General features: G+C 54.1%; 46 protein-coding genes, 4 tRNA genes and 1 other annotated feature (1 of these 51 running past the window's edge). Of the genes, 8 read left to right on the top strand and 42 right to left on the bottom strand.

Going from position 1 to position 57671, the window contains the following annotated elements:
- A protein-coding gene (locus tag ACE418_RS05115) for a purple acid phosphatase family protein (protein WP_416449600.1) crosses the window boundary here: on the top strand, positions 1-134 show its end. 1186 nt of this gene lie to the left of the window's left edge; only the last 134 of its 1320 coding nucleotides appear in the window; its start codon lies off the left edge, out of view; it ends in the stop codon at positions 132-134.
- Between the two features lie 82 nt (positions 135-216).
- A complete protein-coding gene (locus tag ACE418_RS05110) occupies positions 217-426 on the top strand; it encodes a DUF1858 domain-containing protein (protein ID WP_226884244.1) in 210 nt (69 codons plus the stop codon).
- A gap of 476 nt (positions 427-902) precedes the next feature.
- On the opposite strand, the gene sstT is transcribed toward ACE418_RS05110, so the two are convergent.
- From sstT to ACE418_RS05095, 3 genes are all read right to left on the bottom strand, one after another.
- Entirely contained in the window at positions 903-2150 is a 1248-nt protein-coding gene (sstT, locus tag ACE418_RS05105; protein ID WP_416449599.1) for a serine/threonine transporter SstT, read from the bottom strand.
- Positions 2151-2523: 373 nt separating this feature from the next.
- Positions 2524-5319 (bottom strand): isoleucine--tRNA ligase, encoded by a 2796-nt coding sequence (ileS, locus tag ACE418_RS05100; protein ID WP_416449598.1) that lies wholly within the window; start codon positions 5317-5319, stop codon positions 2524-2526.
- A gap of 321 nt (positions 5320-5640) precedes the next feature.
- Entirely contained in the window at positions 5641-7047 is a 1407-nt protein-coding gene (locus ACE418_RS05095; protein ID WP_416449597.1) for an alanine/glycine:cation symporter family protein, read from the bottom strand.
- A gap of 170 nt (positions 7048-7217) precedes the next feature.
- Here ACE418_RS05095 and ACE418_RS05090 point away from each other — a divergent pair, with 170 nt between their 5' ends.
- The 3 genes from ACE418_RS05090 to ACE418_RS05080 all read left to right on the top strand — a co-directional run bounded on the left by ACE418_RS05090 (position 7218) and on the right by ACE418_RS05080 (position 9916).
- Entirely contained in the window at positions 7218-7709 is a 492-nt protein-coding gene (locus ACE418_RS05090; protein ID WP_416449596.1) for an HD domain-containing protein, read from the top strand.
- Positions 7710-7723: 14 nt separating this feature from the next.
- Positions 7724-8446, top strand: coding sequence for an NAD-dependent protein deacylase (locus ACE418_RS05085; RefSeq protein WP_416449595.1), 723 nt, complete (start codon positions 7724-7726; stop codon positions 8444-8446).
- Positions 8447-8569: 123 nt separating this feature from the next.
- Positions 8570-9916, top strand: a complete 1347-nt coding sequence (locus tag ACE418_RS05080) for an S-layer homology domain-containing protein (RefSeq protein ID WP_416449594.1) — start codon at positions 8570-8572, stop codon at positions 9914-9916.
- Positions 9917-10102: 186 nt separating this feature from the next.
- On the opposite strand, the gene ACE418_RS05075 is transcribed toward ACE418_RS05080, so the two are convergent.
- From ACE418_RS05075 to ACE418_RS05035, 9 genes are all read right to left on the bottom strand, one after another.
- Entirely contained in the window at positions 10103-10897 is a 795-nt protein-coding gene (locus ACE418_RS05075) for a protein-ADP-ribose hydrolase (RefSeq protein WP_416449593.1), read from the bottom strand.
- Positions 10894-11787: an SIR2 family NAD-dependent protein deacylase gene (locus tag ACE418_RS05070; protein WP_416449592.1), complete on the bottom strand. Its 894-nt coding sequence runs from the start codon at positions 11785-11787 to the stop codon at positions 10894-10896. The genes ACE418_RS05075 and ACE418_RS05070 overlap by 4 nt, the downstream gene beginning before the upstream one ends.
- Positions 11788-11817: 30 nt before the next feature.
- On the bottom strand, positions 11818-12456 hold the full coding sequence (locus ACE418_RS05065; RefSeq protein WP_416449591.1) for an NAD(P)-dependent oxidoreductase: 639 nt from the start codon (positions 12454-12456) through the stop codon (positions 11818-11820).
- 1343 nt (positions 12457-13799) lie between these two features.
- The gene (locus tag ACE418_RS05060) at positions 13800-16163 is read right to left on the bottom strand and encodes an endonuclease MutS2 (protein WP_416449590.1); all 2364 of its coding nucleotides are present in this window, start codon (positions 16161-16163) and stop codon (positions 13800-13802) included.
- A gap of 20 nt (positions 16164-16183) precedes the next feature.
- Entirely contained in the window at positions 16184-18376 is a 2193-nt protein-coding gene (locus tag ACE418_RS05055; protein WP_416449589.1) for a DUF3656 domain-containing U32 family peptidase, read from the bottom strand.
- 155 nt (positions 18377-18531) lie between these two features.
- Positions 18532-19626: an iron-containing alcohol dehydrogenase family protein gene (locus ACE418_RS05050; RefSeq protein WP_416449588.1), complete on the bottom strand. Its 1095-nt coding sequence runs from the start codon at positions 19624-19626 to the stop codon at positions 18532-18534.
- 261 nt (positions 19627-19887) lie between these two features.
- The gene (gene rpsI, locus ACE418_RS05045) at positions 19888-20280 is read right to left on the bottom strand and encodes a 30S ribosomal protein S9 (protein WP_416449587.1); all 393 of its coding nucleotides are present in this window, start codon (positions 20278-20280) and stop codon (positions 19888-19890) included.
- 22 nt (positions 20281-20302) lie between these two features.
- Positions 20303-20743, bottom strand: coding sequence for a 50S ribosomal protein L13 (rplM, locus tag ACE418_RS05040; protein ID WP_416449586.1), 441 nt, complete (start codon positions 20741-20743; stop codon positions 20303-20305).
- Positions 20744-21019: 276 nt separating this feature from the next.
- On the bottom strand, positions 21020-22093 hold the full coding sequence (locus tag ACE418_RS05035; protein ID WP_416449585.1) for a hypothetical protein: 1074 nt from the start codon (positions 22091-22093) through the stop codon (positions 21020-21022).
- A gap of 662 nt (positions 22094-22755) precedes the next feature.
- Positions 22756-23000, top strand: a binding site (T-box leader).
- 84 nt (positions 23001-23084) lie between these two features.
- Here ACE418_RS05035 and ACE418_RS05030 point away from each other — a divergent pair.
- Positions 23085-24371, top strand: coding sequence for an O-acetylhomoserine aminocarboxypropyltransferase/cysteine synthase family protein (locus ACE418_RS05030; protein ID WP_416449584.1), 1287 nt, complete (start codon positions 23085-23087; stop codon positions 24369-24371).
- A 26-nt stretch (positions 24372-24397) separates the two neighbouring features.
- Positions 24398-25333 carry a homoserine O-succinyltransferase gene (locus ACE418_RS05025; RefSeq protein ID WP_416449583.1) on the top strand — a complete coding sequence of 312 codons (936 nt, stop codon included), beginning with the start codon at positions 24398-24400 and terminating at the stop codon, positions 25331-25333.
- A gap of 346 nt (positions 25334-25679) precedes the next feature.
- Here ACE418_RS05025 and upp read toward each other — a convergent pair whose 3' ends face one another.
- The 19 genes from upp to ACE418_RS04930 all read right to left on the bottom strand — a co-directional run bounded on the left by upp (position 25680) and on the right by ACE418_RS04930 (position 44657).
- A complete protein-coding gene (gene upp / locus ACE418_RS05020; RefSeq protein WP_298590636.1) occupies positions 25680-26303 on the bottom strand; it encodes a uracil phosphoribosyltransferase in 624 nt (207 codons plus the stop codon).
- A 17-nt stretch (positions 26304-26320) separates the two neighbouring features.
- Positions 26321-26758 carry a ribose 5-phosphate isomerase B gene (rpiB, locus tag ACE418_RS05015; protein WP_014017127.1) on the bottom strand — a complete coding sequence of 146 codons (438 nt, stop codon included), beginning with the start codon at positions 26756-26758 and terminating at the stop codon, positions 26321-26323.
- Positions 26759-26828: 70 nt separating this feature from the next.
- A complete protein-coding gene (locus tag ACE418_RS05010) occupies positions 26829-27881 on the bottom strand; it encodes an L-threonylcarbamoyladenylate synthase (protein WP_416449582.1) in 1053 nt (350 codons plus the stop codon).
- Positions 27882-27886: 5 nt separating this feature from the next.
- A complete protein-coding gene (gene prmC, locus ACE418_RS05005) occupies positions 27887-28744 on the bottom strand; it encodes a peptide chain release factor N(5)-glutamine methyltransferase (protein ID WP_416449581.1) in 858 nt (285 codons plus the stop codon).
- Complete coding sequence (gene prfA, locus ACE418_RS05000; RefSeq protein WP_416449580.1) at positions 28737-29825, bottom strand: peptide chain release factor 1; 1089 nt, start codon at positions 29823-29825, stop codon at positions 28737-28739. Before prfA ends, prmC begins: the two co-directional genes overlap by 8 nt.
- A 10-nt stretch (positions 29826-29835) precedes the next feature.
- Complete coding sequence (locus ACE418_RS04995; RefSeq protein WP_416449579.1) at positions 29836-30726, bottom strand: DUF1385 domain-containing protein; 891 nt, start codon at positions 30724-30726, stop codon at positions 29836-29838.
- 72 nt (positions 30727-30798) lie between these two features.
- Complete coding sequence (gene rpmE / locus ACE418_RS04990; protein WP_014017132.1) at positions 30799-31008, bottom strand: 50S ribosomal protein L31; 210 nt, start codon at positions 31006-31008, stop codon at positions 30799-30801.
- Positions 31009-31058: 50 nt separating this feature from the next.
- Entirely contained in the window at positions 31059-32735 is a 1677-nt protein-coding gene (locus tag ACE418_RS04985) for an AAA family ATPase (RefSeq protein ID WP_416449578.1), read from the bottom strand.
- Positions 32736-33184: 449 nt separating this feature from the next.
- Entirely contained in the window at positions 33185-33982 is a 798-nt protein-coding gene (gene thiF / locus ACE418_RS04980) for a sulfur carrier protein ThiS adenylyltransferase ThiF (RefSeq protein ID WP_416449577.1), read from the bottom strand.
- Between the two features lie 113 nt (positions 33983-34095).
- A complete protein-coding gene (locus ACE418_RS04975; protein WP_020311326.1) occupies positions 34096-34260 on the bottom strand; it encodes a hypothetical protein in 165 nt (54 codons plus the stop codon).
- A gap of 271 nt (positions 34261-34531) precedes the next feature.
- Positions 34532-35038 (bottom strand): anaerobic ribonucleoside-triphosphate reductase activating protein, encoded by a 507-nt coding sequence (gene nrdG / locus ACE418_RS04970; protein ID WP_416449576.1) that lies wholly within the window; start codon positions 35036-35038, stop codon positions 34532-34534.
- Between the two features lie 13 nt (positions 35039-35051).
- The gene (gene nrdD / locus ACE418_RS04965) at positions 35052-37202 is read right to left on the bottom strand and encodes an anaerobic ribonucleoside-triphosphate reductase (protein WP_416449575.1); all 2151 of its coding nucleotides are present in this window, start codon (positions 37200-37202) and stop codon (positions 35052-35054) included.
- A gap of 269 nt (positions 37203-37471) precedes the next feature.
- Complete coding sequence (locus tag ACE418_RS04960; RefSeq protein WP_416449574.1) at positions 37472-38182, bottom strand: tRNA threonylcarbamoyladenosine dehydratase; 711 nt, start codon at positions 38180-38182, stop codon at positions 37472-37474.
- Positions 38183-38185: 3 nt separating this feature from the next.
- Positions 38186-38548 (bottom strand): VOC family protein, encoded by a 363-nt coding sequence (locus ACE418_RS04955; protein WP_020311321.1) that lies wholly within the window; start codon positions 38546-38548, stop codon positions 38186-38188.
- Between the two features lie 16 nt (positions 38549-38564).
- Positions 38565-39047 (bottom strand): YbaK/EbsC family protein, encoded by a 483-nt coding sequence (locus tag ACE418_RS04950; RefSeq protein WP_416449573.1) that lies wholly within the window; start codon positions 39045-39047, stop codon positions 38565-38567.
- Positions 39048-39099: 52 nt separating this feature from the next.
- Complete coding sequence (locus ACE418_RS04945) at positions 39100-42144, bottom strand: AAA family ATPase (RefSeq protein ID WP_416449572.1); 3045 nt, start codon at positions 42142-42144, stop codon at positions 39100-39102.
- The gene (locus tag ACE418_RS04940) at positions 42141-43286 is read right to left on the bottom strand and encodes an exonuclease SbcCD subunit D (RefSeq protein WP_416449571.1); all 1146 of its coding nucleotides are present in this window, start codon (positions 43284-43286) and stop codon (positions 42141-42143) included. Before ACE418_RS04940 ends, ACE418_RS04945 begins: the two co-directional genes overlap by 4 nt.
- A gap of 20 nt (positions 43287-43306) precedes the next feature.
- Positions 43307-44137 carry a deoxyribonuclease IV gene (locus ACE418_RS04935; protein WP_416449570.1) on the bottom strand — a complete coding sequence of 277 codons (831 nt, stop codon included), beginning with the start codon at positions 44135-44137 and terminating at the stop codon, positions 43307-43309.
- Between the two features lie 109 nt (positions 44138-44246).
- Positions 44247-44657, bottom strand: coding sequence for a Fur family transcriptional regulator (locus ACE418_RS04930; protein ID WP_298590298.1), 411 nt, complete (start codon positions 44655-44657; stop codon positions 44247-44249).
- Between the two features lie 194 nt (positions 44658-44851).
- Here ACE418_RS04930 and ACE418_RS04925 point away from each other — a divergent pair, with 194 nt between their 5' ends.
- The gene (locus ACE418_RS04925; protein ID WP_416449569.1) at positions 44852-47017 is read left to right on the top strand and encodes a Tex family protein; all 2166 of its coding nucleotides are present in this window, start codon (positions 44852-44854) and stop codon (positions 47015-47017) included.
- Positions 47018-47213: 196 nt separating this feature from the next.
- Here ACE418_RS04925 and ACE418_RS04920 read toward each other — a convergent pair whose 3' ends face one another.
- From ACE418_RS04920 to ACE418_RS04870, 11 genes are all read right to left on the bottom strand, one after another.
- A complete protein-coding gene (locus ACE418_RS04920; RefSeq protein WP_416449568.1) occupies positions 47214-48527 on the bottom strand; it encodes a zinc ribbon domain-containing protein in 1314 nt (437 codons plus the stop codon).
- A gap of 55 nt (positions 48528-48582) precedes the next feature.
- Positions 48583-49503 carry an alpha/beta hydrolase gene (locus ACE418_RS04915; protein WP_416449567.1) on the bottom strand — a complete coding sequence of 307 codons (921 nt, stop codon included), beginning with the start codon at positions 49501-49503 and terminating at the stop codon, positions 48583-48585.
- A 561-nt stretch (positions 49504-50064) separates the two neighbouring features.
- Positions 50065-50156 (bottom strand) — tRNA-Ser (locus tag ACE418_RS04910).
- Between the two features lie 54 nt (positions 50157-50210).
- Positions 50211-50287: transfer RNA gene (locus ACE418_RS04905), tRNA-Pro, on the bottom strand.
- 64 nt (positions 50288-50351) lie between these two features.
- Positions 50352-50771 carry a C-GCAxxG-C-C family protein gene (locus tag ACE418_RS04900; protein WP_416449566.1) on the bottom strand — a complete coding sequence of 140 codons (420 nt, stop codon included), beginning with the start codon at positions 50769-50771 and terminating at the stop codon, positions 50352-50354.
- A 146-nt stretch (positions 50772-50917) separates the two neighbouring features.
- Positions 50918-51009 (bottom strand) — tRNA-Ser (locus tag ACE418_RS04895).
- 70 nt (positions 51010-51079) lie between these two features.
- Positions 51080-51156: transfer RNA gene (locus tag ACE418_RS04890), tRNA-Pro, on the bottom strand.
- A 58-nt stretch (positions 51157-51214) separates the two neighbouring features.
- Entirely contained in the window at positions 51215-51913 is a 699-nt protein-coding gene (locus tag ACE418_RS04885; protein WP_416449565.1) for a TerC family protein, read from the bottom strand.
- A 393-nt stretch (positions 51914-52306) separates the two neighbouring features.
- Positions 52307-53590 carry a nickel-dependent lactate racemase gene (gene larA / locus ACE418_RS04880; RefSeq protein WP_416449564.1) on the bottom strand — a complete coding sequence of 428 codons (1284 nt, stop codon included), beginning with the start codon at positions 53588-53590 and terminating at the stop codon, positions 52307-52309.
- A gap of 143 nt (positions 53591-53733) precedes the next feature.
- Positions 53734-55155, bottom strand: coding sequence for an FAD-binding oxidoreductase (locus ACE418_RS04875; RefSeq protein WP_416449563.1), 1422 nt, complete (start codon positions 55153-55155; stop codon positions 53734-53736).
- 477 nt (positions 55156-55632) lie between these two features.
- Positions 55633-57180 (bottom strand): L-lactate permease, encoded by a 1548-nt coding sequence (locus tag ACE418_RS04870; RefSeq protein WP_416449562.1) that lies wholly within the window; start codon positions 57178-57180, stop codon positions 55633-55635.
- Positions 57181-57671 lie beyond the last annotated feature (491 nt).

The following is a 57671-nucleotide window of genomic DNA, read 5'->3' as shown; positions in this document are numbered from 1 at the left end:
ATGAATACGTCGCTCCCCAGCCGGAAACGGATAATTACATGACCCTGGAAGCAACGGATGACAGCCTGACATTCCGCAGTTTCCTGCCCGATGGACAACTCTTGGAGGAAAAGAGCATTTCCTCGCACAAATGAAAAAAAGTATGATATAATAGATGCAATCCGGAAGTTCCTTCAAAACGGTACGGATATGAATTCACAAGGAGGAATATAAATAATGGCACAGATTACAAAAGACACGGGTATCATTGAAGCCGTTCAGAAATATCCGCAGATCATTGAAATCTTCCAGCAGTACGGTCTCGGCTGCATTGGCTGCATGGCTGCTCACTTCGAAACCATTGGCCAGGGCGCTGGTGCTCATGGCATCGACGTCGACGCACTCATCGCCGATCTCAATGACTGCATTGCTGATAGCGGAAAATAAGGTGGAAAAAAGCGTTGTCCTGACGGACAACGCTTTTTTAGTGGCTCGTGGCTCGTGGTTAGTAGCTAGTGGCTAGCGGCTCCCCTCATAGGGGAGCTGGCCGCCGAAGGCGGTCTGAGAGGTTGCTTTTGACAAAAAAGGACCCTCACATGATGGCAGAAGCCTTCGTACGACAGCGCCTTTTTTAGTGGCTAGTGGCTCGTGGTTAGCGGCTAGCGGCTCCCCTCATAGGGGAGCTGACCGCCGAAGGCGGTCTGAGAGGTTGCTTTTGACCAAGAAAAAGGACCCTCACATGATGACGAATACCGTCATGCGAGGGTCCTTTTGCGAACTGCGAACTGCGTTATTCGTCATAATCTGTGGCGGGCGCCCCACGTGGCGCCCCTACATGCGGCCTGCGTTATTCGTCATAATCCGTGGCGGGCGCCCCACGTGGCGCCCCTACATGCGGCCTGCGGAACGCCCAAGGGGCGTTCCTACCCTTGATGGCTGACTTCGTGACCGCCACCCAGGTGTTCCGGATAGCCGCGCTGAGCAAAGTCGGCAGCGGCCGTGAAGAGGATATCTGTCGACGAGTTGAGGGCCGTTTCGGTCGAGTCCTGAAGGACGCCGATGATGAAGCCGACGCCGACGACCTGCATGGCAATATCATTGGAGATACCGAAGAGGCTGCAGGCCATGGGGATGAGCAGCAGGGACCCGCCGGCAACGCCGGAAGCGCCGCAGGCGCCGATAGCCGAGAGGACACTGAGCAAGAGGGCCGTCGGGAAGTCGACAGGAATACCTAAAGTGTGGACGGCAGCCAGGGTCATGATGGAAATGGTAATGGCTGCGCCGGACATATTGATGGTCGCACCGAGCGGAATCGTAACGGTGTACGTATCGGGATTGACACCGAGTTCCTTGGCCAGCGACAGGTTGACCGGGATATTAGCTGCCGAGCTGCGCGTAAAGAAGGCCGTGACCCCAGACGTCTTGATACACTTCCAGACCAGCGGATACGGATTGCGGTGAATCTTGGCATAGACGATGATCGGATTGACGACAAAAGCGAAGAGCAGCATCGTCCCTAACAAGAGACAGAGCAGTTTAGCATACCCGATGAGGGCACCGATGCCGTTGGACGAAACGGAGTCGGCGACGAGGCCCATGATGCCGAGCGGAGCCAGGCGGATGATCCACTGAACACAAGTCGTAACGGCGTCGGCGCAATCGTCGAGGACGGCTTTAGACGATTCGGAAACGCGGCGGACAGCGACGCCAAACAAGCAGGCCCAACCGAGGATGCCGATGTAGTTGCCTGTCATCAAAGCATGGACCGGATTGTCGACGATGTTCTTGAGGAGCGTCGTCAGGACTTCGGCAATGCCTTCCGGCGCTTTATTGCTGGCAGCGGATACGTCGAGCTGCAGCGTCAGCGGGAAGACGAAACTGATCATGACGGCAAAGAAAGCGGCCAGGAACGTCCCGATGAGGTACAAAATGATGACATCTTTGATGTTTGATTCATGGTCTTCCTGTTTGCGGCTCAGAGCAGCAGCGACCAGGACGAAGACCAGGACCGGGGCGATGCCTTTCAAGGCCCCGACGAAGATGACGCCGAGCAAAGCCAGTTCCTTCCCGGCGGACGGGAAAACGATAGCCACGGCGATACCGATGACCAAGCCGACGATGATCTGCTTGATCAGGCTGATACGGTTTAATGCATTCCATAAGCTATGCATAAATAAAACCTCCTACCATAATAGCAATAATTCCATGTTACAAATGTATAATACATGAATACACTTGTTTATTATAAAGCAAAAACCGTAAATTTTCAATAAAAAAAAGAAATGTCATGTAAAGCCTTTTGTTATTACACCGATTTTCTTTGTCTTTGATGTTAAGGCTTGATGTTTGACAAAAGGCTCTCCTCATAGGAGAGCTGGCCGCCAAAGGCGGTCTGAGAGGTTGATTTCTCAGCATTTGTAGTTTTTAGCCCGCCAGATATATGTAAGATACTTGTGAACCCGATTTCGTGAACGGGCGCCCCACGTGGCGCCCCTACAGAAAAAGGCGCTGTCTTCATGGGACAGCGCCTTTTTCATTCAACTTTTATTCACTTAATACGGCGGCGCAGCGGGCGCAGAGGGTCGGATGATCCGGGTCGGAACCGACGGTGTCGCTGTGGATCCAGCAGCGTTCGCATTTTTCAGCAGTCGACGGTGCGACGACGACTTTCATGTCGCTATGGTCTTCACCGGCAACGGCTTCGGCCGGAGCTTCGCCTTTGACCAGTTTAGCTTCGCTGACGATGAGCAGCGTAGCCAGCTGATCCTGCCACTGGCTGAGGAAATCGTAGTCTTCGCCATCGGCATAGATAGTGACGGCAGCGTCGAGGGCATGGCCGATCTTGTGTTCTTTACGGGCGCCTTCGAGGACACGCGTCAAGTCGCGGCGATACGACAAGAACTGAGCCCAGCGGGCATCGAGGTCGGCGTCGAGGTATTCTTTGTGAGCCTTAGGCCAATCGGTCAGGAGAACACTTTCTTCCTTACCTTCGACAGCCGGCATGTTCTGCCATACTTCTTCTGCCGTGAAGGACAGGACCGGTGCGACGATCTTGACCAGCGTATCGAGGATGATGTACATCGCCGACTGAGCGCTGCGGCGGATATGGGAATCAGCCTTTTCCGTGTACAGGCGGTCTTTGATGACATCCAGGTACATGGCACTCAGATCAACAGTGCAGAAGTTGTGGATAGCATGGTACATGACGTGGAACTGGTAGTTTTCATAAGCATCGGTGACTTCTTCGAAGACCTGTTCCAGGCGCAGGAGAGCCCATTTATCGAGGTCCGTCATATCCTGGTAGGCAATCATATCCTTAGCCGGATCGAAATCGGCCAGGTTGCCCAGGAGGTAACGGAAGGTGTTGCGGATCTTGCGGTATACATCCGAAAGCTGTTTCAGGATCTTCGGCGACAAGCGGATATCACCCTGGTAGTCAGCCGACGATACCCACAGGCGCAGGACGTCAGCGCCGTATTTTTCGATGACTTCCTGCGGAGCGACGGTGTTGCCGACGGATTTACTCATCTTGCGGCCTTCGCCGTCGACGGTAAAGCCGTGGGTCAGGACCGATTTATACGGTGCATAGCCATTGACGGCAACCGACGTGAGCAGAGAGCTGTTGAACCAGCCGCGATGCTGGTCCGAACCTTCGAGGTACATTTCGCAGGGATAATCGAGGTCCGGGTCATTTTTCAATACACCCTGATGGGTGCAGCCGCTGTCGAACCAGACGTCCATGATATCCGATTCCTTGCGGAAGTGCGTGCCGCCGCAATGCGGGCATTTATAGCCTTCCGGCATGAGTTCCTTGACGTCGTGCATCCACCACGTATCGGAACCTTCTTTAGCGAACATCTTCTGCAAGTGAGCGATGGTTTCATCGTTGATGATGTGTTCGCCGCAGTCTTCGCAGTAGAAGATAGGGATAGGTACGCCCCAGACACGCTGACGGGAAATGCACCAGTCACCGCGGTCGTGGATCATATTGTAAATGCGGTCATGGCCCCAGGACGGAATCCATTTGACCGTATCGATAGCATCGAGGGCTTTCTGGCGGAAGCCGTCAACCGAAGCAAACCACTGTTCCGTAGCGCGGTAGATGATCGGTTCTTTGCAGCGCCAGCAGTGCGGATACTGATGGCGGAAGGTGCTCTTGGCAAAGAGCGCATTGAGTTCAGCCAGTTTCTTGATGACTGGTACGTTCGTATCGAAGACGAACTGGCCTTCAAAACCAGGAACCTTGTCGGTGTAACGGCCCGTACCGTCGACAGTACCCAGCGGCTTGAGGCCCCAGGCAGCGTATTTGGCGCAGACATCAAAGTCGTCCTGGCCATGGTCCGGAGCAGTATGAACGAGGCCGGTACCAGCTTCGAGGGTGACGTGGTCACCGAGGATGATGGGCACCTTGCGGTCATAGAAAGGATGCTTGAAGACCAGGCCTTCGAGCTGTTTGCCTGTCATGACATCCGGCAGGACTTCGTAATTTTCGACTTTGCCGGCTTTCATGGTCGGTTCGACCAGGTCTTTGGCCATGAGCAGGTATTCGTCGCCAATGCGGACCCAGACGTATTCAAAGTTTTCGTTGGCACTGATGGCGACGTTGCAGGGAATAGTCCACGGCGTCGTCGTCCAGATGAGGGCGAAGACTTTGTCCGGATCGGCACCTTTCGGCATGTGGCAGTTGAGGTCGACGGACTTGAATTTAACGTAAATGGAGAAGGATTTATCATCCTTGTATTCGATTTCAGCTTCAGCCAGGGCCGTTTCGCAGTGCGGGCACCAATAAACGGTCTTCAGGCCTTTGTAGATGTAGCCTTTCTTGGCCATTTCACCGAAGACGCCGATCTGAGCGACTTCGACGGGCTTGCGCAGCGTCAGGTACGGATGGTCCCAATCGCCGAGGACGCCGAGGCGGATGAAGTCTTTCTTCTGTTCTTCGACGCGGGCCAGGGCATAATCGCGGCATTTGGCACGCAAGTCGAGCGGGGCCATTTCGTGGCGGTTGAGGCCCGTATCTTTGATGACGGCATGTTCGATAGGCAGGCCGTGCGTATCCCAGCCGGGGACGTATTTCGTGTAGCAGCCCTGCTGGGTCTTATATTTGAGGATAATATCTTTCAGTACTTTATTCAATGCATGGCCGATGTGGATCTTGCCATTGGCATACGGAGGACCGTCGTGAAGAATGAACTTGGGCGCACCGTCCCGTTTCTTCAAGCGTTTTTCATAAATCTTGTTGTCCTGCCAGAATTTCAAAAAGTCCGGTTCCCGTTTCGGCAAATTACCGCGCATGGGGAAATCGGTCTTAGGCAGATGTAAAGTCTTACCGTAATCCATTATGTTTCCTCCTCTGAATCTGTGAAAAAAAATAACGTCTCCGTCCCAAAAGGGACGGAGACGTAATCACCGTGGTACCACCCTATTGACTGCCGCAGCAGCCACTTTGACGCGCGATAACGACGCGACCCGGCAGCTGGTTCGCAGCTGCAGCTCCCAAGTGATCCGCCAGCATACGGCCTTTTCCGGGCTCACACTATCCCCGGTTCGCTGAAAAGGCACAGGCGACACTGGCCGTCTTGTTCATCGCTTTTCATTTTTTATGACAATTACTTGTACATAGACGTATTGTAAAGGCTTATCCCCCATTTGTCAAGAGGCTTACTTCCAATACTGTACCGTACTTTCATCAATGCCGATAGAAGCGGCTTTGAAGACGGGGTTCTTGCCTTCCTTCTTCTGCTGCTGGTAGTCGCGCATGGCTTTGACCGCCGTGTTGCCCAGGATGAAGCAGGCCGGGATATTGATGAAGCACATGACGGCCATAAGGATATCGGCGATATCCCAGACAGCGGCCATGGACATGCCGGCACCGACGAAGACGACGACGACGCAGGCAATGCGGAAGGTATTGACGAAACCATGGGACGGGGCGCCCTTGTGGATGAAGCGGATGCAGTTATCGACATAGAACAGGTTGCCGATGAGCGTGGAAAAACCGAAGAGCAGCATGCAGATTGTAATCAGGAGCGGGCCGAAGCCGCCGAAGACAGCCGTGGCTGCGTTCTGGACGTAAGCCGCACCGGCTACTTCCTTGGTGATGGGCACGCCTGAGAAGAGGCCCATAAAAGCCGTAGCACTGCAGACCAGAAGGGTATCGATGAAGACCGACAGCATCTGGACCAAGCCCTGTTTGACAGGATGGCTGACGTCCGCAGCGGCTGCTGCATTCGGCGCCGAGCCGATGCCGGCTTCGTTGGAATAGAGGCCGCGCTTGATGCCGTAGACCATGCAGGAGCCGGACACGCCGCCGAGGATGGACTGGAAGTCGAAGGCATCGGCAAAGATCATAGCAAAGACCTGAGGCAGGCTGGTGATATGGAAGACGATGACGATGAGGGCTGCCAGGATATAGATGCCGCCCATGAGCGGGACCAGGACCGACGTGACCTTGATGATACGCTGACCGCCGCCGACCAGGCAGTAAGCGACGAGGGCCGCAAAGACAGCACCGATGATCCATGGCGTCGTCGTCGGGTCATAGAAGCTGTAGACCAGGAATGTCGACTGCATGTTGAACGAGCAGAGCAGATTGAAGCCGCCGGCATAGGTCAGAATCAGGGAAAAAGCGAAGAGGACGCCGAGCCAGCGCTGATGCATGGCCGTTTCAATGTAATAGGCCGGGCCGCCATAGCTGTGGCCCAACGGATTGCGGCGTTTGTAAATCTGGGCCAGCGTACTTTCGATAAAGGCCGTAGCCCCGCCGATGATGGCCAGGAGCCACATCCAAAAGACGGCTCCAGGGCCGCCCAGGCAGATTGCCGTCGAGACGCCGATGATATTGCCCGTGCCGACACGGGACGCCGTCGAAACCATGAGGGCCTGGAAAGACGATACTTTCCCGGCTTCCGTCGGTTTTTCCATGACGACTCGGATACTTTCAGGGAACAGGCGCAGCTGGACACAGCGCGTCTTCCAGGAAAAAATAAGGCCGGCTGCAATGAGGATGACCATTAAGATAGGATAATAAAGGACATCATCGAGGTAGTTCAGGACAGCCATAATCATAGAATCACATCCTTACTATAAAACAAAAAATTATGAAATAAATAAAAGAGTTCTCTAAAAATGATAAAGGATGATGTGAGAATTTGTCAATAGCTTATGGATGGTTTGTCTCAGGCCGTTCCTATCTTCCCGTCCCTGTAGTATAATGAAACAGAAAGGCAGGGATTCCCATGACAGCTATTGAACAAGTAATACAGAAGGCCATCGCCTTCGACCACGGCGATGCCCGGCGCATCCACCATTTCCTCAAAGTCTACGCCTATGCCGACACCATCGGCCGCCTGGAAGGATTGCCGGCAGACCAGCAGGACATCCTGCGCACGGCCGCCGTCCTCCACGACATCGGCATCCACGCAGCCGAAGAAAAATACGGCTCTTCGTCAGGCAAATACCAGGAAATCGAAGGCCCCGCCCCGGCCCGGGCCATCCTGGAAGAACTCGGTGCCGACGAAAAACTCATCGACCGGGTCTGCTTCCTCATCGCCCACCACCACACCTACGACGGCGTTGACGGCCTGGATTACCAGATACTCCTGGAAGCCGATTTTTTGGTCAATGCCTATGAAGACCAGCTGAAACCGGAAGCCATTGCCACCTTCCGCGACAAGGTATTCCGTACCCCTTCGGGTATGCAGTTATTAAAAGATACATATCATGTGTGAAAGGAGTCCTTACGATGACAGATATTGAAAAATTCGTCGACATGGTCAAACATTCAGACAACATCGTCTTCTTCGGCGGCGCCGGCGTCTCGACGGAAAGCGGTATCCCCGATTTCCGCAGCACCGACGGCCTGTATAACCAGCACTATAAATACCCGCCCGAAACCATTCTCAGCCATTCCTTCTTCATGGACAACACGGAGGAATTCTACCGCTTCTACCGCGACAAGATGCTGGCCCTCGACGCCCAGCCGAACATGGCCCACATCAAACTGGCCGAACTGGAAAAAGCCGGCAAACTGAAAGCCATCGTCACCCAGAACATCGACGGCCTGCACCAGAAAGCGGGCAGTAAGAATGTCCTGGAACTGCACGGCAGCGTCCACCGCAACTTCTGCATGCACTGCAACAAATTCTTCGATGCCGAATACATGAAGAATTCCACGGGCATCCCCAAGTGCGACGCCTGCGGCGGCATCATCAAGCCCGATGTCGTCCTCTATGAAGAAGGCCTGGACAACGACGTCATCGAACAGTCCCTGTACTACATCAGCCACGCCGACATGCTCATCATCGGCGGCACGAGCCTCGTCGTCTACCCCGCAGCCGGCCTGGTCCGCTATTACCGCGGCCATAAACTGGTCCTCATCAACAAGTCCAGCACCGACATGGACAGCGCAGCCGACCTGGTCCTCCACGACCCCATCGGCGAAGTCTTCAGTCAGGTCAAATTATAACATTTATATAAACTATTTTCTCATTTACCACATGTAAAAAACTTCTATAGTATACTAAAAACAATGTATACTATAGAAGTTTTTTTGCATAAGCGGAAAAACGAGAAAGAAGGTCTTTTATTCGTGAAGAAACAAGTAGTCTGTACCCTGGCAGCGGCTCTCGCTGTCACGTCCCTGTCGGCTTTCGCCGCCAATCCCTTTGTCGATGTCCCGTCGGACAGCTGGGCTTATAAGTCCGTCGTAGAACTGGCTGACGCCGGCATCATCCAGGGCGTCGACGGTCAGTATTTCCAGGGCCATCGCAACATCACCCGCTATGAAGCGGCCGAAATGGTCGCCAAAGCCATGGCCCATATGGACAAGGCTTCCGTCGAACAGCGGGCCCTGATCAACAAGCTGGCCGATGAATATGCCGACGAACTGAACAGCCTCGGCGTCCGCGTGACCAATCTGGAAAACCGCGTCGGCAACACGCGCGTCTTCGGCGATGCCTTCGTCCGCTACCGCTACCAGAACGGCAATAAGAAGAACGACAGCTCCTGGGATACGCGTTTCCGCATCCGGGCCCAGGGCCAGGTCAACGACCGCACCAAGGTCACAGCCGGCGTCAGCACGGGCTTCCGCCCCTTCTCCAGCAACGGCGCAGCCTCTGACGAAAGCAGCAACCCCTATGTCGACCTGGCCAAAGTCGACTACAACTTCGGCAGCAAGAACTGGGAACTGAGCGTCGGCCGCAATGACGTCTACCGCATCGGCCGCGACGCCTACGGCCTGCAATACTTCGATGCCCTCGACGGCGCCGAACTGCGCTATCACAACGATAAACTGGCCATCACCACAGGCTACGGCAAGTTCAAAGACGGCAAGAAACCCGGCGTCGATACGGTGAAGCCGATTTCCGACGCCCATTCGGACCACTTCAGCACCGATGGCCTGAAGACGGGCTACGGTGAAATCGATGCCTTCTTCGGCGGCGGCAAGGCAGCCCGTTCCGAAGCCGGCGTCTACTACAACCGCCTTCATCAGTCGAATCATAGTTCAGGTGAAGACTATTTCGCCAAATACATCGCCGGCTACTTCGTCCGCGGCAACTACGGCAAATGGAGCGCTCTGGCCAACTATGAACACATCGGCTTCAACGCAGGGGTTAAAAACGTTGACGGCCAGGACTATGGCGATGCCTGGATGGGCACCGTCCAGTACGGAAAGGCCGACTTCCACACGCCCGGCAGCTGGGATGCCTGGCTGGAATACCTCGACCTCGACGACGGCGCCTTCCTGGGCGGCAACCCCTTCACGTGGCGCTTCTCCAGCGATATGGACAACCAGCGCAGCTGGGGCGTCGGTGCCGACTACATCATCGCCAAGAACCTGAAATTCGGCGTCATGCAGTCCTTCGCCAGCCGTGCCAAGACCGGCAGCCAGGACCCGCACGAAATGACCCGTATCCACTTCCAGATGCTGTTCTAAGTAGGGGACTGTCGCACGAAGATTTCTGCCATCATGCAAGGCCTTTTACTTTATAGTTTGTAGTACAGAGTTTGTAGTTTGTAGGAGATGGTTTTAAATTTTTTACCATGTACTGCAAACTAAAAACTACAAACTTAAAACTCAAAATAGTTCGTGGCGCCCATATTTCGACGAACGACCTACGACCTACGGCAGCTCCGCTGCCAGTTCTCGTTTATATATCCTATAATCTTCTTCTGTAAAGACGTTGAAGATGACTTCAATCGGCTCATGTTGCGCCAGCCACTGCGATACCGTAGTGACGGCAACGTGAGCCGCTTCTTTTTTAGGAAATCCGAAGACCCCCGTCGAGATGCAGCAGAAGGCCAGGGAATGGCAGCCCTTGGCAGCGGCCAAATCGAGGCAGCTCCGATAGCACGAAGCCAGCTGGGCACAGGCCTTGTCGGTCAGGGGACCCCGGACGATGGGGCCGACAGTATGCAGGACGTAGCGGCAGGGCAGGTTGTAAGCCGGCGTGATTTTCGCCTGTCCCGCCGCTTCGGCATGGCCCTGTTCCTGCATCAGGGCAAAGCAGCGTTCCCGCAGGGCTACGCCGGCCATGGTATGAATCTGGTTGTCGATGCACGAGTGCAGCGGCCGGAAACAGCCCAGGAGCTGGTCATTGGCCGCATTGACGATGGCATCGACGGCCAGCGCCGTGATATCGCCCTGCCAGAGATGGCAATGTGCCTGGCCGGGGACGGCCGGCAGATGGCGGCCGTCGGTAATCCCCTTTTCCCGCGTCAGCCCCTGGAGCACGTCGGCTTCGACAGCCAGGAACTGCGGCGACGGCACGTGTTTCCCCGGCTGGCGGACGTTGCACAGGGCTCGGTAGAGCTGGAACGCCTGCGCTTCCCCTCGGGGAACGTCATAAGAAGCGTATTCCGGCATTTCCTGCTGGAGCTGGTGAATCAAAAAAGCAAGTTGTTCCTGACGATTCATGACACCCTTCCCCCTTCCAGTTCCGTCAATACGTCGGCAATGTCCCGTTCGACAGCGATGGCCTGCGGCCGGATCCATTCCGGGCTGCGGGCATCGCTGGCATTGACACAGGCGTAGACAGCCTGCGGATTGGCCTGCGTATACTGCCAGAAGGGAATCTTGATGATTCCCGGCGTATTCATGCCGACGCCTAATTCCAAATACAGCACGCGTCCCTGCTGGTGTTCCTGCAGGAACTGCTGATACCGGCGGGCTGCAGCCTTCCAGCCGGCATCTTCGACGAACGTGTCGTCACAGCGCAGGTTGGGCACCATGTCCTGCCCGTCTTCCGGGCAGCGCGGCAGCAGGGCCGTCGGGACCTGCATCGATACGTTCCCCTCTTCAGGCGGCACGAGATACCGGTTTTCATCATAGACAAATCCCTGGGCCCGCATCATGGCGACGATGGCCGCTTCATTATCATAGGTCCGGGCCGTCAGCGGGTGTCTGGCCTGGAACAGGCCGTAGTCTCCCTGCGTGTAGAACAGCCGCTGCTTGTCGAAGCCGGCCTTTTGGAACTGATGGTCCACATTGGTCGTCAGGACGAAGTAATCGCTATGCCGTACCAATTCGTACAAGCGCGGATACACGTCCGTAGGTGCCGGGACGTAGCGGTTGAGGTAGATGACCCGGCTCCACCAGGCCCAATATTCATTCCCATTGACAAAGGGGAAAAAACCGCCGGAATACATGTCACGAATACCGTATTTCCTGATGAAATCGGAAAAGTAACGCTGGAACCGTCCGCCGGAATACGTCAGGCCCGCTGCCGTCGAAAGGCCCGAACCGGCACCGATGACGACAGCCGAAGCTTCTTGAAGAGCCTGTTTGAGCTGTTGAATGGCTTCCATTCCCAGCACCTCCTTCCCTGGAAATAAGACTTATGCCCGGACAACGCTGATGCGCTGATTGATGTGATGACCCTTTTCGATTTCATCGACCATGGCGATGGCATAGTCGGCATAGGAAATAATCGATTCGTTGCGGCTGTTCAACGTCAGTTCTTCGCCGCCGAGGATATATTTCCCCGTCCGTTCGCCGTCGGCCTGGAAATCCGCAGCCGGGCTGACATAGGTCCATTTGACGTCGTCATGATGACGCATAGCCTGCAGCACTTCGGCAGCTGCCGCTGCCAACGGTTTAAAAGCGTCCGGGAAATCCGGTGCTTCGGCCAGGACTGTCGTATGTTCTTTATTGGTGAACAACGAACCGGCACCGCCGACGATGAGCAGGCGGACAGGAGTACCACTGAGAATCTGGCAGAGATGTTCCGTCGTCGTCATATAAGCAGGCAGCGTTTCCGGCGTCCAGGCGCCGAAGCCGTCGACGACGGCATCGAAACCGGCCAAATCAGCAGCCGTCAAATCGAGGATATCTTTCTGTACATAATGCTGGGCATCGGTCATGTTTTCAGCCTTGCGTGCAAAAGCCGTGACATCGAAACCGCGGCGGACCGCTTCGGAAATAACCAGACGAGAAACACGACCACCAGCAGCGACAACAGCAATTTTCTTATTCATAGTAAACCAACCTTTCTGCGCACAGCGCTATTCATATGGATAGGGATAGAAGTTTTCTTTATCGTAATTGTTTCGGTTACAATTAGGATAGTTGTAATATATCATATTACATCGTTCCCGTCAACCCTTTTCAGGAAATTAGTGTAACTTTTTTTATTACATGAAAAAAGAGGCTGTCCGATGAAGACAGCCTTTTTGCGTATTCAGTTTGCAGTGAACAGTTTTAAATTTAAGGGTTTTCTCTGCAAACTACAAACTCTACCTGCGCATGATGGTAACAACCTTCCTGCAACAACTCCTTTTTAGGGATTAGCCATTCGCAGATAGCGGCTAGCGGTTGGCTTTGAATTTAAAGGGGTTGCTCTGCAAACTACAAACTCCATACTACAAACTCTACCTGCGCATGATGGCAAAAACCTTCGTGCGACAGCCCTTTTTAGGGATTAGCCGTTAGCAGCTAGCAGTTAGCTTTAAATTGAAAAGGGGTTCTCTGCAAACTACAAACTCCGTACTACAAACTATACTTGCGCATGATGGCAAAAAAACTTCCTGCAACACTCCCTTTTTAGGGATTCGCCGTTAGCAGCTAGCGGTTAGCTTTAAATTTAAAGTTTTTTTCTGCAAACTACAAACTCCGTACTACAAACTATACCGCTAAGGGACTACGCATGATGGCAAAAGCCCTTCCTGCAACACCCCCTATTTAGAATAATGGACGTGCTGGAGCTTCCATGCACCCCCTATTTTGCGCAGGACCTGTGTTTCCAGGCCTTCGATGCCGTAGTCTTCGCCGGTGTCGCGCAGGGTGCATTGCGTATGGTAGGCAAAGATGACGTTACAGAAAAATCAACCTGTCAATATGTAACTCTTGATATTACATAGTAAACGTGTTATAGTTTTATTGTAATAATGAAAGACGAATTCCAGCAGCGCGTCAAAGAAGCCTTCCCCAACTACCAGGGCGAATCGTACCTGGCTATGACGGCATCCTTCCTGTACCAGCACTAAGAAGGTGAGCACATGGTCAATTTCGGACAAGTCATCGGCTGCATCGTCTTTGCCGCCGTCGTCTGCATCATCTACGGACTCTATTTAAAATTCAAGAAATGAGAAAAAGGCGCTGTCGCATGAAGACAGCGCCTTTTTCTGTAGGGGCGCCCCGTGGGGCGCCCGCTCTGGGATATGTCTGAGTTACCAATCAGTTTGCTAGAAGAATCACCCAAATCCCTAACGGGCCGCCCACGGGCGGCCCCTACAAACTCCAAACTTCCATACTACAAACTATAAAGTAAGAGGGGTCTTGCATGATGGCAAAAACCTTCGTGCGACAGTCCCCCCTTCCCTTAGAAATAGACCAGGGTGACGCCGGCACCGCCGCCGTCTACGTCGTCGAGCTGGTATTTCTTGACGAAAGGCTGGTCGTCGAGGAAGGCGTGGATCTGACGGCGCAGGGCGCCGCTGCCCTTGCCGTGGATGATCTTGACCGGGCTGAAGCCGGCAGCCAGGGCCTGGTCGAGGAAGCGTTCGACGTCCGGCAGGGCTTCGCTGAAGGTCTTGCCGATGATGTTCAATTCCGTCGCTACGCTGGACGTGCGGATAGGCCGGTACGAAGAAGCCGCTGCGGCTTTCTTTTCCGCCTGCTGTTCTTTCTTCAATTCGTCGAGGTACGGCGCACTGACATCCTTGAACTTGACGCGGACCGTCATGCCCCGGACAGAGACGGTCAGCTGCTTGCTGCCGATGTCTTCGACCGTACCGACGCTGTCCAGGTCGTTGACGAAGACCTGCTGGCCGACTTTCAGCTTCGACAGGTCAACGGGATCGCGCTGGGGTTTTTCCGCTTCCGGCAGGGAAATCTGCTGGATAGCCCGGCGGGCCTTGTCGATGGCCTTGGCCTTTTCCCGGTCCGTCCCCTCCTTGGACTGGGCCTTCAGTTCGCGGATGATCTTTTCGGCTTCCACGCGGAGGTTGCGCTTGAGATCGACGGCATCGCGGCGGCTGGCGTCGATGATATCCTGCCGCTTCGACGTGACCTTATCCTTTTCTTTGCGCAAATCGTCTTCCAGTTTCCGGGCTTCTCGCAAACGGTATTCCAGTTCCGCCTGTTCTTCGTCCATCTTTTTGGCCTGGGCATTGAGCTGAGTCAGGACTTTTTCCATATCCATGTCCTGGGCCTTGCTGCGCAGGTCTTTGGCTTTTTCCAGGATATCCCTGGGCATGCCCAGTCGTTCACTGATACTGAAAGCATGGGAACTGCCAGCTGAGCCGATGCGCAGCTTGTACGTCGGTTTCAGCGTTTCCATATCGAATTCGACGTGGCCGTTTTCGATGCCCGGCGTATTATAGGCATAATTCTTGAGGTCGTTGTAATGGGTCGTGACCATGACATACGACCCCTTCTGATAAAAGGCGTCGAGGATGGCAATGGCGATGGCGCTGCCTTCGGCCGGGTCCGTCCCCGAACCGAGTTCGTCGGCCAGGATGAGATCATCCGGTCCGCAGTGCTTGAGGATATAGATGAGCTGCTTCATATGACTGGAGAAGGTACTCAGGTTCTGAGAAATATCCTGTTCGTCGCCGATATCCGAAAAGACATCGCGGAAGACCGGCAGTTCCGACGATTCGCCGACGGGGATGAACAGGCCGGCCTGGTGCATGAGGACCAAAAGGCCCAGGGTCTTCATGGAAACGGTCTTGCCGCCGGTGTTGGAACCGGTAATGAGCAGGATACGGTAATCGCCGCCGATGACGATGGTATTCGGTACGACGTGCTTGGCGTCGATGAGGGGATGGCGGGCCTGGATGAGCTTGATTTCCCGCGTCTTGGAAATAGCCGGACGGCAGGCCTTCATCTTCAAAGCCAGCTGGGCCTTGGCAAAGGCGAATTCCAGCTGGCCGACACATTTCGTGCTGTCGTACAAATCGCTGTACTGCTGCTGTACTTTAGCCGTCAGGCGGCGGAAAATGCGTTCGATTTCCTTCGTTTCACCAATGCGGGCGGCCTGTAAGTCGTTATTGGCATTGACGATGGCCAACGGTTCGACATAAAGCGTCGAGCCACTGGCTGACGTGTCGTGGACGATGCCTGGAAAAGCATGGCGGTATTCCTGTTTAATCGGGATGACATAGCGGTTGTTGCGCACCGTGACCAGGGCATCCTGGAAATACTTCTGGTATTCCTTATTCTGCAGGACATTATTGACATAGCGCTTCGTCTGCCGTTCCAGTTCGACGATACGGCTGCGCAGGCGCATCAGTTCCGGCGATGCATTGTCCCGGATCTGCCGGTTGTTGTCAAAGACGGTGGCAAAAGAATGAGAAAGCTGGGAAAAATCACCGATGACTTCCGCCTGTTCAGCCAACTGGGGATATTCAGCGACCCGGTCGGCGAAGAACGCCCGGATTTCCCCATAATGCTGAAGGTTATTCCAGATGTCGATACATTCATGGGAATCCAGCGTCACTTCGCGCTTGGCCTTTTCCAGGGACGGACGGATATCGACGATGCCGCCGAAGGGCGTACTCGTTTCCGTCTGCATACAGCGGACGGCCTCTTCCGTATCGGTCAGGTTCTTTTCAATGACGTCGCCGTCGTTCACCGGCCGCAGGCGGCGGGCGATTTCTTTAGACAACCGTGACGGGGCCAGGCGGACCAGCATGTTCTGGACCTGGTAGAATCCCAAAATCCTCATACTTCTTTTATTCATAAATGGCATTACTCCTGTTATTATAAGATTCCGTGGAAGAAATGGCCGCGCGTCACGGTCTGGTCTTCCTTGCCTAAAAGCATCGTTTCCGTGCCGTCACAGAGGCGGCGGTAACGGCTGACCTGCTGGCTGATCCACTGCGGCGTGCGGCCGCGGCCTTCGATGCGGATGGCAGCGATACCGGCACGGTGCAGGTCTTTATAGTACGGCGCCATATCCAGATCCCGGCTGTTGAGGATGTGGTTGCGGCAATACTGGTCGGTGACGACAGGGAACGTTTCCCCCCGACGGTCGCGCAGGGCATAAGCACCGCGGTTGCAGACGCCGGGACAGCCTTTTTTCTGCCCCTTGCCGGCAAAGGACGAAATGACGCACGATTCCGTGACCATCATTTCCGCCCGGCCCTGGACGACGGCTTCGATAGGACAGCCGCTCTGACGGACCATTTCTTTCAGCTGGCGCAGCGTCGCTTCGACCGACGCCGTAATGGCCGTACAGCCTAAGGATGCATAGGTCCGGGCGGCCTGGCTGTTGAAAATATTGAGGGACCAATCGGCCCGGACGGGCACGGTAATATTCAAATCAGCTATCATGGCAAAAACGGCCATGGCCCCGGCATAGATGCCATCGACACCGGCCGTAATGGCCCGTTCCAATTCGTTCTGGACGACCAGCCGGTTTTCTTCGCGGACGATCCGCGGTGTACCGGCCCATAAGGCAGCGCCCTGTTCATGGGCGGCCTGGACGGCGGCCTGCCATCCCTTGGTGCCAAAGGGATGGTGATGATACGATTCGCCGCCAAAGATAATGACATCGGCTCCATGGTCTGCCGCCGCTACGACACCGTCGACGCTGTCACAGCGGACGACGAGCTGCATAGCGTCCCCGTCTCCCAGCTGCCGATTCGGAGCCTGCCGTTCCGGAATCTTCCCGGCTGCCGGCCGCGGATAATCGGCTAAGATATTGTCCGTCAAAGCCTGTACGGCTTCACGGCGCAGGCCGTTGAGGACACTGGCCGGGATCATGCGCGTTTCGTCCCACAGTGTTACATCGGCCAGGGTAAACGGCGTATCGCCCAAGCGGCTGAGCTGGCCGCGGACATAATCGGCCGTGGCCGGACGCTGGCGGGCCGGTTCGGGCTGGAAATCGGCTGCAGCCGCTGCGGTATGGCCATTTTCATCCCACACTGTCAGGCGCAGGTTCCCTTGATCGTCCGTATCGACGTGGCCGTAGATAGAAAGTTTCCGGGTCAGGCCGCCGGCGACGTCGTCAGCCGTCTGCCGCCCCGATGGATTGCGTTCGGTCAACGTGCGGCGGCTGACAGAATTCCCCAGGAAATCGGCCTGATAACTGCGGTTAAAGGCCCCTTCCAGGAGGGCTGCCGCTTCGCGGTGCGCCGCCTTGCGCTGCTGCGGGCTCTGGTAATGGGCGTCGATAACCTTGCGGTACGCCGAAACGACGGTCCGGACATAAGTATCGCCTTTCATGCGGCCTTCGATTTTAAAGGACGTGACGCCGGCATCGAGCAAGTCGTCGATATAATCGAGGGATTTCAAATCCTTCAGGCTGAGAACATAGGCCTCGTGTTTCATGACAGGTTCGCCATCGCAGAGCAGCGTATAGGGCTGACGGCATGGCTGGGCGCAGGCGCCTCGGTTGCCGCTGCGGCCGCCGAGGAAACTACTCATCAGGCACTGGCCGGAATAGGCCATGCACGACGCGCCGTGGATGAAAACTTCAATGGGAATGGACGACTGGGAACAGATGAAGCGGATTTCCTGCGCCGACAACTCGCGGGACAAAACGGCCTGGGTAAAGCCATTGGCCTCGAGGAAGCGGACACCGTCCAAGTCGGCCACAGTCATCTGCGTACTGCCATGGAGGGGCAGATTCGGCGCGACTTTCCGGGCCAGGGCCGCTACGGCCAGGTCCTGGACGATGATGCCATCGACGTCGAATGAGTCGAGGAGCTGCAAATAGGCCGACAACGCCTCTAATTCCGTGTCGGCCATAAGGATGTTGACCGTGACGTAGACTTTTACACCAAATAAATGAGCCGTCCGGACAGCCTGTCCGATTTCAGCATCGTCGAGATTATGAGCAAATTTGCGGGCATTGAAGCCTTTCCCGCCAAAATAAACGGCATCGGCACCGGCGTCAATGGCGGTGAGTACATTTTCTAAAGAGCCTGCCGGGGCTAATAATTCTGCCATGAAATTCCTCCTGTGATAATAATAGTGGTTCGTGGTTCGTGGTTAGTGGTTCGTAGGGGCCGTCCCCAAGCCTTTCCAGCCCGTCAGGTGCCGCCCAACGGAAGGCGCAGGACGGTTGCTGGAACGGACAGCTGTGGCTAGGCGGCCCGTTTTTTTCATTGAACCGCCAACTGCTGATAAATGCGAGTGAGCAATTCCGCCGTGACTGCATACGGCGTCCGCTGGACACCGCCGGTGGGCAAGGTCATGGTGACGAATTTTTTGATTTCTTCCTCACTCAAATCGACGGTATCGCCCATGAGGTCCTGCATCAGCGCCGCGAAATCATCGGCACCGGCCAGCCCTAAAAGTCCCCAGACCTTTTCGGCCTTATCGGCCATCGTTTCTTCCATCAGCCGCATATAAGCCGGCAGGAGCAGGCCATTAGCCCGGCCATGACTGAGGCCCTTATAATACGTCAGCATATAGCCCATGCTGTGGACCATGGTCGTCCCCGTCTGGGCGATGGTAATGCCTGCCAGCGTCGACCCATAGAGCAGGTCTTCGCGGACCGTAGGCGATACATCCCCTTTGAGGTCCGTCAAATGGACACCGAGGAAGCGCATGGCTTCTTCGGCCCAGACATCGCTCATGGGCGTCGAAGCCGTAGACATATAGCCTTCGATAGCATGAGACAAGGCATCCACGGCCGTATCAATGGTAACGGCTTCAGGCACACTGGCCGTAAACGCCGGGTCAGCAAAGGCATAGACCGGGAAAATAAGCGGCGTATTGATGGACTGCTTCGTCCCGGCCTTGGGATTGGTCAGGACACTGACCTTGGTCACTTCACTGCCCGTCCCGGCCGTCGTCGGTACAGCGACGATGGGCAAAGGCTTGCGGTACGGGCCCGTAAACAACTGTTCATCATCTAAATCATTGGTGCAGACCAGGGCGATGGCCTTGGCCGCATCCATAGGCGAACCGCCGCCGATACCGATGACGAAATCGACGCCCTGTTCCAGGGCAAAAGCAGCGGCCTTGCGGATCGTCGCTACGGACGGATTATTTTCGACATCGTCAAACAGAACCCAGGAAATCCCCAATTCATCCAGCTTTTCCACAACAGCAGCCTGCGAGCCATTGGCCTTCGCCGAATGACGGCCCGTAACCAGCAAAGCCTTGCGGCCCAGGTCAGCCAATACCTCACCAGACTGGGCAATACACCCTTTTCCAAAAAATACCTTCGTCGGCATATAATACGTAAACATGCGGATTCCCCCTTCACACAGCAAACAGCTTATTTCCTATCCATTTTAACATCTTTAGGCCGCTTGGGCTAGTGGCTGGAGGAGTGCAAAAAGGGGCTGTCCCATTCAGACAGCCCCTTTTGGAGTTTTAAGTTTGCAGTTTACAGTTTGTAGTGGATGGTTGAAAATTTAAAACCATATACTAACAACTTTAAAGGGCTTGCCGCATAGCGACAAGCCCTTTTAATTGCATAGGTTTGACGAAAATATCTTGAAAAAATATTAACGTTTCGAGAACTGGGAAGCTTTACGAGCTTTCTTGAGGCCGTATTTACGGCGTTCTTTTTCACGCGGGTCGCGTGTGAGGAAACCAGCTTTTTTGAGAGCCTGGCGGAAATCACCATCGACTTCCAAAAGGGCACGGCTGATGCCGTGACGGATTGCGCCGGCCTGGCCGGACGGGCCGCCACCCTTAACGTCAGCGATGACGTCGTACTGTTCGGTTACACCCGTGAGTACGAGCGGCTGTTTAATAACCAATTCCAGCGTTTTACGACCGAAATATTCGTTCAAATCTTTTTTGTTAACTGTGATTTTACCCTGACCCGGAACCAGACGAACTCTAGCAACGGATGTCTTTCTACGGCCAGTGCCGTAGTACTGTGCTACTGCCATGAAATCTTCCTCCCGGTATTAATTAGCGAATGTTTAACTTCAAAACTTCAGGTTTCTGAGCCTGATGCGGATGTTCAGCACCTGCATAAACGTTCAGTTTGCGATACATCTGTTCACCCAATTTATTTTTCGGGAGCATACCGCGAACTGCCATTTCAACAACGCGTTCCGGATGTGCTTCGAGCATGTGGCCGGCCTGAGTGAATTTAGCTCCACCGGGATAACCGGAATGATGGAAATAGTTTTTCTGGATTAATTTTTTACCTGTTAATTTAACCTTTGCTGCGTTTACTACGATTACATAATCGCCTGTATCAACATGCGGGGTAAAAGTAGGTTTATGTTTTCCCCGAAGAATTTTAGCTACTTCGGCAGCAAGACGGCCTAATGTCTGGCCTTCAGCATCAACAACAAACCATTTGCGTTCGATGTTGCCTGCATTGGCCATAAATGTAGTTTTCATGCTGTGTGATTCCTCCCTGAATTTAACTAACTGACCAAGCTTTTGGTGCTCTTTCTCCGGGGCTAATGGAGTCCAAGTGAAAAGCTTACCTATTTATTTTACAGATTTAGTCAGGCCTTGTCAAGCTTTTTTTCTTCTAATTCATCGAATGGGGAGCCGACGGCCCCATCGGTCGCTGACCGCAGTCCGCCGTTCGCCTCGAGTGACCCTCAGCTCGTAAAGAAAAGCCCCAATCGGGGCCTATCGTAGGGGCCGCCCAAAACATGCTAACTGGCCCTAAATCAATTTATTTTGTTTGGCCAGTTTTTCGATTATGGCCAACGATAGTTTGCTATACTTTGCCACTTTATCCAAGGCCATTCCATCCTTTAACAGTTCGAGAGCAAATTCCAGTTTTCCTTCAGTTCTGCCTTCTTCCTTACCTTCTCGTCTGCCTTCCTCCTTACCTTCTTTTCTGCCTTCTCTTCTGCCTTTTTCCCATCCTTCTTGCTTGCCTTTCATCAGGCCATCTTCGTATATTCCTTCTCCTAAGTTGCACATGACTACCAAATCCCCCTCTCCTTCTTGTGTCAAATCAATTCCAAAATCATTATGCAAGGTTGTAATCTTTTCACTGGCGTTCTTTGACGATTTGAACATCAAATCAAGCAGATTTATCAGCTGGTCCTTGACTTTGCTGTTTCCCAGATAGACAAAGATGATGCCCATGAGGTCATAATTCTGACAAGGTTCCTTATAGCGGTGCAGCAAATGCTGTTCTTTCAGCTGATAGCGGTTGATCGCACTTTTTCCCTGTGGGGCTTCCATGCAAATCCAAATAGTATAGACCTTCTTTATCTTATCGTAGTCGCTATTGCTGAATTCGGTCCCTTTTTGCGAGGAAATCAAGCGGCTGGCATAATAGACAGCTCTTTTTAATAGAGGATAGGTATCTCCGGTCTTCTTTTTCGGTTTCAATCGTTTTTGTGCTTCTACATTGATAATCAGCGTAATGAGCTCATTCGTTTCCGGTGCCTTCGCCCGGAACAAGATATCAAAGACGATGCTGCCTTCCGTTATGCTGTTATCTTCATTCTGTGCCCCTTTGATTTTCGGTGTATCCTGCCGCTCCAAGGCGTGTCGGACCGCGTTCGTTTTATCCTTAGAGACCGGAACCGTACTGACTTCTGGCTTCCCTTCGATGTAGATATTGGCAATATCATCGAGGCTGGCCGATTCAAATTCGGGAACCGTCCGTTTCAAGATATAAGCCAGCACCTTTTTCTGCGATAAAACCCCTTTAGCTGCTTGATCGTAATCCAACGCCCCTGCCAGCTGCTCCTTTACATCCTGCATTATCTCTTCATTCATCGGCCACACCTCCTTTTGACCTCATTGTACCAAATTTTAATTTTTTTGTACAACCAGGAAATCGTTCATCGAATTGGGAGCCGATGACCTCGCCGGTCGTAGTCCGCCGTTCGCCTCGAGCGACTCTCGGATCGTAAAGAAAAGTCCCGATTGGGGCTATCGTAGGGGCCGCCCAAAACATGCTAACGGTCAGGTACAGGACGGTTACCTGGATGAATGGCAACGGCGGGCGGCCCGCTACGCGCTGAGGGCATCCCGAAGCGTCGTTGTTAGTTTGAGTTTGTCGCGGCGGAACGCCGCATCTGAGTCTGATTCCAGCGTCCTCTCTCCTTTTCTTTAGGTTTTCTGAACTTTTACTTTTTTCTGTCTGTACAAATGTCTATAACCGGTACGCACGCCGATAAGATTCTCTTCTCCTCTTCTTTTTTCTCCTCTCTTTTCTTATAGGTAACGCGTTACACAGGGCAAGAAAAAAGGGCTTGTCGTCATGCGGCAGGCCCTTGGCGGTTTGTAATTTGTCGTGATAAGTCAAAATTTCAGAACCATTTTCTGCAAACAACAGCAAAACATATAACGTTTAACGTTACTTTGCCTAGAACTTTTTTGCAGAAATCATTTGACAAAGTGCTTTTTTGATGGTAGACTTACGTCAACAACTTGATAGTGTTGCAATGAAGAGAAGAGTACACGATAGGAATTGGCACAGAGAGTTCCCATTTGGTGCAAGGGAATACAAGGGTGATCGTGGAAGATGGACTCCGAGCAGATTGGTCGAACAGTTAGGCCATCCGGGTGTGCCCGTTACAGCACTATGGTATTCAAGGCTCATTTGTCTGCGTACCTGAAGAGGCTCATCCTGTGAAGGATGGGTGAAATTGGGTGGTATCACGGTGCTTCCGTCCCTTATTAGGGATGGAAGCTTTTTTTATTACAAGGCTTTCAAGTTTATATTACATTATATATTTTTTACAATATTAGGGGGAAATGTATTATGAGCGAAAACACTAACTACAAATTCGAAACGTTACAGCAGCATGCAGGTCAGGTACCGGATCCGGCAACAGGTGCCCGTGCCGTTCCTATTTACCAGACGACGTCTTATGTCTTCAAAGATACGCAGCAGGCCGAAGACCGCTTCGCTTTGAAAGATGCCGGCTATATCTACAGCCGTCTGACCAACCCGACGCAGGACGTTTTGGAAAAACGTATTGCAGCCCTTGAAGGCGGCACAGCCGGTTTGGCTACGGCCAGCGGCGCAGCAGCTATCGCCTACTCCATCATCAACCTCGCCGGTGCCGGTGACGAAATCATCGCCGCTCCGACGCTGTACGGCGGCACGGTCGAACTGTTCAGCGAAACCTTCAAACACCTCGGCATTACGACGCACTTCGCCGATCCCGACGACCCGCAGTCCTTTGCGAAATACATCAACGACAAGACCAAAGCGATTTACCTCGAAAGCCTCGGCAACCCGGCCATCAACATCCCGGACTTTGAAGCCATCGCCAAAATCGCTCACGATAACGGCCTTCCGGTCATCGTCGACAACACCTTCGCTACGCCGTTCCTCTTCCGTCCGCTCGAACACGGCGCTGACGTCGTCGTCCATTCGGCTACGAAATTCATCGGCGGCCACGGCACGACCCTCGGCGGCCTCATCGTTGAAAACGGTAAATTCGACTGGGCTGGTTCGGGCCGCTTCAAAGACTTCGCTTCGCCGGATGAATCCTACAACGGCGTCAACTTCGCCAAGGATATCCCCGGTGCCGGCTTCGTAACCCGTATCCGTGCCAAAGCGCTCCGCGACCTCGGCGCATGCATCAGCCCGTTCAACGCATGGCTCCTCATCCAGGGCCTCGAATCCTTGTCCCTGCGCATCGAACGCCACGTCGCAAACGCCCAGAAGATCGCCGACTTCCTCGAAAATCATCCGAAAGTCGCCAAAGTCAACTATCCGTCCCTCCCGTCCTCGCCGTACTACAAACTGGCTCAGAAATACTTCCCCAAGGGAACGGGTTCGATTTTCTCCTTTGAATTGAAAGACGGCTATACGGCTGCCCGTAAATTCATCGATAATGCGGATATCTTCTCTGACCTGGCCAACGTCGGCGACTCCAAGTCCCTCCTCGTTCACCCGGCTTCGACGACGCATCAGCAGCTTTCGGAAGAAGCTCAGCGCGCCTGCGGTATTACACCGGGCACGATCCGTATCTCCGTAGGCCTCGAAAACATCGAAGACCTCCTCGCCGCTGTTGAAAAAGCACTGGCAACCATCTAAGACTTTATGTAAGGGAGAAATGCACTATGCCAATTAAAATTGCTGACGGTCTTTCCGCCAAGGAAAAACTTCATGAAGAAGGTATCTTCACGATTGATAAGGGACTGGCCCTCCATCAGGACATACGGCCGCTGCGTATCCTTATCCTCAACCTGATGCCCTTGAAGAAACCGACAGAGTTGCAGCTTCTCCGCCTTCTCGGTGATTCACCGCTCCAGGTCGAAGTGGACTTCTGCCATACAGAAACCCACGAAAGCACGCATACCGACCCGTCTTATTTAGAAGAAAACTATTACGTCTTCGATGAAATCAAGGATAATTACTACGACGGTTTCATCATCACCGGCGCCCCGGTCGAACAGATTCCCTTTGAGTCCGTCGACTACTGGCCGGAAATGAAGACTTACTTTGAATGGGCTAAGACACATGCCTTCTCGACGCTCCACTTCTGCTGGGGCGCCCAGGCAGCCCTGTATTACTACTATGGCATCGAAAAGCGCCTCCTGCCGGCCAAGCTCTTCGGTATCTTTGAATACCAGCTGACCCAGCAGCACCATCCCCTCCTGCGGGGCTTCGATGACCGTTACTTCATCCCCCAGTCGCGGCATACGGCGATCAACGACATCCAAGTCTACAATACGCCGCAGCTCGACATCCTCTCACGGTCCGTCGAAAACGGCATCAACATCATCGGTACGCCGGATCACCGCCGTTTCTTCGTCCTCGGCCACTTTGAGTACGACCGGCGGACCCTGGAAGAGGAATACCTGCGGGATAAGAAAAAGGGCCTGCCCATTTCCATTCCCAAGAATTACTACCCTGATGACAACGATACGAAAAAGCCGTATTTCACGTGGTGCAGCTACGCTCACCTCTTCTACCATAACTGGTTGAACATTGTCTATCAGGAAACACCGTATGACTTACAGGCCATCGCCAAAGTTCATCCGTGTGCGCATTGAAAAAAGAGGCTGTCGCATTAAGACAGCCTCTTTTTACGTTGATCGTAGGTCGTTCATCGTTTGTCGTATGGGATTAAAAATATCAATCCATCGCGATGAACGATGAACTACGAACGAAAAACTTTTAAGTTGAAGGGGCCTCGCATGATGGCAAAAACCTTCGTGCGACAGCCCCTTTTTTACCCTGTAGGGGTCGCCACGTGGGCGACCCGTTGTGAATTTGGATGATTCTCTTAGTAAACCGGGCAGAGAATCACACAGTTTCCAGGGCGGTCTCGCCACGTGCGAGCCCCTACAATAAACTACAAACGATTTTGATTTTCGATGAACGACCTACGACGAACGATTATTTCGTCCCGAAAATGCGGTCGCCGGCATCGCCTAAGCCCGGTACGATGTAACCTTTGTCGTTGAGTTTGTCATCGAGGGCTGCGACGTAGATACGGACATCCGGATGATCGGCGTTGACTTTCTGGACGCCCTGCGGGGCTGCGACGAGGCACATGAGCTTGATGTTCTTGATGCCTTTTTCCTTGAGCAGCGTAATGGCCGCCGAAGCACTGCCGCCCGTGGCCAGCATGGGATCGACGATGATGAAATCGCGGTCTTCTACATCGGGCAGTTTGCAGTAATATTCAACCGGTTCCAGCGTCTGCGGGTCGCGATAGAGGCCGATGTGGCCGACTTTGGCCGTCGGGATGAGGTTGAGCATGCCCTGTACCATGCCCAGGCCGGCGCGCAGGACCGGAACGATGCCCAGTTTCTTGCCGCTGATCTGCTTGCCGGTCATCTTGGCGACAGGCGTTTCGATTTCGACGTCTTCCAAGGGCAGGTCCCGCGTGATTTCATACCCCATGAGCATGGTGATTTCTTCCAGGAGGTTACGGAAATCCTTAGAGCCTGTTTCCTTTTTCCGCATGAGCGTGACTTTGTGCTGAATGAGCGGATGATCCATTACTTGTACGTGCATGTGTGAAGTCCCCTTTCCTATTTATCCATTTCTGCAATCTTGGCGACGCGGACAGCGTGGCGGCCGCCATCAAAACCAGTGGAGAGGAAGATACGGACGATTTCTCTGGCCAGGCCCGGGCCGATGACGCGGCCGCCCATGGTCAGGATGTTGGCGTCGTTATGACGGCGGCAGTATTCTGCCGAGAAGCAGTCATGGCAGAGGGCTGCCCGGATGCCGTGGACTTTGTTGGCAGCGATGCCGATGCCGATGCCGGTGCCGCAGACGAGGATGCCCCGGTCGAAGGTGCCGTCAGCGACGGCTTCAGCGACTTTCTTGGCAATGTCCGGATAATCACAGCGTTCGCCCGTCAGGGTGCCGTAATCGGTGAATTCAATGCCTTGTTCTTTCAAATATTCCTTGATGTTTTCTTTCAAGTCAAATCCGCCGTGATCGGCGCCGAGTACTAATTTCATAATCAATTCCTCCCATGTATGCTGAATGATTCAGCTCTATTATACCCCTTTCGGGATAGTGTGAAAAGTCTTAACCGACGATGACCACATGGCCACCGGCGGCTTTCTTCATGCGGTTCATGATAGCCAGGCCTAATCCTTCATCGTCGATGCCTTCGGCCAGGATGAGATCGACTTTATCGCTGTCGAAGGACAAGAGGCCCGTGTAGAGCTGGTTGGCCAGGGCTTCTTTATCGCCATGGCGGCCCCAGATATACATATCCTTATGCGGAAAGGCTTCCCCGACTTCTTCACTGACCAAAAAGCCGACGACTTTCCCTTCGGCTTTGGCCTGGTCGTATAATTTCTGCAGGGTTTCCGTCACCTTGTCGACAGGGCCGACGACGACCGTCATCGGAGCCGACGGGGCATAGTGGCGGTATTTCATGCCCGGTGCCTTGGGGACGCCTTTCCCCGTGACCAGCGTCGTATCGAGCTGGACATGGGGCACCACTTCCTGGAGCATTTCGATGGTGACGCCGCCAGGACGCAGGATGGTGACGCCGTCATCGCCATTACATTCGACAATCGTCGATTCAACGCCGATGTGGCAGGGTCCGCCGTCGATGACCATATCGACGCGCCCGTCCATGTCGTGCATGACTTCTTCGGCCGTCGTCGGGCTGGGACGGGTCGAGAGGTTGGCACTGGGTCCGGCAACGGGTACGCCGGCACAGCGCAGGAAGGCGCGGCAGATATCGTGGTCCGGGCAGCGCAGGGCTACCGTATCGAGGCCTCCCGTCGCCGCATCGGGCACGATGGGTTTGCGTGGCAGGACGATGGTCAGTGGTCCCGGCCAGAAGCGATCCATGAGTTTCTGTGCCGTCGGCGGGATGACAGCCGCGGCCTGCCGGGCTCCTTCTTCGTCGGGCACGGTCAGGATGAGCGGATTATCGCTGGGACGGCCCTTGGCGATGTAAATACTGCGGCAGGCATCGGCATCGAGGCCATTGGCACCGATGCCATAGACCGTTTCCGTCGGAAAGACGACCAGGCCGCCGTCGCGGATAATCTGGCCCGCTTCTTCGAGGATGTCTTTTTGTTTCTCTATATCCGTAATTTCTACAAGCTTCGTCTGTTTCATAGTCTCTACTCTTTTCTGGAAAATACGAGGACCCTGTCAATGCCGCCATAATCCTTGACCGTCTGTTCATGGTCATAGGCGCCGCCGGAACAGAAAATAGCCGTCACGTCTTCGGCCTGTCCGGCACCGATTTCCACGGCACAATGGCCGCCAGCCTTGACATAAGCCGGGCTGTCCTGGGCGATGCGGCGATAAAAATCCAGGCCGTCGTCACCGCCGTACAAGGCCAGGGGCGGGTCATGGCGCACTTCCGGCTGAAGCTGTTCCATATCGGCCTGCGTCAGATAGGGCGGATTCGATACCAGCCAGTCATAGGCCGCCGGCGGCACCTGAGCCAATAAATCGCTTTCCATCCAGGTCACGCGGTCGTCGAGTCCCAACGTCCGGCCATTGTCTGCGGCAATGGCCAGGGCTGCCGGCGAAATATCGACGCCGGTCCCCGTGGCCTGCGGCAGGTAATGGAGCAGGCTGAGGATGATGGCCCCACTGCCCGTACCCAGGTCGATGATGGCCGGCGCCGTCCCTTCGGCAGCGGCTGCGACGGTCTCGACGAGCATTTCTGTCTCCGGCCGGGGGATGAGGACGTCTTCACTGACCTTGAAATCGAGGCCCATGAAGGCCTTGGTCCCCAGGATATGGGCTACGGACAAGCGTTCCGCCCGCTGTTTGACCATATCCCGGTAGGCTGCCAATTCTTCGCCATTCATGGGTTCGTCATAATGGGCATACAGATAGATACGCTCTTTATGCAGGACATGAGCCAGGAGAATTTCCGCATCGAGACGCGGCGAATCGATGCCTTTGCCGGCAAAGTATTGCTGCGTCCATTGCAGCAAGGCCCCGATAGTCCAAATCTTATTCATCTTCGGCTTCTTTCATCAATTCAGCCCGGCGGGCTTCGGCCAGGGCCTGGATAAATTCGTCGATATCGCCGTTAAGGATGTTGTCCAGCTTGTACAGGGTCAGGTTGATGCGATGGTCCGTGACGCGGCCCTGCGGGAAGTTATATGTGCGGATACGTTCGCTGCGGTCGCCCGTACCGACCTGGCTGCGCCGTTCTTCGGTCAATTCGGCATCGGCCTTCTGCTGGGCCTGGTCGAGGAGACGGGCTTTCAAGACGCGCAAGGCCTTGGCACGGTTTTCCAGCTGAGACCGTTCGTCCTGGCATTCGACGACCATCCCCGTCGGGATATGGGTCATGCGGACGGCAGAACTGGTCTTATTGACGTGCTGGCCGCCGGCACCGGAGGCGCGGAAATAGTCGACGCGGACATCGTCCATATTGAGGTCGATTTCGACGTCTTCTGCTTCCGGCAGGACGGCGACCGTCGCCGTCGACGTATGGATACGGCCGCCGGCTTCGGTGACGGGCACGCGCTGGACGCGATGGACGCCCGATTCATATTTCAATTTGCCATAGACACCGGAGCCTTCGACGGAAAAGACGACTTCCTTGAAGCCGCCCAGTTCCGGTGCATTGGAACTGATGATGCTCGTCTTCCAGCCCGGCTGTTTTTCGATGTACTTCATGTACATGCGGAACAAGTCCCCGGCAAAGAGGGCTGCTTCATCCCCGCCGGCACCGGCACGGATTTCCATGATGACGTTCTTGTCATCCCGCGGGTCTTTGGGCAGCATGAGGATGTGCAGCTGTTCTTCCAGGTCGGCCTGTTCTTTCGTCAGGCCGTTCATTTCTTCCTTGGCCATGGCGATGAGGTCGCTGTCACTGTCGGGATCGTCGATGATTTCCTTGTCGCCGTCAATGGTGTGGGTAACGTCTTTGTACTTGCGGAACGCTTCGACAATCGGCATCAGCGAAGCGTGTTCCTTGGTCAGTTTCTGCCATTCGTCCTGGCGGGCAATGACAGAAGGGTCGCTGATCTGCTGTTCCAGGTCCATGAATTTATTTTCTACGGCCTGTACTTTATCCATAAAAGAGCTCATAAGTTCCTCCTCATTTCAATTCGTTCGATTCACTTTCTTCCTCAGCCGGCTTGGCGGCGTTGAGGGCTTCGATGGCTACTTCGATCTGGTCGGCATGGGGTTCCCGCGTCGTCAGATACTGGAGCCACAGTCCCGGACGGAATAAGGCTTGAATGACCGGATTCTGGGTTCGGCCGGCGAGGCGTATCATTTCATAGCTGATACCGGCGACGACAGGCATGAGCAGCACGCGGGACGCAATGCGCTCGATGAGATTCGGCCAGCCCAGGAAGGCAAAGACGAAAATCGACACGACCATGACGATGAGCAGGAAATTCGTACCGCACCGCGGATGAAGGCGGCTGTGGCGTTTGACATTTTCGACGGTCAGTTCTTCTCCCGATTCATACGTCCAGATGGTCTTGTGTTCGGCGCCATGGTATTCAAAGACACGGCGGATGTCCGACGTCAGGGAAATCCCCCATATATATAATAGAAATATAGCGAGGCGCAGAACCCCTTCGACGATGTTCAGGCGGAACGCGCTGTCCGCCACACCGGGAATGAACTTGGCCGCATACGTCGGGATAGCCAGGAAAAAAACGATAGCCAAGACGACCGATACGGCCATGGTCAGGGCCATCTGCGTACTCGACAACTGTTCATCTTCCTCACCGGCAGCCTGAGCCGAATAGGACAGGCTCTTCATACCATAGACCAGGGATTCACACAAGGCAACACTGCCCCGCAAAAAAGGCTTCTTCAAAATCGGATACCGTTCGGTAATGGAGTGAACGGCGTCTTTCTTTATAGTAATTTCACCGGACGGCGTCCGCACTGCCGTAGCAATGCTGACAGGACCGCGCATCATAACCCCTTCGATGACGGCCTGGCCGCCGACGTACGTCTTCGGTTTCTTCAAAGAGTTGCCTCCATTTCTGTACATACAAATAGAGCAGAGCATTTCTGCTCTGCTGCCCACTTGTACTGCTGCTTATTTAGCTGTTTTACCATAACGTTTATTGAACTGTTCGATACGGCCACGAGCCTGCTGAGCGCGCTGCTGGCCCGTAAAGAACGGATGGCATTTGGAGCAAATTTCAACACGCAGTTCCGGTTTCGTAGAACCTGTTTCAAACGTATTGCCGCATGCGCAAGTAACTTTCGCATTCGGGTAGTACTTCGGATGAATACCTTCTTTCACCACTTACACCTCTTTCTGTATCAATCATTCAAAACCTATGCTAGAATAGTTTAGCACATCGGCCCTTGAAATGCAAGGATTTTTTTCCCGCAAAAGGCGATGCCATACTTCCATACCTGCTGTATCCCCCGCTGGCGGAACGCCGTCACGTACTCTCGTTCTTCGATCTGCTGCAACGCCTCGCGGGCCTTAGCCTCCATGTCCGCTTCCCTCGAAGCCACTTTGAATTCCATGATGACGCCGGCTTTTTTCACATCCTTGGGGATAATCGCCAGGTCAAAGCGGCCGTACCCGCTTTCCCGGTTCGATTCGACAGTGTAGTCCTTACCCAGGAACAACGCCGTCATGCCCAGCATAAAACCGTGGTAAAAGCTCTCTTTATTGGCCGCGTCATAGACACTGACGAGCTGCTGGATGAATTGCTGCAATTCTTCCGAAAAAATCTCCGCCTGTCCCTGCAGCAAATGGCCCATCATGATATACAAACGGGAAACATCCCCGTCTGCACAAAAGCGGTCAAGGATCTCACTCTGAAATACATGACGCACTTCCTCATTGGGAATCTTCAATTGGCAAAGTATCCCATTGGGAATATCCTGACGCCAGACAGCCGTCAAATAACCCGTTGTCAGCAGCAGCGTATACAGGGCATCTTTATCCATGCGTATATCCTGATAAATCAATCCTTCGCGGATGACAGCCGAGACGGTGTTTCCTTGTAATAAAGCTAATAGCCGTTCTTCCTGCTGCTTAGAAGGTCCTTGAAGCAGGGTCGCAATGATTTCATTAGCCGACGTATTGACCCAGTAGTCCCCGATCCGTCTTTTGGCAAAACAAGAAATGACCGACCAGGGATTATAAATCTCATGATGGCCGAAGCGATAACCGTCATACCAAGCTTTTAATTGCGGCAATAAGGCATCCGCCTGTAAATCACCAGCCATTTTTTCTACTTCTGCTGGCGTGAACCCCATGACAGTACTATATTCATCATCCATCACGGAATAGACATCGAGATTATTCAAGCCACTAAAGATGCTTTCCTTAGCAATACGCAAGACGCCTGTCAAAATCGCAAAATTCAAAAACTCATTGCCCTTCAGCGTATTATTAAAAAACGTCCGGAAATAAGCGATAGCCTGATCATAAAATTGATGACTATAAGCCGTTTGCAAAGGGGTGTCGTATTCATCAATCAGTATAATCGGTTTTACCCGATAATAACGAAACAAATATTCTGATAAATTCAACAAACTGAGCTGGTATTCTTCGGGCGTCGCCTGCTGCCAGATAATGCGGTGAAACGCATTTTTCTCTACTTCATTTAATAAATTATCTTGCAATAAAAATTCATATTTATTAAACTCCCGCTGAATCCAAAGCCGAAACGACTGGAACATGCCTTGCCACGTATCCTGCTGCATCCCTTTAAAAGACATGAAAACAACCGGATACTGGCCGCGATGGGACATATAGGCAGCGCCGGCCCTTTCGATAGCCAGTCCGTCGAAGAGATGGCGGCTCTGTTCCTCTTTTTCAGTGGAAAAGAAATACTCCAGCATACTCAGCGTCAAGGTCTTACCGAACCGCCGCGGCCGCGTAATCAGCGTCACCGCACTGTGCCCATCGATGAGCTGGCGGATAAAGTCCGTCTTATCGACAAAATAATAATGCTTGCTCCGTATATCTAAAAAATTATCGACACCAATCGGCATCTGCCACTTCATAACCTCACCTGCTTTCCCCAGCTCCCCTGCAAAGGCCCTTTTCATCTATTATAACAAGAATCCCAGGAAACAAAAAGAGGAGCCCTTTCGTAAGCCAATCGCCTCGTGGAACCCTCGGCTCGTAAAAACCTGCCATTATACTTGAATGGGATGTGATGGAATCTCTCTAGCGGGCTTCCCACGGGAAGCCCCTACGCACAAGGCCGCTGGCCGTGTATTTTTTCGCAATCTGTGGGCGCATTCACCTCCATCGCCTGTATGCGATTCCGTAGGGGCCGTCCCAGAGCTTATCTGCCCTGTCAGGTACAGGCCAATTACCCTGGTAGATGGCAGCGGCGGGCGGCCCGCTACGCGCTGAGGGCTTCCCGAAGCGTCGTTGTCAGTTTGAGTTTGTCGCGGCGAAGCCGCATCTGAGTCCGAGTATGCAGGGTGAGCCGCTTTTTCCAGCATTACAAGACGTCGACCAGGAGCTGCAGGATCAGGTTGGCTTCGTGGCCGGCGCAGATGGCAACTCTGGGGGCCATGAGGCCGCGTCCGGGCTTGGCGTTCCGCGTCTGGTCGCCGCAGATGTAGAAGTGGCTGGTGATTTTTTTCGTCACGATGGCATTGCTGTCGCCGTAGCCGGCCATGCCGGAGGCGGAGACGATATATTTATCGGGACACTGTTCCAGGATGGTGTGGACGAGCATGGTCTTGGCATCAGGGTTGTCGAAGGCTTCGCAGATGATCTGGTCGTCTTTCAGGATGGTCGGCACGTTGTCTTCGGTGAGGCGGACGAAGTCCGTACGGACGTCGATAAAGGGATTGATGTCGGCAATCTGCCGGGCCAGAGCGTCGGTCTTGCGCTGTCCCAGGTCGCGGACCATGTAGGACTGGCGGTTCAGGTTGCTGGCATCGACAGTATCGAAGTCGATGAGGTGCAGATGGCCGACGCCGGTCCGGGCCAGGTAGACGGCGGCGTTGGATCCCAGGCCGCCGAGGCCGCAGATGGCGACGCGGCCGGCGCTGACTTTCTGATGGACTTTCGGCGTATGGCGGGAACACATCATGCCTTCCAGGGCTTCTTTCGGCGGCAGGCGGTCTTTAGGGATGAAGTAGATTTCATCGCCTTCTTTCAGGGCCAGGTTCTCGGTCGTGGCAAAGCCGTTGACGATGGTGATTTCCTGGCCGCTGCCATAGGCGGCTTTCAGGTCGTCCAGGTGATCACAGGGACAATTCATTTTCTTTCCGTTCAATACTAACTGCATGGTATACACCCCTCGTAGCAAAATAAAAACGCACGACGTCTGACACCTTAGGTGGTGTCCCCGTCGTGCGTCTTGTTCTTATATCCTTAGTGTAGCCGTTTTCACAGCCCCTGTCAATCTTTCTTTTCGGCCTGAGCTCCTTCTTTCAGGCGTTTGAGCTGGCGCTGTTCTTCCGGAGGAAGCGATACGCCACAGCAGCCGCCGCTGGAATTGCTGGCATAGCCTTTAAAGACTTCAGAGACGATATTCTTTACTTTTTTCACCGATTCCACAACCATGAGAAGCCCTCCTTTTTTGAAAGTCAAGGCTGTCGAATAAATTCGCCAGCCTAGCAGACCGCAGGTCACGAGCCACGAGCCACGAGCCACGAGCCACGAGCCACGAGCCACGAGCCACGAGCCACGAGCCACGAGCCACGAGCCACGACCTGCGTTAATCACCATGATTCAGGCGGGCGCCCCACGTGGTCGCCCCTACATGTTGTATTATATCAGAAAAAAAGTTTATTGTAAATAATATCAATGGATAATGTTTATTACTTATTTGTCATCAGCGGCCGTCGGGCCATACCAGGGTGATCTGGCCGCTGGTTCTTGTCGCTTTGAGGTCGATGACGCGCTGGTTCGAGGAGCCGCGGAAATAGAGGCCCGGGTCTTTCAGGTCGTCGACAAAGGGGCCGTCGACGAGGACGTCGCAGACATCCAAGAGGGCTTTTTTCTGCGGGTCCGCAATGATTTCGTCATACGTGAAGCCCGAGTAGACCCACACCGATTTATCGGGCATAGCCTGTTTGACTGTTTTGACGATCTGCGTCAGCCCTTCCGTGTTTTCCATCGGTTCGCCGCCGAGGAGGGTCAGGCCGCTGTTAGTCGGGGCGCTGAGCCAGGAAAGCAGCTGTTCCATTTCGGTCTGCGTCCATTCTTGTCCGGCCTGCGGGTCCTGGTATTCCGGATTAAAGCAGTTGAAGCAGTGGCGCGAACAGCCGGTGACGAAAATCGTCGAACGGATGCCCGGCCCGTTGGCAATATCATATTGCCGCATCTGTGCATAATGCAAGTCAAGTCACCTCTTAGATATGGAGGACGCGGCTCTTGATTTCCTGCGTCCGCCCTTCATTCCAGAAATTTTCGCCCAAGTAGCCGCAGGTCCGGCGGATGACCGTCAGTTTATTGCGGTCTTTGTTGTGGCAGCGCGGGCATTCCCATTCGTTATCATCATTGAGGATGATTTCGCCGTCAAAGCCACATTCATGGCAGTAGTCCAGTTTGGTGTTGAATTCGCCGTAAGCGATGTGGTCATAGATGTACTGGACCATGGTCAGGACGGCCGGGATATTGTGGGTCATGTTGGGGATTTCGGCATAGCTGATGCAGCCGCCCGTCGATTTTTCTTCAAAATCGGCTTCAAAGGAGAACTTGTCAAAGACATTGATCGGTTCGCGGACGTCGACGTGATAGCTGTTGGTGTAATAGCCTTTATCCGTGACGTCAGGGATGGAGCCGAAGCGGGCTTTATCGATCTTGCAGAAGAGATTGGTCAGATTTTCAGCCGGCGTGCCGTAGAGGGCAAAGCCGATATTCGTTTCTTTCTTCCACTTCTGGATGTGGGCGTTGAGGTCGTCCATGATGCGCATGGCGAACTTCCGGCCTTCCGGCGTCGTGTGCGAGCAGTGCTTGGTCAGTACCGTCGCTTCATAGATACCGATATAGCCCAGGGACAAGGTCGCATAGCCGCCGTAAATGAATTTTTCAATGGTTTCGCCGGGCTTCAGGCGGGCAATGGCGCCGTACTGCCAGTGGATAGGCGATACGTCGGACGTAATGCGTTTGAGCAGGTCGACGCGCAGGAGCAGGGCTTTCTTGCAGAGTTCCAGGCGTTTGTCGAGGATCTGGAAGAATTTTTCTTCATCCCCGTCGGCGAGGATGCCGATCTGCGGCAGGTTGATGGAGACGACGCCCATGTTGAAGCGGCCGTCGAATTTATAGTTGCCATTTTCATCTTTCCAGGGGCTGAGGAAGGAGCGGCAGCCCATGGGGCTGAAGACGTTGCCTTCATAGGTTTCGCGCATCTTCTTGGCCGAAATGTAGTCAGGATACATGCGTTTCGCCGTACATTCGGCAGCCAGTTTGGTCAGATAGAAGTACGGGCTGCCTTCGCGGACGTTGTGTTCGTCCAGGACGTAAATGAGTTTCGGGAAGGCCGGCGTGACGTAGACGTTGGCTTCGTTCTTGATGCCCTGGATGCGCTGGCGCAGGAGTTCTTCGTCGATGAGGGCGGCTTCCCGGGCATATTCGTAGTCCGGCTTGAAGTACATGAACAGCGTGACGAAAGGCGCCTGGCCGTTGGTCGTCATGAGCGTGTTGATCTGGTACTGGATGGTCTGGATGCCGTCCTTGATTTCCTTCTTCGTCCGTTTCCAGGCGATTTCTTCGGCTTTTTCCATATCCGGTTCGATGCCGTAGACTTCGCGCTGTTCTTCGACGACGGCTTTCATGTATTTCTGGAAGGATTTACGGACGTACGGAGCCAGGATGCGGTCGATGCCGTTAATGGACTGGCCGCCGTACTGGCCGCTGGCGACCTGAGCGATAATCTGCGTCGTCACCGTGCAGGCTACCTGGAAGGATTTCGGCGTGTCGATTTTCTTGCCGTTGATGACCGTCCCGTTGGCCAGCATGTCTTCCAGATTGATGAGACAGCAGTTGAACATGGGCTGGATGATGTAATCCATGTCATGGAAGTGGATAGCGCCGCTGTCATGGGCCTGGACGATGTCAGCCGGAATGAGCTTGCGGCGGGCAATATCCTTGGATACTTCGCCGGCGATGAGGTCGCGCTGCGTCGATACGACGTGGCCGTTCTTGTTGGAGTTTTCGTCGAGGACTTCCAGGTTGGTGTTATTCAGCAGGCCGAATACATCATCGTCAGTCGTATTGGTCTGGCGCTTGAAGGCCTGGATGGTCTTGTAGTTTTCGTAAGCCCGGGCCGTTGCCGGATTGTTGTATTTCAACAAACGGTAGTAGACCTGGTCTTCAATGGCGTAGATAGTCAGGTCCTTCTGGATAGAAGCAGCATAATCTTCGATTTCACTGGCAATCTGAGCAGCCTGCCCTTCTTCGTAAATACCGCTGCTGCTGTTCATGGCCTTTTCAATAGCAACCGTGATCTTATCGCGATTGAAGGGCACTCGTTCTCCATTGCGCTTGATTACTTCTAACATATGTCTACCTCCACAGTATATAGTATATAGCATGTATATTATTTCCTGCCACCCACAACATATATGGTGCGGCCCGTTTTTTTACATGCCTAATGATACTATATATAGTAGGAGATGTCAATGCGCATATACTCCATCATGTTGTGGACAAGTTAGGACTAGTTTTTATCAAAATCGCTGGCAGGCCTTGAAAGAACAACAAAAGAGCTGCGCTTTTCCAGCCGCAGCCCTTGTGCATAACTAGCAAAAATTTTCTTTGGGTCTCAAGCTCAGTCCAAATCCAGTAGGTCGCGCACGACGGCACCGGCCAGGATCATGCCCGCCGTCGACGGAACAAAAGAAATGCTGCCCGGACTGGGACGTACTTCCTCGCTGCCGGTGAATGGCTTATGCGGGACTTCCGTCGAATAGGCTACTTTGATACGGCGGATGTGGCGCTTCTTCAATTCCCGGCGCATGATCTTGGCCAGGGGGTCGACGCTGGTCTTCTCGATGTAATCGAGCTGGAAATATTCCGGATGGAGCTTATTTCCTGCCCCCATGGAGGATACGACGGGGATGCCACTGTGGTAGGCTTCGTCGATGATAGCGATCTTAGCGCTCATCGTGTCGACGGCATCGACGACGTAATCGGCGCCGGAATTGGCAATGAAGCCTTTATGGCTGTCGGGCAAATAGAACGTCGCATGAGTCTCGACATCGATGTCGGGATTGATGGACAAGAGGCGTTCCTTCATGACTTCGACTTTAGGCCGGCCAAGGGTCTGGACCGTCGCCCCGAGCTGGCGGTTGATATTGGACGGGTCGAAGACGTCGGCATCGACCAGGATGAGATGGCCCACGCCGGCCCGGCCCAGGGCTTCGACGACAGCGGATCCGACACCGCCGACGCCGAAGATGAGGACCTTTTTCGTATCTAATTCGTCCACCTTATCCTGGCCGATGAGGCGGGCTGTCCGCTGCGTATATTCCTTCTTCATCGCTTAGCGCTCCGGAATGATTTCCAGCCAGTAGCCGTCGGGGTCGACGATGAAATAAATGCCCATGGCCGGATTTTGATAGACGACGCAGCCCATGTCTTTATGCTTGGCCAGGGCCGCATCCATATCCTTGACGGCAAAGGCCGTGTGGAATTCATTTTCGCCGAGATTATACGGTTCCTTGCGGTCTTTGAGACAGGTCAGTTCCAGCTGGAAATCGGACACGCCGTCGCCGAGGTAGACGATGGTGAAATCCGGGTTCTCGATGCGGCTGACTTCGGTCAGGCCCAGGGCTTCTTTATAGAAGTCCATGCTGCGCTGGAGATTCAAAACGTTGAAATTGGTGTGCTTAAAGGTGAATTGCATACTACTACCCCCTTTTTTATTGGTTCTCTTCCTGCCAGCCCTTGGATACGTCGACCCATTCCTTGGCATGGGAATAGGTTTCCAGTTCGGGCAGTGTCAGTTCGATGGCACTATTGGCGGTCCCGCAGGCCGGAAAGACAGTCTGGAATCGTTTGAGCGATTCGTCCAGGAAGACATCGACACCTTCGTTGATGGCGAAGGGACAGACGCCGCCGACGGGATGGCCGATGAGCCGTTCCACGTCGCCGGCCTTGATCATGGTCGCCTTCTTATGGAAGCGTTCTTTGAACTTATGGTTGTCCACGCGGGCATCACCGGCAAAAAGGACCAGGATCGGATGGTCGCCGATGAGGAAGGACATGGACTTAGCAATGCGCCGGCCTTCCGTATGAAGGGCTGCCGCCGCTTCTTCGACGGTCGCACTGGACTGGTCGAGTTCCATGACCCGGTCTGCTATCCCCCACTGGGCAAAATAGTCGCGTACTTTTTGAATAGACACGTTGCTCCCCCTCTCAATTCGTTATGATTGTATTATATACTAATCACGGCGCTCAGGCAAACTCAAAGGATGACGTACTGCCCCGGTCGGTCTTGTGGACGGCCAGGCGGGCGTCGATGCGTTCCTTCAGTTCCGGTACATGGGAAATGATGCCGACCAGGCGGCCGCCGCTGCGCAGGGACGACAACGTCTTCAGGGCATAATCCAAGGTTTCGCTATCGAGGGTACCGAAGCCTTCGTCGATGAACATCGTATCCAGGTGGATGCCGCCGGAATAGGCCTGGACGACATCGGCCAGGCCCAGGGCCAGGGACAGGGAGGCCAGGAAGGTCTCGCCGCCGGACAGGGTATTGGCCGGCCGGGCATAGCCCGTATAGTTGTCATAGACTTCGATATCCAGGCCGATCTGTTTGACCCGCTTGTCGTCCCACGACCGGGAACGCTGCAGGCTGTAGCGCTGACGGCTCATGCCCTGCAGGCGGCCGTTGGCGGCGGCCAGGACTTCGTCGAGGAGGGCGCCGAGGACGTAGCGTTCAAAATTGATGCCCGTCTGCTTGCCGGCGATGAGTTCATAGACGGCGCCGACAGTCTTATAGGCTTCGGTCAGGTCCCGGCCTTCCTGCTGCAGCGAGACAAGGGCTGCTTTTACCTGCTGCCAGCGCTGATACTGCGCGGCCAGGCTGCCTTTTTCTTCGACTAAGGCCTGGCTGACTTTTTCAGCTTCGGCCAAAGCCGCCTGCGCCGCTGCCACGTCGGGCCGGGACTGGCTGCCGATAGCCTTCTCTTCCTGAGCCAGCTGGCCCTGTACCTGCTGGACCTGCGTGTCATACTGGCGGACAGCGGCTTCCAGTTCCGGGATCTGGTGGACAGCGGCCTGCATGGCCCGGCAGGCCTTGACGCTCTCGAAACCGGCAGCCAGGACGCGGTCCCGCAGGGCCTGGACGCCCTGACTGAAGCGGTCCCGCAGCAATTCGACCTGGTGCTGCCAGTTCTGCGCTTCCTGCTGCTGGCTGGCCGCCTGGCGTTCGCCGGCGACGACGGCGTCACGGTAACGCTGCAGGTCCTTTTCGTAAGCCGTGATAGCCTGGCTTAAGGCATCCAGGCGCTGCTGCAAGGCCTGCAGGTCGCGATAGGCTTCGGGAAGGTCCGCTTCCAGGCGGGCCTTCGTTTCCGCCGCCTTGGCCGCCGCAGTCCGGGCCTGTTCAGCGGCCGTCCGGGCCGCGTCTTCCTCCCTTTCCCAGCGGGCCAGCCGGGTCTGGCCGGCGGCGACGGCCTTTTTGAGGGCTTCGCCAACCTGTACCTGCTGCTGCAGGCTTTCCATGGCGTTCCGGGCCTTATCGGCCTTGTCCTGCCAATCGGCCAGGGTCCCGTCCTGGGGATACTGGCGGCGCAGGGCCTGGTACTGCTCCTTCAAGGCCTGATAGCGGGTCTCATCGGCTTTGGCTGTCACTTCCCATTGCTGGCGTTTGGCTTCGCTGGCATCGGCCCGTTTCTGGTGCTGTTCGACGTCGCGTCGTTCCGGCAGAGAGTCCGGGCGCACGGCCGGCATGGGATGGGCTGCCGAACCGCAGACCGGGCAGGGTTTCCCCTCTTCCAGTTCCGACGCCAGGACAGCGGCCTGGGCCTGCAGGAACAGGACCCGGACGCTTTCATAGGCGATGCGCTCTTCCCGGGCCTTGGCAGCGGCCTTTTCCAAAAAGGCCTGGCTATGCTGCCATTGTTTCTGTGCGTCTTTCAGCTGTGTTTCCAAAGAAGCGGCTTCGCCTTCGCGCTGGAGCCGGTCGCTCAGGGCCTGCCAACGGGCTTTGGCCTGTTCCGCCGCTACGGCCTGTTCGGCCAGGCCGGCGACGGCATCCTGGGTCTTATCAAGGGCCTGTTTTTCCGCTTCCTTCTTTTTCCTCGCCTGGTCCCAGCGCGCCCCGGCTTCGGCCGCCGCCTTGCGGCATCGGCTTTCTTCGAGGCAGCAGTCCCGGTAGGAACCGGCTTTTTCCTGCAGTCCCGTCAGCTGGACCCGTTCTTCACAGGCAGCCTTATAGCCGCTTTCACGAGCCGAAAGGGCGGTCAGCTGCTGCCGGGCTTCATCCAGGTCCTTCTGGGCCTTTTCAGCCAGTTTACGCGCTTTTTCAGCGGCCTGATGAGCCTCTTTCCCCTCTTTTTCCAGGTCATCGAGATGGCGGCACGGTTCCGCCAGGATTTCCGCCTGGCGCAGGATAGCGATGGTATCCCGCTTTTCCTGGAACTGCTCAGCCTGATTCTGGAGCTGCGCCGCTTCCCGGCGTTTCTGGTCCCGCAGCAGCCAATGGTTTTCCAACGTCTGGGCAGCCTGGAAGGCGGCCTGACAAGTCTTGCGCCGGGCTTCGGCATCGTGGCACTGTTTATCGACGGCTTCGCCTTTAGCCTGCCAGGCTTTCTCTTTATCCGGCAGTTCTTCTTCGCTGTCAATGCCCAGATCGGCCAGGCACTGTTCCCGCCGCTGGCGGACCTGCTCATACTGGCTGGCCAGGGTATCGTGGCGGGCTTTGGCCAGTTCCTGGAGCCGCGCATAGCGCTGGGTATGGAAGAGGGTCTGCATGATCTGCTGGCGCTCGCTGGAACCGGCCAGGAGGAGCTTGCGGAAGTCGCCCTGCGGCAGGAGGACGACCTGGCGGAACTGGTCGGCCTTGAAACCCAGCAGCCTTTCGACGGCAGCCGTCACATTCTTGGCAGCCAGGAGCTGTTCCTGGTCCCCCTTTTCGTCCGTTTCATATAAGGCGGCCTGGGCGGAGGCTTTCTTCAGGCCTGTGCCGCGTTTCTTGGCGATTTCCTGTTCCGGGCTGCGGTCGATGCGGTAGTATTTCCGGCCGATGGCAAAGCGGAAGGACACAGCTGTCGCTTCCTGGGGCGATGCGTATTCACTGCGCATGTGGGCGCCGGTGCGGCTGTCACCGCTGGTGCTGCCGTAGAGGGCATAGCACATGGCATCGAGGATGGTCGTCTTGCCCGATCCCGTCGGCCCATAGATGAGGAAGAGTTTATGGTCACCCAGCTCGCGGAAGTCGACGATTTCCTGGCCGGCATAAGGGCCAAAGGCATTCATTTCTAAGTAAATCGGAATCATAACAGGCTGCCTCCCTTTTCTAATTCGTCCCACAAGGTACGGACACAGTCCTGCTCGGCTTCGGTCAAAGGCTGTTCCGGCCGCATGGCCTGGGCAAAGCTGGTAAATAATTCCTGTTCCGTCACCTGCTGTACATCGAAGTCGCGCTGTCCCGCAGCCTGGGTATTGCGGTTGGGCATTTCCAGGGCCATGGCGTTCGGGTATTTGCGCCGCAGGCGGGCCATGCCGTCGAGGATGGGCTGGCTGTCGTCGAGTCGGGCCAGGATGAAATCATCGGGCCTGTCGTCATCGCCAGCCATGATGGCCTCGAAGGTACCGCTGACGATGCGCACGTCGTGGCGCGGCACGAGATCCCGGAAGGCCAGGTCTACCTGCCCGTCCGGCCCGATGTCGGCGATGACGGCGCCTTTATGCTGGCGGGCTTCGCCGAACGAGTATTTGAGCAGGCTGCCGGCATAGCGGATGGTATCGCTCGTGACTTTCTGCGGCCCATGGAGATGGCCCAGGGCCGTATAGGTGAAGGACGCAAAGAGGTCGCTCGTCACCTGATCCGTCCCGCCGATGGACAAGGGCCGTTCCGAATCACTGGCTATACCGCCGGCGACGAAGGCATGGGCGACACAGACCGTGCGCGCGCCTTCCGGGACCTGACTGCCCTGCCAGTCGAGGAGGGCAGCCATAGCCTGCTGATGGCTGCGGACCGCTTCCTGGCCGAGGCACTGCCGGACGACAGCCGGCTCAGCATAAGGAACGGTCAGGAAAGCGACAGGGCCGGCGCCATCGTCCAGGACGACGGGCCCCGTGAGCCGCTCCAGTTCGCCAGCCATATAGAGTCCCTGCGGCGCCAGGAGGCGGCTGGCAAAGGACAGGCGGGCCGGACTGTCGTGATTGCCGCTGATGACCAGGAAGGGGACGTGCAGGTCCGCCGTGATTTTCGTGGCTACGTCATCGAAGAGTTCGACGGCTTCGGCCGGCGGCAGGCTGCGGTCATAGACGTCGCCAGCCAAGACGACGGCGTCGATGCCTTCGTCCCGTATCATGGGCAGGAGCTGCTGTTCCAGGACATAGGCCTGGTCTTCGGTCAGATAATTCCCATAGAATAATTTTCCTAAATGCCAGTCGGCTGTATGTAAGATACGCATGGAATACCTCCTTACCAAGGTTACTGCTGCAGCGACCGCAGCAGGGCGATTTCCCGGGCATAGCCTGCCATATCATTGGGCGTTTCCAGATAAAAGGGCAAATCCTTTAGGGCCGGATGGTTGACGATGGCCCGGAAGGATTCCAGGCCGATATGGCCCTGGCCGATCTTTTCGTGGCGGTCCTTATGGCTGGCCAGCTCGTTCTTGCTGTCGTTCACGTGGACGGCTTTCAGGCGGTCCAGGCCGATGACTTTGTCAAAGGTTGTCAACACGTCGTCCAGGTGGTGGACGATATCGTAGCCGCCGTCAAAGACGTGGCACGTATCGAGGCAGACGCCGATTTTATCGTTCATGGCCACTTTGTCGATGATGGCCGCCAGTTCTTCAAAGGTCCGGCCCACTTCGGTCCCCTTGCCGGCCATCATTTCCAGGAGGACCGTCGTCTTTTGACCGGGGAACATGCAGGTATTGAGCATGTCGGCAATGAGGGCGATGCCCGTTTCAGCCCCTTGTCCGACGTGGCTGCCGGGGTGGAAATTATAGCGGCAGTTGTCGACGTATTCCAGGCGGCGCAGGTCGTCGGCCATGGCCTGTCTGGCGAAGTCCCGCGTCTTGGCCGTCTTCGAGCAGCCGTTCAGGGTATACGGTGCATGGGCCAGGATGGGCGCGAAGTGATGCTCCGCCATGAGCCGGTTCAGGGCCTGTATGTCATCGACATCCAGTTTGCGGACGCCGCTGCCGCGGGGATTGCGGGAGAAGAACTGGAACGTATCTGCCCCTATAGATAAAGCTTCGTCACCCATGTGCAAAAATCCTTGTGAAACCGATAAATGACATCCAATATGTAACATATTTTTTCTTCCTCCTGCACGGCGAATGATAAAAAGGCTGCCGCACAAAGCCCGTCCGGCCTCGTGCAGCAGCCCCTATCCCTAGACTATATTAAAAATCAAACGTATCCTACGATTTTTCCCGGCAATCCGGGCAAATACCAACAAACGAAATGCTGACACCATTGACGACGAAGCCGCTCTGTTCGGCAGCAATCTTGCGCAATCCCTCCTGATCCATGTCGATATCGATGACGCGGTTGCACTTTTCACAACGGATATGGGCATGGGGCGTCGTATTATAATCATAACGATGCGCATCTTCAGCACACTGCAATACCTGGACCACGCCGATCTTGGCAAAGATTTCCATGGTCTTATAAACCGTGGCCAGACTCATCGACGGATAATTAGGCTGCAATATCTTATAAATCGCCTCGGCATTGGGATGCGTCGGATTGTGGTTGATGGCTTCGTACACAGCCAGGCGCTGCGGTGTCACTTTATAGCCGTTCTTTCGCAAAACTTCAGCAATTTCCATTTTTATCCCCCTTTCTTGGAAAACTGTGGTATAATAAGATATTCTAGCTTTATTCTAGCTTTGAATCATATAGAATACTGGAGAGTATCCTGTATTATATTGTAACGGTTATTAAGAAAAATTTCAATGTTTTACGCGAAATTCTTCTTATACAATAAGTAATATTGACTATTTTGTCAGGAAGGAATGTAATCATGACAGAGGAAACGATGATCGCTGAAATCGCCAGGACCCTGGGTATCCGCCCATCCCAAGTCCAATCTGCCCTTTCCCTCTTTGCCCAGGGCAATACTATTCCCTTCATCGCCCGCTATCGGAAAGAAGCGACAGGGACCCTCGATGAAGTACAGCTGCGCTGCATCCAGGAGCAATATGACTATGAACAGGCCCTGGCCAGCCGCAAAGAAACAGTCCGCCAGTCCATCATGGACCAGGGCTGCTGGAATGACGACCTGGCCCGGAGCCTGGAAGCGGCCCGGCAGCTCCAGGACGTCGAAGACCTCTACCTGCCTTATAAGCCCAAAAAGCGGACCAAGGCCTCCATGGCCCGCGAAGCCGGCCTGGAACCGCTGGCCGACTGCTTTGCCAGTCAGGATCCCAAGGGCCCGGCCCCGGAGGATGCTGCCCTGCCCTTTCTCAGCGATGACGTGCCGACCGTCGAAGACGCCATCCAGGGAGCCGCCAACATTTTGGCTGAACGCTTTTCGGAACGGGCTGATTTCCGCCGCCGCCTGCGCCGTGAACTGTGGCAGCAGGCCCGCCTGACCTGCAGCCTGCAAGTCGAAGAAAGCGAAGCCGGCCCGATGCTGACTTATGCCGACTTCAGCGAACGCGTCGCCCGTATCCCGAGCTACCGCGTCCTGGCCATCAATCGCGGCGAAAATGAAAAAAAACTGAAAGTCAGCTTAAAAGAACCGGCAGACCGCCACATCGAACTGCTCTGCCAGCTGGTCATCGACAGGCCCTCGCCGTATGACCAGATTCTGCGCGATGCCGCCGCCGATAGTTATAAGCGCCTCATCTCGCCGCAGATGGAACGGGAAATCCGCAATGAACTGACGGCACAGGCTGAAAAACAGGCCATTGACGTCTTTGCCGAGAACCTGCGCCATCTCTTATTGCAGCCGCCCTTTGCCGGCCAGATCATCCTGGGCCTGGACCCGGGTTTCCGGACGGGCTGTAAAGCCGCCGTCATCAGCGCGACAGGCCAGGTCCTCGACTACGGCACGTACTACCTGACCCAGTCGGAACAGCAGAAGCGCAAGAGCGCAGCCAGCCTGGCCAACATGATACGCCGCCACGACGTCACCCTCATTTCCATCGGCAACGGGACGGCTTCGTATGAAACGGAACAATTCGTATCCCACCTCATCGAAGACTATCACCTGACCTGCCGTTACGTCATCGCCAACGAAGCCGGCGCCTCCGTCTATTCGGCATCGGATCTGGCCCGGGAAGAACTGCCGGACCTGGACGTCACCATCCGCGGCGCCGTCTCCATCGCCCGACGCATCCAGGACCCCCTGGCCGAATCGGTCAAGATCGACCCGCGGGCCATCGGCGTCGGCCAGTATCAGCACGACGTCAACCAGAAAGCCTTGTCGTCCGCCCTGGACCAGGTCGTCACGTCCGTCGTCAACTATGTCGGCGTCGACCTCAATACGGCATCACCGGCCCTCTTGCAGCACATCGCCGGCCTGACAGCGGCGACGGCCGGCAACATCGTCGCCTACCGCAACGAGAACGGCCCCTTCCGGGACCGGCAGGACCTGCTCAAGGTCCCCCGCCTGGGTCCGGCGACCTTCACGCAGTGCGCCGGTTTCCTGCGCATCAAAGACGGGACGGAACCGCTGGACAATACGTCGGTCCATCCCGAATCATACGGCCTGGCCGAAAAGATAGCCGGCCACTACGGGTTGAGCCATGACGATCTCAAGGACCCGGAAAAACTGGCCGTCCTGCGCGATAAGATCCAGATGAACGCCGCTCCCAAGCTGGCCGCCTCCCTCGGTGCCGGCGAACCGACGATCAAAGACATCCTGGAAGAGCTGCGCAAGCCCGGCCGCGATGTCCGCAGCGAGTTCCCGAAACCGCTGACGCGCCGCCACGTCCTGTCCCTGTCGGACCTGCAGATTGGCACCGTCGTCCGCGGTACCGTCCAGAACGTCGTCGATTTCGGCGCCTTCGTCGACTTCGGCCTCAAGACGCCGGGACTGGTACACCGGTCCCAGCTGAGCCGCCACCCCTTCCGCCATCCGACGGACGTCGTCCACGCCGGCGACATCGTCGAAGCCGAAATCATCAGCGTCGACGCCGCCCGCGGCCGCATCGGATTGTCCATGAAAAAAGTGAAGAAATGAGCGTGAAAAAGGAGCTGTCGCATCGCGACAGCTCCTTTTTAGGGGTTAGCAGCTGGTTTTAAATTTTAAAGTTTTTCTGTAGGGGCGACCACGTGGGGCGCCCGCCCCGGGATATGGGTGATTCACCATTCAGCCGTAGGCCCGCCCAGAGGGCGGCCCCTACGAACCACTAGCCACTAGCCACTAGCCACTAGCATTATAAACTATTCCATTCATCGTTGAGTTTATCGTAACGGTCCGATGCGGCCTGGCCGCGCTGGAAGCCTGGACGGTAATCCTGGCCGCGCTGGCTGGCGCTGACGCCGTCATAGAGGCCGCGGATGCGGTCCTGTTCGGCCTGGAAGAGAGCATCGAGTTTATATTTCATAGCCGTATTGTCGATAGACGTATCGTTGTCCAGCTGGCTGCGGGTCTTGGAAATCTGGATGTACAGCGTATTGGCCCGGCTGGTGAATTCGCGATTGCCCTTGAAGTCCTGGTGGTTGTTCAAGTAGGTATTGATATCGCCGGCTAATTTGCTGATATCTTCATTGAACAAGTCCTTGCTGCTGGCATAAGACGCCAGGATCTGCTTATCCGGATTAGCCTTGGCTTCAGGCTGCGGCGTTTCGTCCGGCTTGGTCTGGACGCTGACATATTTTTCCAGATAGCTGGCCAGGTCATCGCCATCGACGGCGGCTGTGAAATCCGCACCGAGGACCTTGATGGTCCGCGCCGTCTTCTTGGCTTTCTGGACTTCATCGCGCAGGTCATCTAATTTTTCGCTGATAGCATCATCAGACGGATTTTCGGCAATCGTCATGGCCGTGTCATACATGGCCATCTGGTCGCGCATGACTTCGCGGATGGCCTGGTCATCGGCCGTATACTGGTCGGGAACGGTCTTGGGCTGATAATTCTTGGCCATCTTTTCGACATTCTTGCGGCTCTTTTCCAAATCCTTGACCAGCGAATCGACATCGTCGCCTTTGCTCTTCTGGCTCAGGCGCTTGGCCGTAGTGGTAACCGATTCATTTTCCGAAGCCAGCTGCTGTGACAGGGACACAGCATCCTTCACGTAGTCGCCGCTGTTATGACGGCCGTAAAAATGGAGCCCTACAGCCGCGGCAATCGCTAAGATGACGACGAGTACGACGGCAATGATGGCTTTCTGGTAGCGCACGTAAAAAGGCTTTTCCTGGAAAGGCGGCGGTGTCGGCCGGCCCGGCATGACGGGCCTTTCCATCGGCTGCGGCGGCCGCTGCGGCTCTTCGTCCCGGACCGGTTCCCGATGCTTATGGACAAAGGTTTCCGTCCCCGTCGCTTCATCGATGACCGGTTCGTCATCGTCCATTTCCGGCAGTTCAGCGCCGCAGAAAGGGCAGAATTTCCCATCGACACTCACCCATTTGCCACATTCCGGACAAATCCGTTTCTTCGGCTCCTCTTGCAGCAGCTGTTCAGCGCCGCAAGCCTGGCAAAAGCGGTCATCGTCCTGCAAGGGCGCCCCGCAGTGTTGACATTTCTTCATAAAAACACATCCTTTACTTAGCGTAAGTACATGCTTCTAGTATAAGCCATTTCCTTCAGTCTTGCAAAAAATCGGCCATGCGCCGGTAGGTGTCACAGATTTCGTCGTAACATAATTTTTCAAAATTGAGATACGAATGGACCATGTTGTCGTAATTGTAGGTTTCGGCCCGGACACCTTTGTCAGCCAGCCGGCGCACGTAATCGCGGCCTTCGTCGCGGAAGGGGCAGAACTGGGTCGTCAGGACCAGCGTGTCCGGCATATCTGCCGATAATTCGCCAAAGAGGGGCGACGCAGCCCGGCGGTCGTCACCGGGACGGAAGCACTGGTTGAAATACCAGGTCATCTTGGCCGGCGTAAAACCTGTCTGGGTATTGCAGTTCTCCTGGACTGACGGGAAAGAATGGGTCATATCCAGGCAGGGATAGACCAGGATCTGATGAGTCAGCGGAATCGATTTGTCGTGCTGCAGGGCCTGGCTCGTATAGGCTGCCATGCAGCCGCCGGCGCTGTCGCCGCACAAGGTCAGGTCCGCTTCATAAGGAATCTGCCATTCGTGGAGCACAGGCAGGGCTTTCCGGGCTACGGCCAGGGCATCTTCATACGCCGCCGGGTACGGATTTTCCGGTGCCAGGCGGTATTCCGGCGAAATGACGATATGCTGCGTTGCCTGGGCAATGCGGCGGCAGACCGGGTCGTAGACAGAGACGGTATCGATGGCAAAGCCGCCGCCATGATAGTAAATCAGGACCGGCAGAGGCCGGCTCGTGTCGGGAATATAAATGCGGACCGGCACGTCGTAAACCTCACAGCCATCCAGCACCGTATCGACGACCGATGCCATAGGTACTTTCGGCAGTTCCTGGTCCCAAGCCGTATGCAGCGACGCTTCGCGCATGGTAATCGGCGTCATGACAAAATCATCACTCGTATGGGCAGCAATAAAAGCTGCCAGTTCCGTTTTAATTGCACTCATCGTAAACCCCTCTTTCCCTTTCTTATATAGTTTTTAATTGTAACACAAAACAGCCCGTATGAATAGATATAAAAAAAAGGGCTTGTCGCACGACGACAAGCCCTTTAAAGTTGTTAGTGGCTAGCAGTTAGTTGTTAGCGAATGGCTTTAAATTTGAAGGTTTTCTCTGCAAACTACAAACTCTGTGCTACAAACTATAAAGTAAACAGGGCCTCGCATGCTGGCAGAAACATTCATGCGACAGTCCCTTTTTACGTTGATCGTAGGTCGTTCATCGTTTGTCGTATGGGATTAAAAATAGCAATCCATCGCGATGAACGATGAACTACGAACGAAAAACTTTTAAGTTGAAGGGACCTCGCATGATAGCAGAAGCCTTCGTGCGACAGCCCCTTTTAAGTGGCTAGTGGCTAGTGGCTAGTTGTTAGTGGCTAGCGGATGGTTTTAAATTTAAAAGCCATTACTTCAAACATTATACATCAACCCTCAAACATAAAAGAAAAAGGAACCTCTCATGATGACCTAAGCCTTCATGAGATAGTTCCCTCTAAAAGTCCTGTGTGGCGGAGAGCGTGGGATTTGAACCCACGATAGAGCGTTCGCCCTATACATGATTTCCAATCATGCTCCTTCAGCCGCTCGGACAGCTCTCCGCGTCTTACATATCTTTCCTGACATCTTCGGGATAAATGCCGATATGTAAAGTATGGTCGGGGCGACAGGATTTGAACCTGCGACCTCTTAGTCCCGAACCAAGCGCGCTACCAAACTGCGCTACGCCCCGTTGACCTGACTTATACATAATACCATATCCACGAAAAAAGTCAAGGAAAAATTTGAATCATAAATTAGGCCAGCTTCTTTTCCCGGATGAAATCGAGGAGCATAGCCGACGTATCGGCCATGAGGTCGCCGCACGATACGGGGCCGCCGTTGGCCGGGCTCTTGAGGACGCGGCAGCACGTCGCATGGAAGCGATCGAGCCAGATTTTCTGGAATTCCCGTACCGGCTGATTGACTTCGGCCTTCGTCTTTTCTTCCGGCGTCGTACGGCCGACGAGACAGCCCAGAACCAGACAAGCCCCGTTCAAGGCCCCGCAAAGGCAGCCCGAACCGGCCACGCCGCCACCGAGGACGGATACCATGCGCAGCGTTTCCGGCGGCAGCTTCAAATCCAGACAATCATTGCAGACCTTGACTACCGTTTCAGCACAATTATTCCCAGCCTGCTGGTACTGTGCCGCCAATTCTTTCACCTTTTCCATCATAAGACCTCCTTTAAAAGTTTTTCGTTCGTAGTTCATCGTTCATCGTGAAGGGGTATATTTTTAATCCCGTACGACCTACGATAAACGACCTACGACCTACGTAAAAAAGGCACTGTCTTCGTGCGACAGCGCCTTTTTGTGCATTTTGGCGGAGAGCGTGGGATTTGAACCCACGATAGAGCGTTCGCCCTATACATGATTTCCAATCATGCTCCTTCAGCCACTCGGACAGCTCTCCATGGCTTACACATTGTTAGATTATGCAGTTGTTTGATGCCCTCGGGATCGACATCCAATGTGTAAAAATATGGTCGGGGCGACAGGATTTGAACCTGCGACCTCTTAGTCCCGAACCAAGCGCGCTACCAAACTGCGCTACGCCCCGTTACCTGACTTGTATATAATACCATATTGGAAGAAAAAGTCAAGCTTTTTTTCTCGTGTCAGGCGACAACTTCTCTATTTTTGTGAATCCGCTTCCAAAAGAAGCCGCCGGCAATGGTAATGACCAGCAGGATGATTTTCAGTTCCGTCGGATTTTCGGCAGCCAGGCTGACGTACTGGGCCAGGTAATGGTCCGTCGCCATCATGCCGCCCGAAGCCCAGCCGAGGATGGCTCCGCCGATATAGATGAGGATAGGGAAACGGTTCATGACCTTGACGACGATGGTGCTGCCAAAGACGATGATCGGCACGGAAATGAGCATGCCGAACATGAGCAGGCCCCAATGGTTATCAGTGACGCCGACGATGCCCAGGACGTTGTCGAGGCTCATGAGGGCGTCGGCCATGATGATGGTCCGCACAGCCGCCCAGAGGGAGTCTTTGGCTTCGACATGAACGTCTTCTTCCTGGTCATCGGCACCGATGAGCTTGATACCGATGAGGACCAGCAAGATAGCCCCTACGGTCTTCAGGAAGGGAATCTGGAAGAGCCAGGATACGATGAAAGCCATGATGAAACGCATGCAGATGGCTCCGGCCGTGCCGTACAAAATGGCCCGCTTCTGCAAATGCTTGGGCAGATTCTTGGCAGCCATGCCGATGACGATGGAATTATCGCCGCCCAAGGCCAAGTCGATGAGTACGACCTGCAAAATCATAGTAATATCAAAGACAAGCGTCGATTCTAACCCTTCCAAGGTAAGTCCCCCTTATACGTTAAGACAAATTTATATCTTATCTATTATATGATAATTACGATGGGATAGCAAGAAAAAGGGCTTGTCGCACGACGACAAGCCCTTTAAAGTGGTTAGTGGCTAGCAGTTAGTTGTTAGCGGATGGCTTTAAATTTGAAGGTTTTCTCTGCAAACTACAAACTCTGTTGCTACAAACTATAAAGTAAATGGGGCCTAGCATGAAAGCAAAAGCCTTCGTGCGACAGCGCCTTTTTCTGTAGGGGCGTCCACGTGGGACGCCCGCTCACACAAATCAAGTCCACAAGTATCTCACATATTCCCGGCGGGCTCGCCACGTGCGAGCCCCTACTAACGAGCCCCTACAAACACCGTATTACGAACGAGGAACGGCTCTTATTTTACGATGACCGATACGCCATCGGGGATGACCGTGATTTTCGGATCCGTAATGCCTTTTTTCGCCAAGACGTCTTTGGCCATAGCCAGGGCATCGTCGATGGAGGCAGCGTATTTCATGTGCATGTCTTCGATCATCTGCTGCGGAGCTTCGGTGACCATGATGATGGTGAATTTCAAGAGCATACGCATGAGGATCTGAGCTTCCCACTGGTCGAAGACCGTTTCGTTGCGGCCGCGGGCCAGGATTTCGTCCATGGCTTTCTGGATGGATTCGGCATTCTTCAGGTTGTTGTAGAAATCTTCACCGCCATGACCGTCGGAGCAGGACGATACGTCGATGATGACGCCGCCTTCCTTGCAGGTTGCTTCAGCAGCGGTCATACCTTTGACGGACTGGTAAATGTTCTGGTCCAGGGGATATCCGCCATTAGTGGTGATGACGATGTCTGCCGGAACGGGTTTGACACCAGCCAGTTTCATTTCAAAATCAGCCCCGGCATAGTGTGCTTTTTCGCGGTCGCCGGCAAAAGCAGCGATGACTTTCTTGTCGGCGTCGATGACGACGTTGCAGATGAAGGCTAATTTAGCCGCTTTGGCTGCATAGAGCATATCTTCGTGGATTGGGTTGCCCTGCAAGATCCCCGTGCGGGCATGGGGGCTGTTGATGAATTCCGAGCAATGGTTGGCCAGGACCGTAACCTTGCTGGCGATACCAGGCAGGACGGATTTACGGCCGCCCGACATACCGGCGAAGAAATGCGGTTCGATGAAGCCTTCGGAAATGAGCAGGTCTGCATTGGCAGCTAATTTGTTGATACGGCAATCGCCGCCGGACGGCAGGGTGCCGATACTGACCATATCTTCGTCGTTGCGGCTGACATGGATGACGAATTTTTCATGTTCGGCGATTTCTTTGCCGTACTTGTCAATCAATTCTTCCTTCGTCGTAGCCCGATGCATGCCCGTAGCGATGAGGATGGTAATGTCGATATCGGGGTTCCCTTTCCGAAGTTCTGCCAAGAGCTGAGGCATGATGATGTGACTCGGTACCGGCCGGGTATGGTCACTGGAAATAATGACGCAGTTCTTCTTCCCCTTTGCCAATTCGCTCAATTTTGGGCTGCCAATAGGGTTAGCCAGGGCATCGGCGACAAGTTCCGCTTCCGATTTCGGTGCTTTGTATTCATGGGCGTGAGAAACGAGGACACCGGCGACCTGTTCTTCCGGCAGTTCGAGTTTGATTTTTTCTTTGCCAAAGGGCAAGTTAAATGTATGCATACATGCACATCCTTTCTTAGTTCATTGCTATCTATATGATTGTGAATAGCCTGTAATTATATAAACATTATGTTTTAGAATGATAAAAAGGAAAAAGGGCAAAGCCTTGCGCCTTGCCCTTTCCTTTAGTATGTAACTGTGAATTATTCTTCGACAGGAACTTCGTCGTTGATGCTGACAACTTTGCCCGGATTCATGATGTTCTTCGGATCCAGTGCTTTCTTGACAGCTTTCATCATCTTGAGTTCAACCGGGTCGGTGTATTTTTCAAGAAGTGCTTCACGTTTGTAGCCAATGCCGTGTTCGCCGGAGAGACGGCCGCCGAGTTTGTAAACGAGAGCGTAGATTTCGCCCTGGATCTTCGGAAGCATTTCTTCCCATTCTTCCTGTGTACGGTCATCTTTCAGGATATCGATATGGACGTTGCCGTCGCCGCAGTGGCCAGCGCAGTGCATAGCAACTTTATATTTTTCGGAGAGGCGGGAAATCTGCTGTACAGCGCCCGGGATTTCCGTCATCGGAACGACGATATCTTCCATGGAGAAGACTAAGCTGCGAGCACGGTCAGCTTCGAGGTAAGCTTTACGGGATTTCCAAATAACAGCCGGGTCAGCAACCAAGGAGTCGATAGCATTGTTGTTTTCAGCCAAATCGACGATCTTTTCACACTGATCCATGAGGACGTCTTCGTTGTCGCCAGCGATCTGGATGATGATGTAGTTACCAACATCGGATTTCGGCAGTTTTTCATCGAGGAAGATTTCGACCTGTTTGATGGAAGCGTTATCCATGAATTCTACGCAGACCGGAGTGATACCAGCGTTCATGACTTTCGGTGTCAAAGCGATAGCGTCGTCGAGGTTGTCGAATACAACCAGGAGGTCCTGCTGGTATTTCGGGAGAGCAACCAGTTTGAGGTAAACTTTGGTGATGATGCCGAGAGTACCTTCAGAACCGATGAAGAGGTGCATCAGCATGTAGCCTGTAGCGTTCTTACGGAATTTACCGCCGAGGGTTACGACTTCGCCAGTCGGGGTTACGACTTCCATGCCCATGACCTGGTCACGAGTTACGCCATATTTAACAGCACGGTTGCCGCCAGCGTTGGTTGCAACGTTACCGCCGATGAAGCAGGAGTCCCCACTGCAGGGGTCGCCGCCGTAGAAGAGGCCTTCCTTCTGGACTGCGTCCTGGAGGACAGACGTCGTAACACCGGCTTCGGAAACACAAACCATGTTGTCTTTATCGATTTCGAGGATTTTGTTCATACGTTCAATGGAGATGATGACGCCGCCGAAGGTAGCAACAGCACCAGCTGCCAAGCCTGTACCAGCTGCACGAGGAACCATGACCGTATCGTTATCATAGCAGAGCTTAACGACTTTGGAAACTTCTTCGGTAGTAGCCGGAAGAACAACGACCTGCGGTTCTTTCATGTAATGGGGGTCCGTTACTTCGTCATGGGAATACGGTTCGAGTTTATCTTTGTCCGTATAAACATACTTTTCGCCGACGATCTGTTTGAACTGTTCAATTAACTCCGGGGAAACTTTACCTTTTGCCATAATACATACCTCCAAATAATTAAAATTATAAGCCTAACACTTATTGCTTCGTCCAGTCATGACAACTGGATTTAAGACCGAATATAACGAAAGTATAAATTCATGTATTGTTTTTATCTCTCGTTTATCTCTTACGGGTATTATTATACTCTACTTCTTCATGCATGTAAATTACATTTGCACATTTTACGCATATCATTTTTCGATTGATTCATCGTGTTCTATGACAACTTATCATAAGAACTGTTGATTTTTAAATAATCTAAAACAAAACGTAAAATTTTAAACAGCATTTATTTTTTCTTTTCTCAATCTATGCATTTAAGTAATATGTTATTATTCCCGTAAGGAAATGTTTCGCATATAGAACATTTCACATCCGATTATATCACATTGTTTAATATAGAAAAAGGTATGCTACATGGATATGTAGCATACCTTTTTATGCATCTCTGCTATATAGCGTTTTCTATTCGCTTAGTTGACTAAGAAGGGAACGACACTCGGAGCGACGATGGTAATGATACCTGCAATGACGAGCATGAACAGGCAGTAACCAACCGTACCGCGCATGACTTCGCCTTCCTTACCTTCAGCAACAGCACCGACAGCGCCAATGCCAAGAGCGATACTCTGCGGCGAAAGCATCTTGCCGATACAACCACCGAGGGAGCTGGCACCAGCAAGCCACGGCTGGCTCATGCCCAGGCTGGATGCAACGGATGTCTGCAACGGCCCGAAGAGGACGTTGGCGTTCGTGCAGGACCCGGTAATGAAAGCACCTAAGCCGCCGACAAACGGAGCAACGATAGGATATGCATTACCTGTTGCGAATACGAGAGCATCAGCGATTTCCTTGGTCATGCCGGAGTAGGTCATAATCTTAGCGACGACGACGACGGCGATGATGGTCAGGTACGTGAAGCGCAGACCGACGAAGTTATCTTTGAAGACCTGAGCGATCTTACCGATGGAAGCACCCTGATAGAGGCCGCCGAGGATGGTGGCGATGAAAATCATGACGCCAGGAACAGCAATCCAGGTGAAGGTGTAAGGTTTAGCACCCGGGCCGGCATAGATAGGAACCGTCGTTTTAATCGAAGCCAGCGGACCGTTGATGAACGGGAACAGTTTCGACGTACCGACGAGGAATACGAAGATAAGGATGAAGATCATAGCTGCTTTGACGCCTTCACCAAAGGAAACGGCTTTCTGATTCGATGTGTCAATATCGAACTTGTATTCCGGATTGCTTGTCGTCTTGCAAGCACGGGAATAGAGGACGATGACAGCCATGATGATGATGGACGAAACCATGACCGGCAGTTCAGCACCGATAGTCATGGAAATGAACAGTTCCGGAATAGCCAGGGCCAAGCCGGAGAGCAGGGTTACGATACCGACGCCTTTGATGGCTTTGATACCGCCGCCGATGCAGATGACGATCAGGAACGGAGCGATGAGGTCAGGAATAAAGGATACAATCGAGACTTTCGTAGCCAGGACGCCGGCGTCCAAACCCGTTACAGCAGCCATGGTCGTCGTCGGGATACCGATGGACCCGAAGGACGGTGCTACAGCGTTGGAAATCAAGCAGGCGACGATAGTCTTGATCGGCGGATAACCGAGGGCAACCAGCATAGCAGCCGGAATAGCAACAGCAGTACCAAAACCTGCCATGCCTTCCATGAACGTCCCGAAGCCCCAAGCGATGAGCAGGAATACGACACGTTTATCTTCACTGACAGTGGTCAGCATCTGTTTGATGACTTCCAGGCTGCCTGTTGCTACCGTCAATTTGTAAGCGAACAGGGCCATGATGATGACCAGCAAGATCGGCCAGCATGCCAGGGCTACGCCTTCGAGGGCTGCCGAAATGGCAATAGGAACTGACATATTATAACAGAATACAGCGACAACAAATGCGATGATAGCCGCGATTGGGCACGCTTTCCAACCGGCCATCTTCAAGAACCCCAATGCTACGATTAGGAATAGGATTGGGAGCAAGGCCAATATAACCATTACATACCACCCTTTCATAGAAAAAATACGTTTCACGCCTCTAACAGGCGGGGCTTATTCATGAACGAACCACGAATAACGCCATTTCTCACTTAGATTGCATCCGGATACAAGCTCTATGCTGTTATTATATACCTCAATGTCATATTTGTAAATTACATTCGGACATGAGCGTATACCTATTTTCGATATAGCGCACACCAATGTTTACTATTTTGCATATTACTGCACTAAAATGTGGAGTTTATAAGCCATGAATAATCATTTATCATTTTATAAATGATTATATGTAATTTGTCGTTTTATGTGTAAATCGCATAGCCCGTTTAAGTTGTTAGTGGCTAGTAGTTAGTGGTTAGCAGAGGGCTTTTAATTTAAACCATCCGTTAACTGCTAGCAGCTAGCCGCTGACTGCAAAAAAGGGGCTGTCGCACGAAGGTTTTTGCCATCATGCGAGGCCCCTTCAACTTAAAAGTTTTTCGTTCGTAGTT

Origin of the sequence: Megasphaera jansseni (assembly GCF_047974155.1) — a bacterium.
In the GTDB taxonomy this organism is placed as follows: Bacteria; Bacillota; Negativicutes; order Veillonellales; family Megasphaeraceae; genus Megasphaera.
Note: the sequence above shows the minus strand (reverse complement) of the source record. Positions and strands in the feature narration are given on the sequence as shown.

Coding starts and splice junctions, on each gene's coding strand:
- ACE418_RS05110 (WP_226884244.1), top strand. CDS start 217: ATGGCACAGATTACAAAAGACACGGGTATCATTGAAGCCGTTCAGAAA.
- sstT (WP_416449599.1), bottom strand. CDS start 2,150: ATGCATAGCTTATGGAATGCATTAAACCGTATCAGCCTGATCAAGCAG.
- ileS (WP_416449598.1), bottom strand. CDS start 5,319: ATGGATTACGGTAAGACTTTACATCTGCCTAAGACCGATTTCCCCATG.
- ACE418_RS05095 (WP_416449597.1), bottom strand. CDS start 7,047: ATGATTATGGCTGTCCTGAACTACCTCGATGATGTCCTTTATTATCCT.
- ACE418_RS05090 (WP_416449596.1), top strand. CDS start 7,218: ATGACAGCTATTGAACAAGTAATACAGAAGGCCATCGCCTTCGACCAC.
- ACE418_RS05085 (WP_416449595.1), top strand. CDS start 7,724: ATGACAGATATTGAAAAATTCGTCGACATGGTCAAACATTCAGACAAC.
- ACE418_RS05075 (WP_416449593.1), bottom strand. CDS start 10,897: ATGAATCGTCAGGAACAACTTGCTTTTTTGATTCACCAGCTCCAGCAG.
- ACE418_RS05070 (WP_416449592.1), bottom strand. CDS start 11,787: ATGGAAGCCATTCAACAGCTCAAACAGGCTCTTCAAGAAGCTTCGGCT.
- ACE418_RS05065 (WP_416449591.1), bottom strand. CDS start 12,456: ATGAATAAGAAAATTGCTGTTGTCGCTGCTGGTGGTCGTGTTTCTCGT.
- ACE418_RS05060 (WP_416449590.1), bottom strand. CDS start 16,163: ATGAATAAAAGAAGTATGAGGATTTTGGGATTCTACCAGGTCCAGAAC.
- ACE418_RS05055 (WP_416449589.1), bottom strand. CDS start 18,376: ATGGCAGAATTATTAGCCCCGGCAGGCTCTTTAGAAAATGTACTCACC.
- ACE418_RS05050 (WP_416449588.1), bottom strand. CDS start 19,626: ATGTTTACGTATTATATGCCGACGAAGGTATTTTTTGGAAAAGGGTGT.
- rpsI (WP_416449587.1), bottom strand. CDS start 20,280: ATGGCAGTAGCACAGTACTACGGCACTGGCCGTAGAAAGACATCCGTT.
- rplM (WP_416449586.1), bottom strand. CDS start 20,743: ATGAAAACTACATTTATGGCCAATGCAGGCAACATCGAACGCAAATGG.
- ACE418_RS05035 (WP_416449585.1), bottom strand. CDS start 22,093: ATGAATGAAGAGATAATGCAGGATGTAAAGGAGCAGCTGGCAGGGGCG.
- ACE418_RS05030 (WP_416449584.1), top strand. CDS start 23,085: ATGAGCGAAAACACTAACTACAAATTCGAAACGTTACAGCAGCATGCA.
- ACE418_RS05025 (WP_416449583.1), top strand. CDS start 24,398: ATGCCAATTAAAATTGCTGACGGTCTTTCCGCCAAGGAAAAACTTCAT.
- upp (WP_298590636.1), bottom strand. CDS start 26,303: ATGCACGTACAAGTAATGGATCATCCGCTCATTCAGCACAAAGTCACG.
- rpiB (WP_014017127.1), bottom strand. CDS start 26,758: ATGAAATTAGTACTCGGCGCCGATCACGGCGGATTTGACTTGAAAGAA.
- ACE418_RS05010 (WP_416449582.1), bottom strand. CDS start 27,881: ATGAAACAGACGAAGCTTGTAGAAATTACGGATATAGAGAAACAAAAA.
- prmC (WP_416449581.1), bottom strand. CDS start 28,744: ATGAATAAGATTTGGACTATCGGGGCCTTGCTGCAATGGACGCAGCAA.
- prfA (WP_416449580.1), bottom strand. CDS start 29,825: ATGAGCTCTTTTATGGATAAAGTACAGGCCGTAGAAAATAAATTCATG.
- ACE418_RS04985 (WP_416449578.1), bottom strand. CDS start 32,735: ATGAAGTGGCAGATGCCGATTGGTGTCGATAATTTTTTAGATATACGG.
- thiF (WP_416449577.1), bottom strand. CDS start 33,982: ATGCAGTTAGTATTGAACGGAAAGAAAATGAATTGTCCCTGTGATCAC.
- ACE418_RS04975 (WP_020311326.1), bottom strand. CDS start 34,260: ATGGTTGTGGAATCGGTGAAAAAAGTAAAGAATATCGTCTCTGAAGTC.
- nrdD (WP_416449575.1), bottom strand. CDS start 37,202: ATGTTAGAAGTAATCAAGCGCAATGGAGAACGAGTGCCCTTCAATCGC.
- ACE418_RS04960 (WP_416449574.1), bottom strand. CDS start 38,182: ATGAAGAAGGAATATACGCAGCGGACAGCCCGCCTCATCGGCCAGGAT.
- ACE418_RS04955 (WP_020311321.1), bottom strand. CDS start 38,548: ATGCAATTCACCTTTAAGCACACCAATTTCAACGTTTTGAATCTCCAG.
- ACE418_RS04945 (WP_416449572.1), bottom strand. CDS start 42,144: ATGATTCCGATTTACTTAGAAATGAATGCCTTTGGCCCTTATGCCGGC.
- ACE418_RS04940 (WP_416449571.1), bottom strand. CDS start 43,286: ATGCGTATCTTACATACAGCCGACTGGCATTTAGGAAAATTATTCTAT.
- ACE418_RS04935 (WP_416449570.1), bottom strand. CDS start 44,137: ATGTTACATATTGGATGTCATTTATCGGTTTCACAAGGATTTTTGCAC.
- ACE418_RS04930 (WP_298590298.1), bottom strand. CDS start 44,657: ATGGAAATTGCTGAAGTTTTGCGAAAGAACGGCTATAAAGTGACACCG.
- ACE418_RS04925 (WP_416449569.1), top strand. CDS start 44,852: ATGACAGAGGAAACGATGATCGCTGAAATCGCCAGGACCCTGGGTATC.
- ACE418_RS04920 (WP_416449568.1), bottom strand. CDS start 48,527: ATGAAGAAATGTCAACACTGCGGGGCGCCCTTGCAGGACGATGACCGC.
- ACE418_RS04915 (WP_416449567.1), bottom strand. CDS start 49,503: ATGAGTGCAATTAAAACGGAACTGGCAGCTTTTATTGCTGCCCATACG.
- ACE418_RS04900 (WP_416449566.1), bottom strand. CDS start 50,771: ATGATGGAAAAGGTGAAAGAATTGGCGGCACAGTACCAGCAGGCTGGG.
- larA (WP_416449564.1), bottom strand. CDS start 53,590: ATGCATACATTTAACTTGCCCTTTGGCAAAGAAAAAATCAAACTCGAA.
- ACE418_RS04875 (WP_416449563.1), bottom strand. CDS start 55,155: ATGGCAAAAGGTAAAGTTTCCCCGGAGTTAATTGAACAGTTCAAACAG.
- ACE418_RS04870 (WP_416449562.1), bottom strand. CDS start 57,180: ATGGTTATATTGGCCTTGCTCCCAATCCTATTCCTAATCGTAGCATTG.